This window comes from Methyloversatilis sp. XJ19-49 (assembly GCF_024580145.1).
Taxonomy (GTDB): Bacteria; Pseudomonadota; Gammaproteobacteria; order Burkholderiales; family Rhodocyclaceae; genus Methyloversatilis.
Window position 1 is genome coordinate 371,429 of record NZ_JANINI010000001.1, and the last position, 57,671, is coordinate 429,099.

The 57,671-nt window shown below is 63.0% G+C and carries 48 protein-coding genes; 22 read left to right on the forward strand and 26 right to left on the reverse strand.

Annotated features, from left to right (window positions below; all coding sequences use genetic code 11):
* Positions 1 to 181 precede the first annotated feature (181 nt).
* The 4 genes from NMQ16_RS01710 to NMQ16_RS01725 all read right to left on the reverse strand — a co-directional run bounded on the left by NMQ16_RS01710 (position 182) and on the right by NMQ16_RS01725 (position 5,661).
* Entirely contained in the window at positions 182 to 1,309 is a 1,128-nt protein-coding gene (locus NMQ16_RS01710; RefSeq protein ID WP_257078752.1) for an ABC transporter permease, read from the reverse strand.
* Positions 1,309 to 4,032 carry a ribosome-associated ATPase/putative transporter RbbA gene (gene rbbA, locus NMQ16_RS01715; protein ID WP_257078753.1) on the reverse strand — a complete coding sequence of 908 codons (2,724 nt, stop codon included), beginning with the start codon at positions 4,030 to 4,032 and terminating at the stop codon, positions 1,309 to 1,311. Before rbbA ends, NMQ16_RS01710 begins: the two co-directional genes overlap by 1 nt.
* Positions 4,029 to 5,114: an HlyD family secretion protein gene (locus NMQ16_RS01720; protein ID WP_257078754.1), complete on the reverse strand. Its 1,086-nt coding sequence runs from the start codon at positions 5,112 to 5,114 to the stop codon at positions 4,029 to 4,031. Before NMQ16_RS01720 ends, rbbA begins: the two co-directional genes overlap by 4 nt.
* A 124-nt stretch (positions 5,115 to 5,238) precedes the next feature.
* Positions 5,239 to 5,661 (reverse strand): hypothetical protein, encoded by a 423-nt coding sequence (locus tag NMQ16_RS01725; RefSeq protein WP_257078755.1) that lies wholly within the window; start codon positions 5,659 to 5,661, stop codon positions 5,239 to 5,241.
* 888 nt (positions 5,662 to 6,549) lie between these two features.
* Here NMQ16_RS01725 and NMQ16_RS01730 point away from each other — a divergent pair.
* The 3 genes from NMQ16_RS01730 to NMQ16_RS01740 all read left to right on the forward strand — a co-directional run bounded on the left by NMQ16_RS01730 (position 6,550) and on the right by NMQ16_RS01740 (position 9,536).
* Positions 6,550 to 7,896 (forward strand): FRG domain-containing protein, encoded by a 1,347-nt coding sequence (locus NMQ16_RS01730; protein ID WP_257078756.1) that lies wholly within the window; start codon positions 6,550 to 6,552, stop codon positions 7,894 to 7,896.
* A 107-nt stretch (positions 7,897 to 8,003) separates the two neighbouring features.
* Positions 8,004 to 8,885, forward strand: coding sequence for a hypothetical protein (locus NMQ16_RS01735; protein ID WP_257078757.1), 882 nt, complete (start codon positions 8,004 to 8,006; stop codon positions 8,883 to 8,885).
* A 135-nt stretch (positions 8,886 to 9,020) separates the two neighbouring features.
* A complete protein-coding gene (locus NMQ16_RS01740) occupies positions 9,021 to 9,536 on the forward strand; it encodes a hypothetical protein (RefSeq protein ID WP_257078758.1) in 516 nt (171 codons plus the stop codon).
* A 702-nt stretch (positions 9,537 to 10,238) separates the two neighbouring features.
* On the opposite strand, the gene NMQ16_RS01745 is transcribed toward NMQ16_RS01740, so the two are convergent.
* On the reverse strand, positions 10,239 to 11,189 hold the full coding sequence (locus NMQ16_RS01745) for an alpha/beta fold hydrolase (RefSeq protein WP_257078759.1): 951 nt from the start codon (positions 11,187 to 11,189) through the stop codon (positions 10,239 to 10,241).
* A 44-nt stretch (positions 11,190 to 11,233) separates the two neighbouring features.
* Positions 11,234 to 11,662 (reverse strand): organic hydroperoxide resistance protein, encoded by a 429-nt coding sequence (locus tag NMQ16_RS01750; RefSeq protein ID WP_257078760.1) that lies wholly within the window; start codon positions 11,660 to 11,662, stop codon positions 11,234 to 11,236.
* Between the two features lie 124 nt (positions 11,663 to 11,786).
* Between NMQ16_RS01750 and NMQ16_RS01755 the strand changes: the two genes are divergently transcribed.
* Positions 11,787 to 12,608 carry an AraC family transcriptional regulator gene (locus NMQ16_RS01755; RefSeq protein ID WP_257078761.1) on the forward strand — a complete coding sequence of 274 codons (822 nt, stop codon included), beginning with the start codon at positions 11,787 to 11,789 and terminating at the stop codon, positions 12,606 to 12,608.
* A 104-nt stretch (positions 12,609 to 12,712) separates the two neighbouring features.
* Here NMQ16_RS01755 and pqqA read toward each other — a convergent pair whose 3' ends face one another.
* Entirely contained in the window at positions 12,713 to 12,787 is a 75-nt protein-coding gene (gene pqqA / locus NMQ16_RS01760; RefSeq protein WP_083224124.1) for a pyrroloquinoline quinone precursor peptide PqqA, read from the reverse strand.
* Between the two features lie 117 nt (positions 12,788 to 12,904).
* Positions 12,905 to 14,050: a class I SAM-dependent methyltransferase gene (locus tag NMQ16_RS01765; protein ID WP_257078762.1), complete on the reverse strand. Its 1,146-nt coding sequence runs from the start codon at positions 14,048 to 14,050 to the stop codon at positions 12,905 to 12,907.
* An 86-nt stretch (positions 14,051 to 14,136) separates the two neighbouring features.
* Here NMQ16_RS01765 and pip point away from each other — a divergent pair, with 86 nt between their 5' ends.
* From pip to NMQ16_RS01785, 4 genes are all read left to right on the forward strand, one after another.
* Complete coding sequence (gene pip / locus NMQ16_RS01770) at positions 14,137 to 15,108, forward strand: prolyl aminopeptidase (RefSeq protein ID WP_257078763.1); 972 nt, start codon at positions 14,137 to 14,139, stop codon at positions 15,106 to 15,108.
* Positions 15,105 to 16,451, forward strand: coding sequence for an ATP-binding protein (locus NMQ16_RS01775; RefSeq protein ID WP_257078764.1), 1,347 nt, complete (start codon positions 15,105 to 15,107; stop codon positions 16,449 to 16,451). Before pip ends, NMQ16_RS01775 begins: the two co-directional genes overlap by 4 nt.
* 20 nt (positions 16,452 to 16,471) lie before the next feature.
* Complete coding sequence (locus NMQ16_RS01780; RefSeq protein ID WP_257078765.1) at positions 16,472 to 17,110, forward strand: response regulator transcription factor; 639 nt, start codon at positions 16,472 to 16,474, stop codon at positions 17,108 to 17,110.
* A 420-nt stretch (positions 17,111 to 17,530) separates the two neighbouring features.
* Positions 17,531 to 18,337, forward strand: coding sequence for a serine protease (locus NMQ16_RS01785; RefSeq protein WP_257078766.1), 807 nt, complete (start codon positions 17,531 to 17,533; stop codon positions 18,335 to 18,337).
* Positions 18,338 to 18,394: 57 nt separating this feature from the next.
* On the opposite strand, the gene NMQ16_RS01790 is transcribed toward NMQ16_RS01785, so the two are convergent.
* The 8 genes from NMQ16_RS01790 to NMQ16_RS01825 form a co-directional block, all read right to left on the reverse strand.
* Positions 18,395 to 20,578 carry a sodium-translocating pyrophosphatase gene (locus NMQ16_RS01790; RefSeq protein WP_257078767.1) on the reverse strand — a complete coding sequence of 728 codons (2,184 nt, stop codon included), beginning with the start codon at positions 20,576 to 20,578 and terminating at the stop codon, positions 18,395 to 18,397.
* Positions 20,579 to 20,749: 171 nt separating this feature from the next.
* Positions 20,750 to 22,006 carry a 6-phosphofructokinase gene (locus NMQ16_RS01795; RefSeq protein WP_257078768.1) on the reverse strand — a complete coding sequence of 419 codons (1,257 nt, stop codon included), beginning with the start codon at positions 22,004 to 22,006 and terminating at the stop codon, positions 20,750 to 20,752.
* Between the two features lie 5 nt (positions 22,007 to 22,011).
* Entirely contained in the window at positions 22,012 to 22,665 is a 654-nt protein-coding gene (gene adk / locus NMQ16_RS01800) for an adenylate kinase (RefSeq protein ID WP_069040122.1), read from the reverse strand.
* A 142-nt stretch (positions 22,666 to 22,807) separates the two neighbouring features.
* Positions 22,808 to 23,572 (reverse strand): 3-deoxy-manno-octulosonate cytidylyltransferase, encoded by a 765-nt coding sequence (gene kdsB / locus NMQ16_RS01805; protein ID WP_257078769.1) that lies wholly within the window; start codon positions 23,570 to 23,572, stop codon positions 22,808 to 22,810.
* A 10-nt stretch (positions 23,573 to 23,582) separates the two neighbouring features.
* On the reverse strand, positions 23,583 to 23,804 hold the full coding sequence (locus NMQ16_RS01810) for a Trm112 family protein (RefSeq protein ID WP_257078770.1): 222 nt from the start codon (positions 23,802 to 23,804) through the stop codon (positions 23,583 to 23,585).
* A complete protein-coding gene (lpxK, locus tag NMQ16_RS01815) occupies positions 23,785 to 24,801 on the reverse strand; it encodes a tetraacyldisaccharide 4'-kinase (RefSeq protein WP_257078771.1) in 1,017 nt (338 codons plus the stop codon). Before lpxK ends, NMQ16_RS01810 begins: the two co-directional genes overlap by 20 nt.
* A complete protein-coding gene (locus tag NMQ16_RS01820) occupies positions 24,798 to 25,226 on the reverse strand; it encodes a biopolymer transporter ExbD (RefSeq protein ID WP_069040118.1) in 429 nt (142 codons plus the stop codon). The genes lpxK and NMQ16_RS01820 overlap by 4 nt, the downstream gene beginning before the upstream one ends.
* A gap of 9 nt (positions 25,227 to 25,235) precedes the next feature.
* Positions 25,236 to 25,847, reverse strand: coding sequence for a MotA/TolQ/ExbB proton channel family protein (locus NMQ16_RS01825; RefSeq protein WP_257078772.1), 612 nt, complete (start codon positions 25,845 to 25,847; stop codon positions 25,236 to 25,238).
* A gap of 263 nt (positions 25,848 to 26,110) precedes the next feature.
* Here NMQ16_RS01825 and xseA point away from each other — a divergent pair, with 263 nt between their 5' ends.
* The 5 genes from xseA (at position 26,111) to NMQ16_RS01850 (ending at position 32,678) form a co-directional block, all read left to right on the forward strand.
* Positions 26,111 to 27,442 (forward strand): exodeoxyribonuclease VII large subunit, encoded by a 1,332-nt coding sequence (gene xseA, locus NMQ16_RS01830; RefSeq protein ID WP_257078773.1) that lies wholly within the window; start codon positions 26,111 to 26,113, stop codon positions 27,440 to 27,442.
* Between the two features lie 95 nt (positions 27,443 to 27,537).
* Positions 27,538 to 28,125 carry a superoxide dismutase gene (locus NMQ16_RS01835; RefSeq protein ID WP_257078774.1) on the forward strand — a complete coding sequence of 196 codons (588 nt, stop codon included), beginning with the start codon at positions 27,538 to 27,540 and terminating at the stop codon, positions 28,123 to 28,125.
* 158 nt (positions 28,126 to 28,283) lie between these two features.
* The gene (gene rfbF / locus NMQ16_RS01840; protein ID WP_257078775.1) at positions 28,284 to 29,054 is read left to right on the forward strand and encodes a glucose-1-phosphate cytidylyltransferase; all 771 of its coding nucleotides are present in this window, start codon (positions 28,284 to 28,286) and stop codon (positions 29,052 to 29,054) included.
* Positions 29,048 to 31,087: an FAD-dependent oxidoreductase gene (locus NMQ16_RS01845; protein ID WP_257078776.1), complete on the forward strand. Its 2,040-nt coding sequence runs from the start codon at positions 29,048 to 29,050 to the stop codon at positions 31,085 to 31,087. Before rfbF ends, NMQ16_RS01845 begins: the two co-directional genes overlap by 7 nt.
* Positions 31,088 to 31,112: 25 nt before the next feature.
* Positions 31,113 to 32,678, forward strand: coding sequence for a hypothetical protein (locus NMQ16_RS01850; protein WP_257078777.1), 1,566 nt, complete (start codon positions 31,113 to 31,115; stop codon positions 32,676 to 32,678).
* Between the two features lie 17 nt (positions 32,679 to 32,695).
* On the opposite strand, the gene NMQ16_RS01855 is transcribed toward NMQ16_RS01850, so the two are convergent.
* Positions 32,696 to 33,706, reverse strand: a complete 1,011-nt coding sequence (locus NMQ16_RS01855; protein ID WP_257078778.1) for a glycosyltransferase — start codon at positions 33,704 to 33,706, stop codon at positions 32,696 to 32,698.
* 287 nt (positions 33,707 to 33,993) lie between these two features.
* Between NMQ16_RS01855 and NMQ16_RS01860 the strand changes: the two genes are divergently transcribed.
* The 3 genes from NMQ16_RS01860 to NMQ16_RS01870 all read left to right on the forward strand — a co-directional run bounded on the left by NMQ16_RS01860 (position 33,994) and on the right by NMQ16_RS01870 (position 36,792).
* Complete coding sequence (locus NMQ16_RS01860; RefSeq protein WP_257078779.1) at positions 33,994 to 34,629, forward strand: PEP-CTERM sorting domain-containing protein; 636 nt, start codon at positions 33,994 to 33,996, stop codon at positions 34,627 to 34,629.
* A gap of 132 nt (positions 34,630 to 34,761) precedes the next feature.
* Positions 34,762 to 35,760, forward strand: a complete 999-nt coding sequence (locus NMQ16_RS01865) for an NAD-dependent epimerase/dehydratase family protein (RefSeq protein ID WP_257078780.1) — start codon at positions 34,762 to 34,764, stop codon at positions 35,758 to 35,760.
* Positions 35,761 to 35,769: 9 nt separating this feature from the next.
* On the forward strand, positions 35,770 to 36,792 hold the full coding sequence (locus NMQ16_RS01870) for a glycosyltransferase family 2 protein (RefSeq protein ID WP_257078781.1): 1,023 nt from the start codon (positions 35,770 to 35,772) through the stop codon (positions 36,790 to 36,792).
* 15 nt (positions 36,793 to 36,807) lie between these two features.
* Here NMQ16_RS01870 and NMQ16_RS01875 read toward each other — a convergent pair whose 3' ends face one another.
* Genes NMQ16_RS01875 through NMQ16_RS01895 form a run of 4 tightly spaced genes read right to left on the reverse strand, consistent with a single transcriptional unit; the run spans position 36,808 to position 44,548 of the window.
* The gene (locus tag NMQ16_RS01875) at positions 36,808 to 37,701 is read right to left on the reverse strand and encodes a GNAT family N-acetyltransferase (RefSeq protein ID WP_257078782.1); all 894 of its coding nucleotides are present in this window, start codon (positions 37,699 to 37,701) and stop codon (positions 36,808 to 36,810) included.
* Positions 37,698 to 38,852, reverse strand: a complete 1,155-nt coding sequence (locus tag NMQ16_RS01880; RefSeq protein WP_257078783.1) for a glycosyltransferase family 4 protein — start codon at positions 38,850 to 38,852, stop codon at positions 37,698 to 37,700. Before NMQ16_RS01880 ends, NMQ16_RS01875 begins: the two co-directional genes overlap by 4 nt.
* A gap of 42 nt (positions 38,853 to 38,894) precedes the next feature.
* Positions 38,895 to 42,551 carry a right-handed parallel beta-helix repeat-containing protein gene (locus NMQ16_RS01885; protein WP_306441606.1) on the reverse strand — a complete coding sequence of 1,219 codons (3,657 nt, stop codon included), beginning with the start codon at positions 42,549 to 42,551 and terminating at the stop codon, positions 38,895 to 38,897.
* A gap of 41 nt (positions 42,552 to 42,592) precedes the next feature.
* Complete coding sequence (locus tag NMQ16_RS01895) at positions 42,593 to 44,548, reverse strand: aminotransferase class I/II-fold pyridoxal phosphate-dependent enzyme (protein ID WP_257078784.1); 1,956 nt, start codon at positions 44,546 to 44,548, stop codon at positions 42,593 to 42,595.
* Between the two features lie 320 nt (positions 44,549 to 44,868).
* Between NMQ16_RS01895 and NMQ16_RS01900 the strand changes: the two genes are divergently transcribed.
* From NMQ16_RS01900 to NMQ16_RS01925, 6 genes are read left to right on the forward strand one after another with little or no spacing between them, the layout of a single operon-like run.
* A complete protein-coding gene (locus tag NMQ16_RS01900; RefSeq protein WP_257078785.1) occupies positions 44,869 to 45,858 on the forward strand; it encodes a polysaccharide biosynthesis/export family protein in 990 nt (329 codons plus the stop codon).
* Between the two features lies 1 nt (position 45,859).
* Complete coding sequence (locus tag NMQ16_RS19315) at positions 45,860 to 47,353, forward strand: GumC family protein (RefSeq protein ID WP_257078786.1); 1,494 nt, start codon at positions 45,860 to 45,862, stop codon at positions 47,351 to 47,353.
* Positions 47,350 to 47,997, forward strand: a complete 648-nt coding sequence (locus NMQ16_RS01910; RefSeq protein WP_257078787.1) for a hypothetical protein — start codon at positions 47,350 to 47,352, stop codon at positions 47,995 to 47,997. Before NMQ16_RS19315 ends, NMQ16_RS01910 begins: the two co-directional genes overlap by 4 nt.
* A 7-nt stretch (positions 47,998 to 48,004) precedes the next feature.
* Positions 48,005 to 49,501, forward strand: coding sequence for an O-antigen ligase (locus NMQ16_RS01915; RefSeq protein WP_257078788.1), 1,497 nt, complete (start codon positions 48,005 to 48,007; stop codon positions 49,499 to 49,501).
* Positions 49,498 to 50,433, forward strand: coding sequence for a glycosyltransferase family 2 protein (locus NMQ16_RS01920; RefSeq protein WP_257078789.1), 936 nt, complete (start codon positions 49,498 to 49,500; stop codon positions 50,431 to 50,433). Before NMQ16_RS01915 ends, NMQ16_RS01920 begins: the two co-directional genes overlap by 4 nt.
* Entirely contained in the window at positions 50,430 to 51,590 is a 1,161-nt protein-coding gene (locus NMQ16_RS01925; RefSeq protein WP_257078790.1) for a glycosyltransferase, read from the forward strand. The genes NMQ16_RS01920 and NMQ16_RS01925 overlap by 4 nt, the downstream gene beginning before the upstream one ends.
* Here NMQ16_RS01925 and NMQ16_RS01930 read toward each other — a convergent pair.
* The 5 genes from NMQ16_RS01930 to NMQ16_RS01950 form a co-directional block, all read right to left on the reverse strand.
* On the reverse strand, positions 51,565 to 53,013 hold the full coding sequence (locus NMQ16_RS01930; RefSeq protein ID WP_257078791.1) for a flippase: 1,449 nt from the start codon (positions 53,011 to 53,013) through the stop codon (positions 51,565 to 51,567). The two genes, NMQ16_RS01925 and NMQ16_RS01930, sit on opposite strands and share 26 nt — an antisense overlap.
* 62 nt (positions 53,014 to 53,075) lie before the next feature.
* The gene (locus NMQ16_RS01935; RefSeq protein ID WP_257078915.1) at positions 53,076 to 54,011 is read right to left on the reverse strand and encodes a UDP-glucuronic acid decarboxylase family protein; all 936 of its coding nucleotides are present in this window, start codon (positions 54,009 to 54,011) and stop codon (positions 53,076 to 53,078) included.
* An 89-nt stretch (positions 54,012 to 54,100) separates the two neighbouring features.
* Positions 54,101 to 55,471: an undecaprenyl-phosphate glucose phosphotransferase gene (locus NMQ16_RS01940; protein WP_257078792.1), complete on the reverse strand. Its 1,371-nt coding sequence runs from the start codon at positions 55,469 to 55,471 to the stop codon at positions 54,101 to 54,103.
* Between the two features lie 109 nt (positions 55,472 to 55,580).
* A complete protein-coding gene (locus NMQ16_RS01945; protein WP_257078793.1) occupies positions 55,581 to 56,384 on the reverse strand; it encodes a class I SAM-dependent methyltransferase in 804 nt (267 codons plus the stop codon).
* A 93-nt stretch (positions 56,385 to 56,477) separates the two neighbouring features.
* The gene (locus tag NMQ16_RS01950; RefSeq protein ID WP_257078794.1) at positions 56,478 to 57,656 is read right to left on the reverse strand and encodes a DegT/DnrJ/EryC1/StrS aminotransferase family protein; all 1,179 of its coding nucleotides are present in this window, start codon (positions 57,654 to 57,656) and stop codon (positions 56,478 to 56,480) included.
* Between the last annotated feature and the right edge of the window lie 15 nt (positions 57,657 to 57,671).

The following is a 57,671-nucleotide window of genomic DNA, read 5'->3' on the forward strand; positions in this document are numbered from 1 at the left end:
GGCGGCCTCGCCGCGATCGGCGCGTTGATCAACGATCATCGCGGCATCAATCGCGGCAAGGCCGCCGCTCCCTCAGCCGCTCCCTCAGCCGCTCCCTCAGTGGCTCCCTCAATGGCTCCCACAGCCACTCCCACAACCGCTCCCACAGCGACTCCCGCCGCGGCGGGCGCCTCCATTCACTTCAGCCCTGTGCCGCGATGCTGCGCCGGAACATCAGCAGCGACGCGACGAAGAAGGCGGCGGCGATGGCGGCCATCGCCAGCAGGCTGGGCCACACCACGTCCAGACCGGCGCCGCGGTAGAGCACCGCCTGGGCCAGGCTGACGAAATGCGTGGTGGGGGCGAACAGCATGATGTTCTGCACCGCCTCCGGCATGCTTTCGCGCGGTGTCATGCCGCCCGAGAGCAGTTCCAGCGGCAGCACCACGAGAATCATCATCAGGCCGAGCTGAGGCATGTTGCGCGACAGCGTGCCGATGAAGATGCCGAGCGAGGTGGTGGCCAGAAGCTGTACCAGCGTGCCGGCCATGAACAGCGGAATCGAACCGGCGATCGGCACGTCGAGCACCCGGCCGACCACGAAATACAGCGACAGTCCGACCGCGATCCACACCACCAGCGCCATCGACCACACCTTGGCCAGCATGATTTCGAAGGCGCCGAGCGGCATCACCAGCAGGTGTTCCAGCGTGCCGTGCTCGCGCTCGCGGATCAGCGCCGCGCCGGTCAGGATGACCGACAGCATGGTCACGTTGTTGATGATTTCCATCACGCTGCCGAACCATGAACTGGTCATGTTCGGATTGAACATGACCGTCGGCGCCAGCGTGATCGGCGCTGCCGCCTCGCTGCGCCGGTGCTGCACGAACTCGCCCACTTCGCCCAGCACGATGTTCTGGATGTAGCCGGCGCCGATGAAGGCCTGGCTGACGCGCATCGCATCGATGTTCACCTGGATCACCGGCTGCTGCCCGGCGAGCACGTCGCGCTCGAAATCGGGCGGGATGTTCAGCACGAAGGTGTAGATGCCGGCATCCAGCCCGGCGTCGACCTGTGATTCCGTGATCATGTCAGGCGGCTTGAAGTACGGCCCGTAGAACGACCCTGCGATGCGCGACGAAAGCACCGACTGGTCTTCGTCGACGATGGCGATCGGCGCGTTGTGCAACTCCTGCGAGGTCGCCGTCGACGCCGTGTAGATGCCGCCGCTGAACGCCCACACGATCATGATCAGCAGCACCTTGTCGTTCCACAGGCTCAGCAGTTCCTTCATGCCGAGTCGCCAGGCATTGAGCAGGCGCACCTTCATCACCGCTCCTGCTTCTTCAGCAGCAGCACGCTGAGCAGCGTCAGCACCGGCACGAAGGCGAGCATCGCGAGAAAGTCCATGTAGACCTCGCGCAGGCCGAGCGCCTTGGTGAACAGGCCGCGACTGATGTTCAGGAAGTAGGTCGCCGGAAAGAAGGTGCCTATCGTGCGCCCTGCCCCTTCCAGCGACGACACCGGATGGGTGAGGCCGGAGAAGGTGACGGTGGCGAGCATGGTGACCACGGCGGTGGCGGCCAGCGCGGCGATCTGCGTGCGCGCGAAGGACGACATCAGCAGGCCGATGCCGGTGGTCGTCGTCACGAATATGAGCGCCGCCAGGCTCAGCGTGACCAGGCTGCCCTTGAGCGGCACCCCGAACACGTACACGGCCAGCGCGACCAGCCCGTAGAAGCTGATCATGCTGACGCCGATGTAGGGCAGTTGCTTGCCGAGCAGGAATTCCAGCCGGGTCACCGGCGTGGCGTACAGATTGGTGATCGACCCCAGCTCTTTCTCGCGCACCACGCCGACCGCCATCAGGATGGCCGGAATGAAGGTGAGCAGCAGCGGAATCACCGCCGGCACCATGGCATAGACGCTCTTGAAGTCCTGGTTGTAGCGGTAGCGCATGTCGAGCCGCGCCGGCGCCTCCTGCACCGCGCCGACCTGCCGGCGGGCCGCCTGCTGCAGGAAGTCGGCATGCAGGCCCTGCACGTAGCCCAGCGTCGTTTCGGCACGGAACGGCATGGCGCCATCGACCCAGACACCGATTTCCACCGCCTGTCCGCGGCGCAGGTCGCGTCCGAAATCGGGCGGGATTTCGAGCGCCACGCTCAGTTCGCCGGCCTTCATGCGCTGGTCGAGTTCGGCGCTGCCGGCCAGCGGCGGCTGTTCGAGGAAGTAGCGCGAGCCGGCCATGTTTTCCACATAGGCACGGCTTTCCGGCGACTGGTCGCGGTCGAGCACGGCGAATTTCAGGTCCTCGACATCCATCGAAATGCCGTAGCCGAGTATCAGCACGAGAATGACCGAGCCGAGCAGCGCGAACGTGAGCCGCACCGGATCGCGCACCACTTCCAGCCACTCGCGGCGCGCGTAGGCGAACAGGCGCATCAGGCTGAAGGCGCGGCGTTCGGTGCCCGCCGCGCGGGCGGCGACGGCCTCGCCCGCCGCTGCGGCAGGCCGGTCCGCCTCGCCGGTGGCTTCTTCGAGACAGGCGATGAAGGCGTCTTCGAGCGACGCCGCATGGCGCTCGGCGATCAGTGCCGCCGGGCTGCCGCTGGCCAGCACGCGGCCGGCATGCATCAGCGATATCCGGTCGCAGCGTTCGCCTTCGTTCATGAAGTGGGTCGACACGAAGATGGTCACGCCGTCCTTGCGCGACAGATCGATCAGCAGGCGCCAGAAACCGTCGCGGGCGACCGGATCGACACCCGAGGTCGGTTCGTCGAGGATGAGCATTTCCGGCTTGTGGATGACCGCGACCGCCAGCGACAGGCGCTGGCGGATGCCCAGCGGCAGGCCGGCGGCCTGCGCGTCGACGTAGCCCGCCAGTCCGAAGCGATCGACCATTTCCTGCACGCGCGGCGCCACGTCCGCCGCCGGCAGGTGGAACAGCTGGGCGTGCAGCACCAGGTTCTGGCGCACGCTCAGTTCGCCGTACAGCGAAAAGCCCTGGGTCATGAAGCCGACGCGGCGGCGCGTGTCGAGATCGCCGGCATCGACTTCATGGCCGAACAGCAGCGCCCTGCCCGAGGTGGGCGGCAACAGCCCGGTGAGCATTTTCATGGTCGTCGTCTTGCCGCAGCCGTTCGACCCGAGGAAGCCGAAGATTTCCCCGCGACCGATTTCGAAATCGACATGATCGACCGCAGTGAAATCGCCGAACTGCATGGTGAGCCCTTCGGCGACGATGGCCGGGCCGTCGCCCTGCACGACGCGCGGCGGCACGACCAGCGCGGCGTGGCCGCGGCGTTTGTCCGGCGGCAGCAGTTCGATGAAGGCGGCGTCGAGATCCGTCGTGCCGGTGCGCGCCAGCAGGTCGGCCGGACTGCCGGTGGCCAGCACGCGGCCGTCGTCCATCGCCACCAGCCAGTCGAAGCGCTCCGCCTCGGCCATGTAGGCGCTGGACACCAGCACGCTCATGCCCGGACGACGCGCGCGCATGCGGTCGATCAGTTGCCAGAACTGGCGGCGCGACAGCGGATCGACGCCGGTGGTCGGCTCGTCGAGTATCAGCAGGTCGGGGTCGTGGATCAGCGCGCAGCACAGGCCGAGCTTCTGCTTCATGCCGCCGGACAGCTTGCCCGCCGGCCGGTCGCGGAAGGGCGTGAGCCCGGTGCTGTCGAGCAGTTCGGCGATGCGCGTCGCGCGTTCGTCCGATGACTGGCCGAACAGGCGGCCGAAGAAGTCGACGTTTTCGAACACCGACAGCGTCATGTAGAGGTTCTTGCCCAGCCCCTGCGGCATGTAGGCGATGCGCGGGCATACCGCTTCCCGATGAGCGCGGCTGCCCATGTCGCCGCCCAGCGTTTCGACCGTGCCCTGCTGGATCACGCGCACGCCGGCGACCAGCGCCATCAGGCTGGACTTGCCGACGCCGTCCGGTCCGATCAGGCCGACCATGCAGGCCGACGGAATGTCCAGATCGATCGCGTCGAGCGCCACCGTATCGCCATAGCGCAGGCCCACGCCGGCCAGCCGGGCGACGCCGGTTCCGGTCATGGCTGAACGGGCAAGGTCACCGGGGGCGGCACCGTCGCCGGCCACGGCGCATCGGCGTCCAGCCTCACCCAGGCCACGCCGGGCAGACCGGTCTTGACCTGCTTGGCGTACGCCCGAAGCAGTTCGGGCGGAATCTTCACGCGCACGCGGAACATCAGCTTTTCGCGCTCGGTGCGCGTCTCCACCGACTTCGGCGTGAATTGCGCCTGCGGCGACACGAAGCTCACGCTGGCCGGAATCGAAATGTCGGGCCGCACGTCGAGCACGATGCGCGCCTCGCTGCCGATCGCCACGCGCCCGGCCTGCGAAGTCGGCAGGAACAGCGTCAGGTAGACGTCGGTGATGTCGAGCAGCGTCAGCACCTTGCCACCGGCGGGCAGCACCTCGCCCGGCTCGGCGAGCCGGTACAGCACGCGGCCATCGGCCGGCGCGACCAGCACCGCGTCCTGCAGGTCCACGCGCATGCGCTCGACCCGCGCCTGCGCGGCCTCGACCGCCGCCGCCGCCTGCGCCACCGCCGCACGGGCCACCTCGATCGACGACTGCGCGCCCTGCAACTGCGACACAGCGGCTCGCGTCACTTCTTGCGCCGTCTGTTTCGCGGTGCGGTCGACGTCGAGCTTCTGCGCAGAAATGAACCCCTTGTCGACCAGCTGCTGCGTGCGTTCGATGTCCTTTTCGGCCAGCGCCATCTGGCCCTGCCGCTGCGCCACCACCGCGCCGGCGGTGGCGACGTCGCTGCGCCGCTGGGCGACCGCCGCGATCGCCGCCACATGCGCCGCCTTCGCCTGCGCGACCTGGGCTTCGGCCATGTGCAGTTCCGCCTCGAGTGCGCGCACATCCATGCCGGCAAGGGTCTGCCCGGCGCTCACATCATCGCCTTCGCGCACCGTCACGCTGGCCAGGCGCCCGCCCGTCTTGCTGGCGACATCGATTTCGGTCGCTTCGATGCGACCGTTGCCCGAGGCGAAGGCGTCGATCGGCGGTGGCGACTGGAAGTGCTTCCACGCGAAGAAGGCTGCGATGGCCAGCAGCACGATGGCGATCGGCACAAGCCAGGGGCGTGAACGGGGTTCTGACATTCGGGCGGTCCGGAAACAAGCGAGGGATCAATACAGGCGGCCGGCGTACGGCCTCGCCGCCCATAGTGCGCGTCTCCGACGCGCGTGTATTGACCTTCGGCAAGCCGGCGCGACGAATCGGGCGTCAGCCCGGCAGCGACAGCACGAACAACAGGATGATGAGCAGCGGGTAAGGGAAGGCCACCGTCGGCTTCAGCGCACTCTTCGCGTACTCCATCAACAGCCCCGCCGCGCCCGGGCGCGTCGCCTGCCACTCGGTGTGCAACTGGCAGGCCGCGTACTCCGACGCCCCGTCGGCGATGAGCGTTTCCACTTTCAGCAATCGCTGACCCAGGCGCCCCTGCACCGTGCGCAGCATCGCTTCGATCACCCAGACGATGACCATCAGCGGCGCCGCCAGTTCGAACGGAAAACCGAACAGCGCGGCACCCGCGGTCAGCGCCACCGCCACGACCTTGATCCCGACCGCGCAACGCTCATGGCGCTCGTGGTCCTGCTGCAGCGTGGACCATTCGGTCTGGAGGGGTGACAAGGTGGAAGCGTTCATATGTGCGGCGGCGAGACCGGAAAGAAGCAGGAAAGGCCGCAATCTATCCGCTGACAGCGCGGCATGCCGAGGCATGCGTCAAGCTTCTGCTTCGAAAAGCAGCGAAGCATGTGACTACCATGGCCACGGCCCCCTACCCTGGCCGCACAGGTGCGAAAGGGAGAAGTCGCCCGAAAGACCGTGCGCAGTGGTGCGCACCCAACCGCCTCACCACTCGGATGAATGACTGATGGAACAGACACTGTGGACATGCTCCACTTGCCTGACATATAAGGGGTGAGGTTTTTTGTGTTCGTTTTAAAGGTAGTTGTCCGGCACACTACGCCCCAACCAACTGAAAACAAACGAAGTCCCCCATGAGAATCCTTTGTGTTTATCCGGCACCGTCCATAGTTATGGCGCAAAACTGCGCCCGAAACACAGTTAGCCATGGCAATCCTGCGCTCTGCCGTCCCCTTCTTTGCTGAGACGGAACCACGCGCCCTGTCCGAGGCTGAGCGCTCGGTTGTCGAACGCCTAGCTACTTCTCTCGACGAAAGGTACAAATCCCAATTGCCGAGCCTTGTCGTAGTCGGGCGTTGCGGTTGTGGGCGGTGCCCGACAATCTTCTTTCGTCCGCACACCGAAGGCGTTCGAGAGCGCGATCTCGTCTCGTTTTCCGGGCGAGATTCGACTGGTGGCCTTGTGGCCGCGGTACTGCTTGAGAACCAAGGCACCTTGTCGCAACTGGAGTTTTACTCCATTGATGGGCACGACCCATGGTTCATTCCGGAGGCAAAGTCACTTGCGCCGTATTAGCAAAGCCATGGCTAACCCTGCAGTCGAGCGGACCTGCGCGAAAAGCCGCGCAGGCCGCTCACTTCCACGTTAGATTTTCACAAGATACGTATGTACAACTTACTCGTCACGTCCGCTCAAGATGCTTGGGATTCACCGTTCTATCAATTCGACAGAAGCCGGTTCTTAGAGTACACAACTGAAAAAATCGTATCTGCTTACAAAGGCCTTAGCGAAAAGCAAATTGAATCAATCAAAAGCCTTCCATGCCTATTTGCGTATGAAGGTTACATGGGCGGCGTAAAAATTGGAAAGATAACCTCAATCAAAGAGCGTGGCAGGGGCATCCTGATTGAGTATGAATTTTTTACACTACCGGATTCAATTGACCCAAGCAAACTAGAGGAAATATCGCCACTTCTTGATATCCGAGAGTGGGAAATGAATCGAACGCACTGGGCAATAAAAGAAGAGAATCTTTTCGATCGACTCAAGGCCGCTGGAGTTATTGATCGCGATTTTCAGGAGTGGCAGCCAAAGCCCTCCCCTGCGGGAAGGCATAGCGACTCTAAAGCACAATCCTCTCGCGTCACAACGGTTCAAGGATTCATTGGGAAAGTTCTATCCGAAAAGGCCAAGGATGGAATCGAAGTCTTCTACAGGGGGCACTCTGACAAGAAAAAATATATGCTCGAACCGTCTTTGTTTCGAAAGGACGAAAGTGGGAACTATATGTATCTACACAACGAGCACATACTTTACAGGGAGCTCATAATATCCAATTCTATGGATTTCTCGGCTGATGACTACACCCTTGATAGATTAGTGCGTATGCAGCATTACTCGCTGCCCACGCGACTTTTGGATATCACTTCAAATCCACTCATCGCACTCTACTTTGCATGCAAATCAAAATTTGGCAAAAGAGTGGATGGAAAATATATAGACGAGGAGGAAGGAGAGGTAATTTTATTCACACTGAAGCGAGATCAGGTGAAATATTTCGACTCGGATACCGCGAGTTGCATAGCAAATTTAGCAAGGTTGCCGAAGTCTGAAAAAAATAATATAGACACGTCGATCACAGACGAGAGCAAATTCAATGAGCAACCCGCCATCAAACGGCTCACTCACTTTATTCGTGAAGAAAAGCCATTTTTTGAACAAAAAATTATCCCTGCGCACCTGCAAAAGATAATTTGCGTTAAGAGCAAAAAGAGCAACGACCGAATTCACTCGCAATCCGGTGCATTTCTTCTTTTTGGCCTTGATGCAATTCTGGATGAGAAAGGTACGCCGGAAATTAATGTTTCTCGAATTTCTGTTACCAACAAGGTGGCCATCTTGGAGGAGCTTGACTTGCTGAACATAAATGAGAGCACAGTATTCCCATACATCGAGAACTCAGCAAAATATGTTGCGCAGAGATATGCTTTCCATCCGCCAGAAAAAATCTAACTGTTTGGTCAGGCTGACGCCAAGAGCTGCGCTTTGGGTTCCCTCCAGTCGCTTTGCTCCTTGCGGCGCAGCTTACCGCTGGCGTTAGCCCGCAACAGGAACACACAATGAGCGCTGAACAGCACCCAGAAAAAGTGCAACAGGAAATCCAATATCAATCCGTTTCGGATTTCCTCGAGTCCTGTCCACCAAACCAACTAACACATATCTCGGATCTGTCCGAGTACAAACATGTGTCGAACGTTGGATATACGGATGTAATGCGAACGCCGGAAATCCAATTGCATTGCGGAAGCGATTCATGCAACGGCGTCCGCTTTTTCCGTTGCGCTTCCGGGTACGGAAAACGTCTGAAAGAGGACTTCGAATTTATCTATGTCACGTATCGTTGCTCGAACTGCCAAGATAACGAGAAAACCTTCGCACTCGCGGTAAAGCTCGACGAAGATGCTAAGCCGACAGGAGAGTTGTGCAAATTCGGAGAACTACCACCGTTTGGCCCGCCCACCCCTCCCAAGCTCATCAAGCTTATCGGCCCCGATAGAGACGACTTCCTCAAGGGGCGCAGGTGTGAGAACCAAGGTTTAGGTATAGGCGCCTTCATTTACTACAGACGGGTGGTCGAAAATCAGAAGAATCGAATTTTGACTGAGATTGTAAAAGTGTCTGAGAAACTCTCAGCGCCTGCCGAAAAGATCGCAACACTCAAGAAGGCGATTGAGGAAACACAATTTAGCAATGCCCTCAATATGGCAAAAGACGTCATTCCTGAGAGCCTATTGATTAACGGCCACAGCCCGATTCAGTTACTCCATAGTGCATTGAGTGAGGGCGTCCACGCGCTTTCAGATGAGCAATGCCTCGAGTTGGCGGGCAGCATTCGTATAGTTCTGAGCGAGCTTTCTGAACGACTGTCTCAGGCGCTGAAAGACGAAGCCGAATTGGCCAAGGCATTATCGACACTTATGAACTTTAAGAAAGAAAAATGACAATAGGGGACAGACCACGAATAACATCTTAGTTTTCAAAATCGTGGTCTGTCCCCGATTGTCCGCGATTGTCCGTGGCATCCTGCTTGGAGAGCCGGAAAAGTCAATCATCAAGCGGCTTGAGAATGAAGGCTGGTGAGAGGTGGAAAACATAAACAAAAACAGAAAAATAGGGGACAGACCACGTTTTCAACGCGTTTTCAACGCGCAAACAATAGGGGACGTACCACGGATACATTTCAGTTTTCAAAATCGTGGTCTGTCCCCTATTGTCCTAAAGCATTATTTAATCCTTCAACCAGTGGTGCAAAGGCATTTAATGCCACAGTTCTCCTTCGGGAGATTGAAGGCTGGATTGATAGGAAAAAGCTAAGCATCTCCAAGAAAAGTGGCGCGAGGTGGGGCGTCCTTGTTCACGGCAACAGAGTGCTTGCAGCTGTTGTTTTCAAGCGAGTCGGCCCCCAGAAACTATCTCAGCCGATATCAGACTTCAATTCTTCTATTAGCTCTTTTGACCTGGATTCTGTTTGCGAAGATGTGTATAAAAAAATGGTTTCCTCTATAGAAACGCATTATCCTGGAAAATTTCTTGCTGTGTTATTCAAAAACCCAAGTATGAGCAAAAATGTATTTGACAGCGCTGCTACATAAGAAACCAATAGCCAACAACGAATAACTAACAGCTAATTAATGGGGCGGACGCCAATTTTTCCAAATATTGAAACCTCGGCTCGTTCTCTGTTTGCGTAGTTTGAATACAGAACCTCGCCAAAGCCCTTTACCTTGAACGGGGTGATAGGGGACAGACCACGGTTTGAATTTCTCAAGACACACGGAAATTCTCGTCTGTCCCCATTTTTCGCAACTGGGATATTTCATATGAATGATGCATCTGTTGCTGGTTCGCTGCCGCTTAGAGTTTGGTTCGCCCGACACTTCATTGCAGTGTGCGCTGTTGTCTTCACAGCCGAATACTTTCAAGCGGGTCGAGAATTCCCGTCCCCTTGGTTCTTCCTCGGTCAGATTGGAGGACTCTTGATAGCTAGCATCGCAGTTGCGTGCGTTTTCACTCTTTTTTTGAATACACGAGACTTGAGATCGCTTACGCGAAGAACTTCCTCAATTCTTTGGGTGCTGACCGTGCTGTTTGTTGTTGGTAGCGTCACATCCACCTGAGAACAATGGAGTAATAGGGGACAGACCATGGTTTATATTTAACAATAGGGGACAGACCACGATTTTCCGTCAACGGGGTCAGACTCCATTTATTCAGCGGGTCTGTCACTGCCACAGCTCACCCGCCACTGAACCACGAAACCCGGCCCGCTTCGCAGGACCGGGTTTCGCACAGCCTTACTTGCGGACGAAATCCAGCAGATCCTGATTCAGCCGATCCTTGTGCGTGTCGGTGATGCCGTGCGGCGCACCCGGATAGACGATCAGTTCGGCGTTGCGGATCAGCGCGGCCGACGCCTTGCCGGACAGGTCGATCGGCACGAGCTGGTCATCGTCGCCGTGGATCACCAGCGTGGGCACGTCGAACTTCTTCAGGTCGGCGCGGAAATCGGTGGCCGAGAACGCCGCGATCGAGTCGTAGGTGTTCTTGTGGCCTGCCTGCATGCCCTGCGCCCAGAAGGACTGGATCAGCCCCTGCGACGGCTGCGCACCCGGACGGTTGTAGCCGTAGAACGGACCCGATGCGATGTCCAGATAGAGCTGCGAGCGGTTCGCCTGCGAGCCCTTGCGGATGCCGTCGAACACTTCGATCGGCAAGCCGCCCGGGTTGTCGGCGGTCTTCAGCATCATCGGCGGCACCGAACTGACCAGCACCGCCTTCTTCACACGGGCCGTACCGTGACGGCCGATGTAGCGCGCCACTTCGCCGCCACCGGTCGAGAAGCCGACCAGGGTAACGTCCTTCAGATCAAGCGCCTTGATGACGGCGGCCAGATCGTCGGCGTAGTGGTCCATGTCGTTGCCGTCCCACGGCTGGCTGGAGCGGCCGTGGCCGCGCCGGTCGTGGGCGACCACCCGGTAGCCCTGCGACGCGAGGAACAGCATCTGCGATTCCCAGCTGTCGGAACTGAGCGGCCAGCCGTGGCTGAAGGTGACGACCGGGCCGTTCTTCGGTCCCCAGTCTTTGTAGTAAAGCTGCACGCCGTCGCGTGTGGTGACGTAGCTTTCGGTCTTCTTGACCACGGCAGCGGCGCGGGTCGCGGCCTTGACGGGCTCGGCGGCATGGGTCGGTGCTGCGAGGGCAGCGGCCAGCACGGTCAGTGCGAGGGCTTGGCGAATGGCTTTCATGATGGTTTCCTTTCTGTGTCGGGGACGATGTCGGTTCGGGAAGTTCAGTCGGCGATGACCAGGGTCACGTCGATGTTGCCGCGGGTGGCGTTCGAGTACGGGCACACGATGTGCGCCTTCTGGACCAGCGCTTCGACCTGTTCGCGCGGCAGGCCGGGCACGGCGATGGTCAGCTCGACCTCGATGCCGAAGCCGGTCGGGATGGCGCCGATGCCGACGCGGCCGGTGATCTGCGTGTCGGCCGGCAGCGCGACCTTGTTCTGGCCGGCGACGAACTTCAGCGCGCCGAGGAAGCAGGCCGAATAGCCGGCGGCGAACAGTTGCTCGGGATTGGTGCCGGCACCGCCGGCGCCGCCCAGTTCGCGCGGGGTCGACAACTGCAGGTCGAGCACGCCGTCTGACGATACGGCGCGGCCTTCGCGGCCTCCGGTGGCAGTGGCCTGGGCGGTGTAGAGGACTTTTTCGATGGACATGGCTGACTCCTGTGCATGGGGTGAATGAGGCAATGCCGGTTGGCAGAACGAACTTTGCGCTGGAGTTCGATACCAAACGCAACGTATAGTCCTGAAAACTTCACCTGGAGTATCGAAGCCCACCATGACCGACAGACTCGAAGCCTTGCTGGCGCACTTTTCGGTCAGCGCGCGCGTGTTCAACACCGGCGCGCTGTGCGGCCTCACCGAACTGGACGCCGGTGACAGCGGCCGCATGCACCTGATCCGCGCCGGAGAAGCCGACGTGCATCATGCGGGCGGCATCGAGCGCGTGACCCGGCCCAGCCTGCTGCTGTTTCCGCGACCGCTTGCCTACCGTTTCGTCACCGACCCGACACGCGGCGCCGACTTTGCGTGCGCGCGGATGCACTTCTCCGGCGGCGCCGCCAATCCGATCGCCGCGGCGCTGCCGGATTTCACCTGCCTGGCGCTGGACGACATCCTCGGTGCGGGACCGGTGCTGGATCTGCTGTTCGACGAGGCTTCAAATCAGTACTGCGGCCGTCAGGCGGTGCTGGATCGATTGTTCGAAGTGCTGCTGGTGCAGGTGCTCAGACACCTGATGGAAGCGGGTCAGACCGGCGCGGGCATGCTGGCCGGACTGTCGCATCCGCGCCTGCGCCTTGCGCTGGTGGCAATGCACGAGAAACCGGCGCAGGACTGGTCGCTGGAGGCGCTCGCCGCGCGTGCCGGCATGTCGCGCAGCGTTTTTGCGAATGCGTTTCGCGACACCGTGGGCTGCACGCCGGGTGCCTACCTGCAGCGCTGGCGCATCGGCCTGGCCGAGCAGGCACTGCGTCGGGGGCGAACGCTGGCGCTGATCGCCGATGAAGTCGGTTATGGAGGAGAAGCCGCGCTGTCGCGTGCCTTCAAGGCACAGACCGGGCTGTCACCGCGGCAATGGCGCGAGGCGCACAAGCGGTGAAGAAGGGGGTGGGAGATGCGTCGGCGCATGTCCTGATGCGGCATTCGCGACGCACCAAAGAAAAAAGCGGGCAATGCCCGCTTTTTCTTGTCGCAACGCCGTGTTCAGCGGTTGGCGATGTACATCGTGATTTCAAAGCCAAAACGCAGGTCGGTCGCCTTCGGGGTTTGCCAGTTCATGTGTGTCTCCTCGATGATTTCGCTTCGCTTCACAGCAACGCGCTGTGCATGGATTGAATACTGCGCCGACCGCCGGCGCGTCACCTCGGGCCGGTCACGAAAGAAGGCTCAGGATTTTCATGAGAGCAAGGCGCGGAAGTCGTCCGGCAGCACGCAGGTCTGCAGGCTGCGCTGCGTGAACAGGAAGCGCCCGTCGCACACGAAGCCCAGTTCTTCCCAGTCGACCGCATCGTTGAGCAGGCTCGCGGCCCGCGCGATGTCGAGCGCTGGCGAGCGCGCGAACAGCGCGAGCACGGCGCCGTCGTAATGCGGGCAGTCATGCAGGAAGAACGGACGCGGCTTGCGCGTCTTGCCATTGACGTAGATGCGCGCAGCGTCCGAGCGGTGATGCACCCTGCCCCAGCGCCACCAGTTGTGCTCGCCGAACGGCCGCACGCGGCGCGCGAGCAATCGGGCCTTGTGCTGTTCCAGCCAGTCGTTGCGCACATCGAAGAAGGCGCGCCGCGTGCGGCCGGTGTCGACGGTGCTTGAACAGACGAATTCCATATTGCCTTCGGGATGCACGAACACGTCGTCGGCACCAGACACGGCGCCCACGCGCACGTCGAACAGTGCCGACAGCGGCACGCCGTAGTCGCCGCGCAGGAACATGAGCTGCCCCTGTTCGCAATGAAAGCGCCGGCCGTCGTGCATGCGTCGGTCCGCGCGTCCCTTTTCGAAGCGGAACACCGCGCAGTTCGGCACATAGGCGCCGAACACCCGGGCGTCGCCGGTTTCGATGAAGTCGGTGATGCTGCCCTGCTCGAACAGCCAGGCATTCAGCCGACGGGCGGCGGTCAGCTTGGTGAATTCGCGCGGCACGATGAAGATGAGTTCGCCGCCCGGATTCAGGTGGCGCACGCACTTCTCGATGAAGAACAGGTACAGGTTGCTGCGCAGGTCGAACAGCTCACTGGCCAGCCGGGCGCGCGTCGCCGGCAGGATGTCCTGGTGCCGCACATAGGGCGGATTGCCGATGATGGTGTCGAAGCGCTCGGCGGTCGGATAGTCGAAGAAATCCATGACCTGCGCGCCGGCAGGCGCCACCGACGGATCGAGCTCGATGGCGGTGCAATTGGGCAGGCGTGACGAGAACGCGCCGTCGCCCGCCGAAGGTTCGAGCACCCGCCCGGCGTTGCGACGCAGCGCGAGCATCTGCGCCACGACATCGTCGCGGGTGAACACCTGCCCGTACTGTTCCACCCGATGGTTGCGGTCGTCCATGGCGCGATTGTCACATGGCCGGTGTCGTGCAGGCATGCATGGGCTAACATCGACGCCCGACCGAATCGCCCGACCACGCGCCGCCCATGCTGCATCCTCCGATTGAACCGTACGACACCGGCTGGCTTGACGTCGGGCATGGCCATCGCCTGTACTACGAACAATGCGGCAATCCGGACGGCCTGCCCGCACTGTATGTACACGGCGGCCCGGGTTCGGCCTGCTCGCCGCGCCAGCGCCGCTTCTTCCATCCGGAGCGCGACCGCGTCGTGCTGTTCGACCAGCGTGGCTGCGGCCGCAGCACACCGGGCGGCGACATCGCCCACAACCACACCGATGCACTGGTGGCCGACATCGAGGCGCTGCGCGCCCATCTGGGCATCGAACGCTGGCTGGTGTTCGGCGGCTCCTGGGGCTCGACGCTGGCTGCGGTGTGGGCGGCACGCCAGCGTGCGGCGTGCAGCGGGCTCATCCTGCGCGGTGTGTTTCTCGCCGGGCGCGCAGATCTCGACTGGTTTTTCCACGGCGCGGCGGCACTGGCCCCCGAGGCGCACGGCGCGCTGATGCAGGCGGTGCCGGCGCGCTGGCGCGACCGCATCGTCGTGTGGCTCGACCGCGCACTGTCGTCGGGCGATGCGGCGCGCGTCGATCACGCCGTGCTGGCCTGGCGCAACTGGGAATATGCCCTCGGCAGCTGGCCGCACACCGGACTGCCTGCCGCGCCCACCGACGACGAATGGCCGGCGCTGCGCAACCGCTACCGCGTGCAGGCGCATTACCTCGCCCACCGCTGCTTTCTCGGCGAAGCGAAGGTGCTCGATGCCATCGCGCATCTGCACGGGCTGCCGGTGGCCATCGTGCATGGCAGCCACGATCTGGTGTGCCGGCCGCAGAACGCATGGCGCGCGCACCACACCGCGCACGGCAGCAAACTGGCCTGGGCGCAGGGGGCCGGACACGACCCCTTCCATCCAGCCAGCGCGGCGCTGCTGGTGTCGGCGGTCGATGCCCATGCGCGCGATGGCGACTTCGCGAACTGGCCGGGAGCATCCGCATGAGCCTGCGCCTGAAGCTCAATCTGCTGATCGCGCTGGTCATCCTGACCTTCACCAGCACGATGCTGACGCTGGAACTGATGGGCACGCGACGCGCTGTCAGCGAAGAGATCGAGGCGGCGAACCGGGTAGCCACGCAACTGCTGTCGCGCGTCACGCTGGTCTATGCCAATACCGGGTCGCCCGCCCTGGTCGACTTCCTGCACCGGCTGGGACGCGTGCGCGCAACCGAAATCCGCCTGGTCGACGGCAGCGGCACCGAACTGTATGCGTCGCCGCCGTCGCCCTACAAGGCGGGGCGCGAAGCGCCGGACTGGTATTCGAACGCCATCCTGCCGCGCAAGCCGCGACAGGAGATCACGCTCGTGGACGATGCGAAACTGGTGGTCGAGGCCGACGCGTCGCGCGCCATTCTCGACGGCTGGGACGAAGCCGTGCATCTGCTGATCGCGGGCACGATCGCGCTGGTATTGGGCAATGCGCTGGTGTTCTGGCTGGTCGGGCGCGCGACGCGGCCGTTCAACCGCATCGTTCGCGGGCTGGAACAGATGCGCGCCGGCGACTACCACACGCGGCTCGAAGAGCTGCCCGGACGCGAGGCGGGCTCGATGGCGCAGGCGTTCAACCGCATGGCGCAGTCGATCGAAGACAACATGACGGCGCGGCAGGAAGCGCTCGAGGCGCGCAGCCATCTGGAAGAGAACCGCGAACTGACGCAATTCATCCAGAGCCGCATCGAGGAGGAGCGACGCGACATCGCGCGCGAGCTGCACGACGAAATGGGTCAGGCGGTCACGGCAATCAAGAGCATGGGCCTGTCGATCGCACGCCGCGATGCACAGAGCGACCCGCGCAGCGCCGAGGCGGCGCAGCTCATCGTCGACACGGCCGATCACCTGTACGACGTCATGCACAGCATCATTCCGCGCCTGCGCCCGCTGGCCCTCGACAATCTCGGGCTGGAAGACGCGCTGGACGATCTGGTCGCCGAGTGGCGGCGCCACCATCCGCACATGCTGTTCGAACTGCAGATGTCCGATCTGCCGGACGCGCCGGGCGATTCGTTCAAGCTGGCGGCCTACCGCATCGTGCAGGAAGCCGTGACCAATGCGCTGAAACACGCCAGTGCAGGGAAAATCATGATTTCGCTGCGGGGTACTGAACAGTTCCTGCATCTGACAGTCGAGGATGACGGGAGCGGGCTGACCGAAGGCTGGGCGCACAAGCGCGGACATCACGGCGTGCGCGGCATGCGCGAACGCGCGCAGGCGCTCGGCGGCGAACTGGACGTGACGGCGCGTGACGGCGGCGGCACGCAGGTCGTGGCCCGGCTGCCACTCGAATAAGACAGGGGAGACAAAAAACGATGGGCCCGATCAAGGTAATGCTGGTCGATGACCATGCAGTGGTGCGCATGGGCTTCAAGCTGCTGCTGGCCGCGTGCGAGGACATCGAGGTGGTCGGCGAGGCGGACAGCGGCGAAACCGCCTATGTGCGCTACGCCGAACTGAAGCCGGATGTGGTGGTGATGGACCTGTCGATGCCCGGCATGGGCGGCATCGAGGCGGTGCGCCGCCTGACGGCGCGCGACAAGGGCGTCCGCATCCTGGCGCTGTCGGCGCATGAAGATACGGCGCATCCCAAGCGCGTGCTCAAGGCGGGCGCCACGGGCTATCTGTCGAAGCGCGGTGCGCCCGAAGCGCTGATCGACGCGGTGCGCACGGTGGCGTCCGGACGCATGTATCTGGACGCCGAAATCGCACAGAAGCTGGCGATGCAGGACGTGACCGGCGCACAGAACCCGGTCGAGGCGCTGTCGGAACGCGAATTCGAAGTGTTCATCCACCTCGCGCGCGGCCAGTCGGTGAACCAGATCGCGGAAACCCTGCATCTGTCGACCTCGACCATCGGCACCCATCTGTACAACGTGAAGCAGAAGCTCGGCGCTTCCAACCAGGCCGAGCTGACACTGATCGCGCTGCGCAACGGGCTGATCGAAGCCTGAATCCGGCCCGCCGCGGCAACCGCACCACAACGGGGCACTCTGCCTCACGGTGCAGCGTCCGCTGCACCGTTTTCCCGCCCGTACCGAGTGGCAATCTGCAACGTCCGAGGGTTGAGCGTCGCAGACTTCAACGCTCCAGCGGGGCGATCGTCATCCTTTGTCCGACACGTCAATCATGCGGCAGCGCACAAAACCGGCTGCACTGCGCCCTGTGACGTCGTCTCTGCCACAAAGACCGTGTTTACAGGACCCGGACGTGAGTGCCCTCGCGCACAGACACGAGGACTTGGCACGATTTACGCTTAGTGTTGTGCACCGCACCACGGTTAAAAAACCCACAAGGTTCCACCACATGTTCCGTTAGTCCATTCATCGCCGCCGGCCTTCATCCAGTGCCGGACGGCTGCAAGGAGAATCATCATGCGCATCCCCGGATTGCTGTTGATGCTGTTGTTTGCCACCGGCGCCCAGGCGAGCGCCGAGCGCTACATACAGCTTTCGATGCACATGGTGAAAATCCTTGCCGCGGCCCCGGACGGCCGCATCAACAGCGGCACCGGCGTGCAGCTCGACGCGAAACATGTGATCACCAACTGCCACGTCGTCGGCCGCGCGCAGAACGTCATCGTCGCGCGCGGCAGCACCGGCGTGCCGGCGCAGGCGCGCTCGGTCGATACGCGGCACGACCTGTGTCTGCTGAGCATTGCCCAGCCGATGGCGCGTCCGGTCGAGGTGTCGTCGTCGCGCACACTGAAGATCGGCGACGAAGTCCATGCCATGGGATTTTCCGGCGGCAAGGCGCTGTCGATGAGCGTCGGGCAGGTGACCGCACTGCACGAGATGGACAACGCCGTGGTGATCGAAACCGACGCCCAGTTCCAGCAAGGCGCATCCGGTGGCGCACTGTTCGACGCCGAAGGCCGTCTGGTCGGCGTGCTGACCTTCTTCATCCCGGGCATGAAGCGCCATTTCGCGGTGCCGACCGAATGGATGCAGGCCGGGCTGGACAATGCACAGGACGTCGAATTGCCGGTCGCCGCCACGACGCCGCCCTTCTGGGCCGCAGCCGAAGCGGACAAGCCGTTCTTCCTGCGCGCCATCCAGCACGAAAACGATCAGGAATGGGACCGCCTGCAGGCCGTCACCCAGGAATGGGTCGAAGCCGAGCCGCGCAATGGTGCGGCGATCGAAGCCGCGGTGCGCGCCAGCCGTCTGCCGCCGCGCTGACTGCAGAAAAAAGGCCGGCCCGGAAATCCGGGCCGGCCTTTTACTCACTGCAGATGTTCAGCGTACAGCGGGAACGACCGGCACCTGCGCAACCTGCACGACGGCCTGCTGCACCACCGGCGTCACCGACGGCTGTGCGCCGACGACCGCACCAGTGGCCGACGGCAGCAGCGGCACGATCAGCAGCGCGACGATGTTGATGATCTTGATCAGCGGATTGACCGCCGGACCGGCCGTGTCCTTGTACGGATCGCCGACCGTGTCGCCGGTCACCGCGGCCTTGTGCGCTTCGGAACCCTTGCCGCCGAAGTGACCGTCCTCGATGTACTTCTTCGCGTTGTCCCACGCACCGCCGCCGGTGGTCATGGAAATCGCGACGAACAGGCCGGTCACGATGGTGCCCATCAGGAGGCCGCCGAGCGCCTGCACGCCGGCTTCCGGCCCCATCAGGAACGCCATGCCGAAGGCCACGATGACCGGCACCAGCACCGGCAGCAGCGACGGGATCATCATTTCCTTGATCGCCGCCACGGTCAGCATGTCGACCGCCTTCGAGTAATCCGGCTTGGCCGTGCCTTCCATGATGCCGGGGATTTCCTTGAACTGGCGGCGCACTTCGACCACCACCGCGCCGGCCGAACGGCCCACCGCCTCCATCGCCATGGCACCGAACAGGTAGGGGATCAGGCCACCGATGAACAGGCCGATGATGACCGCCGGGTTGGCCAGGTCGAAGGTGACGCTGTGACCGACCGCTTCGAGCGCGTGCGTGTAGTCGGCAAACAGCACCAGTGCGGCCAGACCGGCGGAGCCGATGGCATAGCCCTTGGTGACGGCCTTGGTCGTGTTGCCCACGGCATCCAGCGGATCGGTCACTGCACGCACCGAAGCGGGCAGATCCGACATTTCCGCAATGCCGCCGGCGTTGTCGGTGATCGGACCGTAGGCATCGAGTGCCACGATGATGCCGGACATGCTGAGCATGGACGTCGCCGCGATGGCAATGCCGTACAGACCGCCCAGCGTGTAGGCCGCCCAGATCGCGGCGCACACCGACAGCACCGGCCAGGCGCACGACTTCATCGACACGCCGAGGCCGGCGATGATGTTGGTGCCGTGACCGGTGGTCGACGCTTCGGCGATGTGGCGCACCGGCTTGAACTCGGTACTGGTGTAGTACTCGGTGATCACCACCATCAGGCCGGTCAGCGCCAGACCCACCAGTGCCGCAAGGTAGAGCCGCATCTGCGCGCCACCGTCGATGCCCATGACGGCATTCAGCGCGTCGTCGGGAATCAGCGCGGTGGTCAGCGGATAGAAGGCGATGGTCGCCAGCACGCCCGCCACGATCAGGCCGCGGTACAGCGCGCCCATGATCTTCTGGCCCGGTTTCGCCTTGACGAAGATGCAGCCGATGATGGACGCAATGATCGAAAAGCCGCCCAGCGCCAGCGGGTAGATGACCGCCGCTTCGGCATTGGACTTGAGCAGCAGCGAGCCGAGCAGCATGGTGGCAACGATGGTCACCGCATAGGTTTCGAACAGGTCGGCCGCCATGCCTGCGCAGTCGCCGACGTTGTCGCCCACGTTGTCGGCGATCACCGCCGGGTTGCGCGGGTCGTCTTCCGGGATGCCGGCTTCGACCTTGCCCACCAGGTCGGCGCCGACGTCTGCACCCTTGGTGAAGATGCCGCCGCCGAGGCGCGCGAAGATCGAAATGAGCGACGAACCGAAGCCCAGGCCGATCAGCGGATGGATGATCTGATCGATCGTCGCGTCATGCGCGGCGGAGCCTTTCAGGATCGCGTAATAGCCTGCCACCCCCAGCAGACCCATGCCGACCACCAGCATGCCGGTGATGGCGCCGCCGCGGAAGGCGACGTCGAACGCTTCTGAAATGCCCTTGCGCGCGGCTTCCGCCGTACGCACGTTGGCGCGCACGGACACGTTCATGCCGATGTAGCCGGCCGCCCCCGACAGCACCGCGCCGATGACGAAACCGGCGGCGGTCGACGTGCCGAGCGTGAGCCACAGGACCACGGTGAGGATGACGCCGACGATGGCAATCGTTCGGTACTGCCGGTTCAGATAGGCCTGGGCGCCCACCTGCACTGCATCGGCAATTTCGCGCATGCGCTCATTGCCGCTGGGTTGAGCAAGAATCCACTTGCTGGATACGGCGCCATACGCGATGGCAACCACCGAACACACGAGTGCGAATATCAGACCGGACGACAACATCACCCCTCCCCCCTTGTTTTACTGCGCCAGATGGACACCCCGCGTGAGCAGGACATCCGAAAGCTGCAGCGATCTTGTGGATCGCCGGGCGCCGCCTCCCCGGCTGCTGCCCTGGTAAATCGGCAGCCCGCCGGAAAGCGGACTGCAACAAGCGGTTGCACGTGGTCTGTGTCAGCCTCCGAACGCGGGCAGCACGGCCGCCACACTTTCGTTCTTCAGACTCACGTAGGCCGGCAGGCCGTCGACATAGGGCGGATAGTCCTCGCCCGCAATCAGCGGCTGCAGGTATCTCCGGCAGGCATCGGTAATGCCGAAGCCGTCGTCGGAAATGAAATCTCGCGGCATCATCTTTTCGTGGTTGGCGACATCCGCCAGCTGCGCGACGCCGATTTCCCATTGGTAGGGACTGTCGGCGGTACGCACGATGGCAGGCATCACGGCATTGCGTCCTTCGAGCGCCAGCTCGACTGCACGGCGACCCAGCGCGTGCGCCTGGGCGGCATCGGTCGCCGATGCGATGTGGCGGCCGCTGCGCTGCAGGTAGTCGGGCAGCGCCCAGTGATACTTGTGACCGAGTTGCGCCTTGATCAATTCGGCCACCTGCTGGCCGACGCCACCCAGCTGGGCATGACCGAACGCATCGCGCGTGCCCGATTCGGCCAGCAGCTTGCCGTCGGGCCCACGCAGGCCTTCCGACACCGCGATGGCGCAGAACTGGTGTTCGCGCACGCAGGCATCGACGCGCGCCATGAAGGCGGCCTGATCAAAGGGGATTTCGGGGAACAGCAGCAGGTGCGGCGCATCGCCCGCATTGCGCGCAGCCAGTCCGGCTGCCGCGGTGATCCAGCCGGCGTGCCGGCCCATCACTTCCATGACGAATATCTTCGTCGAGGTACGCGCCATCGACGCCACATCGAGACCGGCTTCCATCATCGACACGGCGACGTATTTCGCCACCGAACCGAAGCCGGGGCAATTGTCGGTACCGACCAGATCGTTATCGACCGTCTTCGGCACACCGACGCACACCAGCGGGTAGTTCAGACGCTCGGCGATCTGCGACACCTTCCATGCGGTGTCCATCGAGTCGTTGCCGCCGTTGTACAGGAAGTAGCGGATGTCATGCGCGCGGAACACATCGATCAGCCGCTCGTAATGGGCGCGGCTTTCGTCCAGCCCCTTCAGCTTGTAGCGGCACGAACCGAAGGCGCCGCCCGGCGTATGGCGCAGGGCGGCGATGGCTGCATCGCTTTCGAACGACGTGTCGATCAGGTCTTCATGCAGTGCGCCGAGGATGCCGTTGCGTCCGGCAAACACCTTGCCGATGCGACCGCCCTGCTCGCGTGCCGCCTGGATGACACCGCAGGCGGTGGCGTTGATGACCGCGGTGACGCCGCCGGACTGCGCGTAGAACAGGTTTGCGGCCATCAGTGTCAGCGCAGTGCCTCGAGTGCGCGCTTCATCACCTCGTCGACCGGACCGACGCCCGAGATGGCGCGGTACTGCGGTGCGCCCGGTTCGCCGCGCTGTGCCCAGCCGGAGTAGTAATCGACCAGCGGACGGGTCTGCGAGTGATACACCTCGAGACGCTTCTTCACCACTTCTTCGCGGTCGTCGTCGCGCTGAACCAGCGGCTCGCCGGTCACGTCATCGATGCCCTCCACCTTGGGCGGATTGAACACGACGTGATAGGTGCGGCCCGATGCCAGATGCGCACGGCGGCCGCTCATGCGGGTGATGATGTCCGAATCGGGTACCTGGATCTCCAGCACGAAGTCGATCGCCACCTTGGCCTGCTTCATCGCGTCGGCCTGCGGAATCGTGCGCGGGAAGCCGTCGAACATGTAGCCGGCCTTGCAGTCGTCGGCCAGCAGACGGTCCTTGACCAGTCCGATGATGAGGTCGTCCGACACCAGGCCGCCGGCATCCATCACCTTCTTGGCTTCGATGCCGAGCGGGGTGCCGGCCTTCACCGCGGCACGCAGCATGTCACCGGTCGAAATCTGCGGAATGCTGAAGCGTTCCTTGATGAAGGTGGCCTGAGTACCTTTGCCGGCGCCCGGCGGGCCCAGAAGAATGAGGCGCATGTCCGCTCCTGATGTGGTGTTGTTGTCGGGGTTGATGTGATGTCCGGATTATTCTTCTGCAGGCCGCACCGGCTACGTTACCGTCCGATGTCAGCGGGCGCGAACTTACCGCCAATGCGCGGCGCGGTCAAACCGCAGTGCGTCACGCAATGCCGTTCGCGAACAGCACACGCATGCGCGCCAGATCGTCTTCGGTATCTACACCGGCGTGCGGCATGGCGACATTGCCGACAACGCGGATGCGGTGCCCGTGCCACAGCGCGCGCAGCTGTTCCAGCGCCTCGCACTGCTCGGCTGCCGCCGGCGAGAGACGGGCGTTCTTCTGCAGGAAGCGTACCCGGTAGGCGTAGATGCCGATGTGGCGCTGCGCATGCAGACCGGGCGGCAGCGCGTCGCGCGTGACGGCAAAGTCGTCGCGCGCCCACGGGATCGGTGCGCGCGAAAAGTACATCGCGCGGCCCTGCGCATCGCACACCACCTTCACCACGCCGGGACTGAAGAAATCAGCCGCCTCCGTGATGGCGCTGCTGGCGGTCGCGATCGACGATTCCGGATCCTGATCGAGCGCCAGCGCGACGGCACGGATCAGCTCCGGATCGATCAGCGGCTCGTCGCCCTGCACATTGACCACCACGCTCGCAGGCGACCAGCCCAGTTGCTCCGCGACTTCAGCGATGCGGTCGGTACCGGTCGGGTGGTCAGCGCGTGTCATCACCGCCTGGAAACCGTGGGCGCTGACCGCGGCGGCGATGCCTTCATGATCGGTCGCCACCACCAGCGCGTCGGCGCCGCTGCGCGCTGCCTGCTGCGCGACACGCACGACCATCGGCAGGCCACCGATGTCGAGCAGGGGCTTGCCGGGCAGGCGGGTCGAGGCGAACCGGGCGGGAATCACCACCTTGAACATGATGAGCGCCTCAGATGGACGTTGCACCGCGACCCGGCGTCGCGTCGCGCAATGCAGCCACTTCGTCCTCGGTCATTTCGCGCGCTTCGTCTTCCAGCATGACCGGAATGCCGTCGCGGATCGGGTAGGCCAGGCGGCTCGCCTTGCACTGCAGCTCGTTGCGTGCACGGTCAAGCACCAGTGGTCCCTTGGTGACCGGGCAGACGAGAATCTCAAGTAGTCGGGGGTCCATGCTTCAGCTCCGCAAGGCGGTCGGATACCCGGCCCGCCAGATCAGGATCGAGGTGTGCCTCGACCGGCAATACCCACACAGGGGTGTCCGACAATCCGTGACATTTTACCGCGTCCTTCTCGGTCAGCAGCAAGGCATCGCAGTCCTGAAAAATCAGGTCCCGAGCCGAATACGCGTGATGATCCGGAAACGGATGCGCAACGAACACCAGCCCGAGCGTGCGCAGGTGGTCGAAGAAGCGCGCCGGCTCGCCGATGCCGGCCACGGCATGCAGGCGCAGACCCTGAAGGTCGGCGACACCTGCACTGTCGCCGGGATGGCCGAGCCGGTGAAAGCGTTCTCCGCGCAGACGCATCGAAAAGCGCGGCGGGCCGGCCAGCGGGGTATCCGGCGTGCCGTTGAGCACCTGCGCAAACACCGATGCCAGACGCGACGGCGACTCGCGCAGCGGGCCGGCCGGCAGGTGAAATCCGTTCATGACGCCGCGCCGGTCGAATACCGCGATCTCGATGTCGCGCGCCAGCGCGTAATGCTGCAGGCCATCGTCGCACAGCACGACGTCGCACTGCGGATGGCGCGCGAGTGCCGCGCGGGCGACCTCCGCACGGCGACGTCCGACCCATACCGGCACGCCGCTGCGACGCGCCAGCAACAGGGCTTCGTCGCCGCACAGCGCAGGGTCATCCTCCGCCGCGACCTCGCGCACCCCTTGCACGGTCCCGCCGTAGCCGCGCGACACGATGACCGGACGGTGGCCGCGCGCGGTCAGCGCGCGCGCCAGATAGAGGGTAAGAGGGGTTTTGCCGGCACCGCCGGCGATGATGTTGCCGATGACCACCACAGGGACCGGCAGCCGGTCGGCACGCAACACGCCCGAGCGATAACCGGCACGGCGCAGTGTGGTGACCAGCCGGTACAGCAGCGACAGCGGCCACAGGAGCCAGGCCAGCCAACCGCGCCGTTGCCAGGCTTCGGGCAGCGCCCGCGCTGCACTCATCGACCGGCCGGCGCGTCGGACTGGGTGGCGAAGGAAATGCCGGCGATGCCTGCCTTCTGTGCGGCCTGCATGACATCGATCGACGACTGCAGCCGTGCGTCGCGGTCGGACGAAATGATCACCACCGGATCTTCCTTGCCCGACGCAGCGCCCGCCAGCGCACTGCGCAGCCGCTCGATGTCACCTGCCGGCACCGGCTGACGATCGACAAGGATATCGCCGCGTGCGGTGATCATCACATTGATCTCGCGGGCAACCGGCTCGGCTTCCGGCGCCTGCGCGCTGGGCAGCGTGATCTCGAGGCCGGCCGTCTTCGAGTACGTCGTGGTCACCATCAGGAAGATGAGGATGACCAGCAGCACGTCGATCAGCGGAATCAGGTTGATTTCCAGCTCTTCGCGCCCGCGTCCGCGTCGGAAATTCATCTGGGCGCCCTACTTTGCCGAACGCTCGCCGTGTACGACCTCGACCAGCTTGATCGCAAGCTGCTCCATCTCGACCACGAAGTCATCGACCAGACCGCGAAAGTAGCGGTGGAAGATCAGTGCAGGTATCGCCACCAGCAGACCGAAGCCGGTGTTGTAGAGCGCGATCGAAATACCGCTCGCGAGCTGTTGCGGATTGCTGCCGGTCGCCGTCTGCGATCCGAAGATTTCGATCATGCCGACGACCGTCCCGAACAGTCCCATCAGCGGCGCGGCTGCGGCGATCGTGCCCAGCGTCGTCAGATAGCGCTCGAGGTGATGCACCACCGAACGCCCTTCTTCCTCGATTGCTTCCTTCATGATTTCGCGCGGGTTGCGCACGTTGCGCAGACCGGCCGCCAGCACGCGGCCGAGCGGCGAGTGGGCGGCAACGCGGCGTATCATGTCGGCGTTCGGCAGACCGCCCTTGAGATCGGCCAGCACGGAATCGAGTAGCGCCGGTGGCACCACCTTGCTGCGTCGCAGGCTCGCCAGACGTTCGAAAATCAGCGCCAGGGCAATGATGGACGCCGCGATCAGCGGCCAGATGGGCCAGCCGGCCGCCCGGATGATGTCAAACACGTGCGCTCCCCTCGTCAGCAAGCGGCGAACTGTAGCCTGCGACACCAGTCGGGGCAACCCTGACCCGATGTCGTTGCGCACCGCAGCATGCCGCCGGACGGGGTTATCCACAGAACTTGTGGATAACCGTGTGGGTAGCGGCCGGACGACAGCGGGAAATCGCGGCTGGTACAGGCGTTTTTCTTGCAACGATCAAAAATTAAGCTTCGATGACAACGTGGTGAACGATGGTCACTGAATCACCGATGCCGGCCGGACCCGGCATGCCGGTATCCGAACTGGTACGACGCGCCCGGCTGACGCTGGAGCGCAGCTTTCCGGTGCTTTGGGTCAGCGGCGAGCTGTCGGGCGTGACGCGCGCTGCGTCGGGGCACCTCTACTTTTCGCTGAAGGACGAACTGGCTCAGGTGCGCTGCGTCATGTTCCGCAACCGCAGCCAGCTGCTGCCGTTCGAAGTGCGCGCCGGCCTGCGCGTCGAGGTGCGCGCCCAGGTATCGCTGTACGAGGCGCGCGGCGACTTCCAGCTGACCGTCGATGCAATGCGGCCGGCCGGCCAGGGTGCGCTGCACGACGCCTTTCTGCGGCTGAAGGCAAAGCTGGAACAGGAAGGCCTGTTCGACGCTGCGCGCAAGCGGCCGCTGCCGGCGCTGCCCGCCCGGCTGGCTGTGGTCACCTCAGCGTCGGGTGCAGCACTGCGCGACGTGCTGATCACGCTGGCGCGGCGCGCCCGCCATATCGAGGTGACCGTACTGCCCTGTCTCGTGCAGGGTGCCGATGCGCCGCCGCAGATCGCCGCCGCCGTCACGCGGGCCGGGCGCCTCGGCTGCGACGCCCTGCTGCTGGTGCGCGGCGGTGGATCGGCGGAAGACCTTGCCGCCTTCAACGACGAGGCTGTGGCACGCGCCATCGCAGCCAGCCCGGTTCCGGTCGTCACGGGCATCGGGCACGAAACGGATTTTTCGATTGCCGACTTCGTGGCGGACATCCGGGCCGCCACGCCGACCGCCGCCGCCGAACTGGTCAGCGCCGGCCATGTCGAGGCGGCTGCGCGGCTGGTCGGACTCGCACTTCGGCTCGCCCGGGCCATGCGCGCCCGCGTGGAGCGGCGCTCCCAGCGGCTGGATGACCTGTCGTCGCGGCTGCACGCGCCGGCACGACAGCTGGCGCGGGCGGGCGAACGGCTGCATGCGCTGCACGCGCGCATGCGCCGCGCCCGCGATGTCGGCCTGGCTCAGCAGCGCCGTCAAGCCGATGCCCTGGCCCAACGCCTGCACGACAGACGCCCCGATCTCGCGCGTCGTCAGGTCGCACTGCTGCGGCTGACCGAACGTCTGCGAACCTCGGCGCGATGGCTGCTTGAAACCGCGCGCCACCGCAGCGGTCTCAATGCAGCCCAACTGGCACAACTCGATCCGGCGGCGGTGCTGGCGCGCGGTTTTTCCATCGTGCGTGACGGCGAAGGCCGCATCGTGCGCGACGCGACGACGCTTTCGGCCGGACAGGCGATTGAACTGCAGTTCGCACGCGGCAGGGCCGGCGTGACGGTCGATCGCGTCAGCGCACCGGCCGCCACGGACGAAACACCCAGCACTTGAGGGGCCTTTGTGCCTGCACGCTTTGCCTTGTGCTCGGACTTGGGCAACCCTAAACTCGCATACCTGACTTTGAACCGACACGACTGGGAGACACCATGGAACACACGCTGCCCCCGCTGCCTTATGCGCTCGACGCTCTGGCCCCGCACATTTCCCGCGAAACCCTTGAATTCCACTACGGCAAGCACCACCAGACCTATGCCACCAACCTGAACAACCTGATCAAGGGCACCGAGTTCGAAAACCTCGATCTGGAAGCCATCGTCAAGAAGGCTCCGGCCGGCGGCGTGTTCAACAATTCGGCGCAGGTGTGGAATCACAGCTTCTTCTGGAGCAGCATGAAGCCTGCAGGCGGCGGCGCACCGACCGGCGCGCTGGCGGCAGCGATCGATGCCAAGTGGGGCAGCTTCGACGAATTCAAGAAGGCATTCAAGGCGTCGGCGGTCGGCAATTTCGGCTCCGGCTGGACCTGGCTGGTCAGAAAGCCGGATGGCTCGCTGGACATCGTCAACACCAGTGGTGCCGGCACGCCGCTCAATTCCGACGCGAAGCCGCTGCTGACGCTCGACGTGTGGGAACACGCCTACTACATCGACTACCGCAATCGCCGTCCGGACTTCGTCGATACCTTCCTCGCCAGTCTCGCCAACTGGGACTTCGCGGCGAAGAACTTCGCGGCCTGATCGCCCGCCGGGGTGCTCGCTCCGGCTGACTGCTCAGGCCTGCAAAAAAAGCGCCGACCTGAGCGGAGACAATGTGTCGCTACCTGTGGCATATCTACTGGAGCGACTTGTTCCTGTGCAGCACACTTGCGCCCGGGAATTAAGGGAGCGCGTTTTTCATGAAGGTCGTCATTCTTGCCGGTGGCCTCGGCACACGTTTGTCCGAAGAAACCCAGACCAAGCCAAAGCCCATGGTCGAGGTGGGCGGAAAGCCCATGCTGTGGCACATCATGAACATCTACGCCAGTCAGGGTTTCGACGAGTTCATTGTCGCCCTTGGCTATCGCGGCGAGAGCATAAAGGAATACTTTCTCAACTTCTACGCCATCAACAGCGATCTTTCGATTGATCTGAGTTCGGGTACGACCACCATCCACGATGGCGACCGCCCGAAATGGAAGATCCATCTGGTGGACACCGGATTGAACACGCAGACGGGTGGTCGTCTCAGGCGCCTGCGCTCGTGGCTGAAGGACGAAGATGAATTCATGTTCACCTATGGCGACGGTGTGGCGGACATCGACCTGAACAAGTTGCTGGCCTTCCACCGCGAACACGGCAAGCTGGCCACCGTGACAACCGTCAAGCCACCGGCACGCTTCGGCCGCATCGGCTTCGAAGGCGACCGTATTGACGAATTCTATGAAAAGCCGGAAGAAGCGGAAGGCTGGATCAATGGCGGCTTCTTCGTGCTGTCGCCCGAAGCGATTGACCGGATCGACGGTGACGATACCCCGTGGGAGCGCGATCCGCTTCTGCGACTTGCCGCAGAGAAGCAGATGATGGGCTTCCGTCACTTCGGCTTCTGGTCCTGCATGGATACGCTGCGTGAAAAGACGCTGCTCGAGGACCTCTGGGCGGATGGCAACGCGCCCTGGCGCACATGGTGAGCACTTCAGCGCAGCCGCCTTCATTACTGCTGATCGGCGCGGGCCGTTTCGGGCGAGAACACCTCCGGGAATGGAAGGCGCTCGAAGCCGACGGACGCGTGCGCATCCTCGGCATTGTCGTTTCATCGGCGGATAGCAGGGATCGCCTGTCCGCTGAAGCCGGGTGCGCCGTCTTTGCTTCACTGGCGGAAGGACTTGCGCTTGCCCCGGATCTGGTCGATGTCTGCACACCGTCTGCGCTTCATGCATCAATGGTGCGAGAAGCGCTTGAATGCGCTGACGTATTCGTCGAAAAGCCGCTCGCCGCATCTTCCGCCGAGGCAGCTGAACTGTGCGCAACGGCGCGTGCGAATGGCCGCACACTGGCGGTCGGGCACATCTATCGTCACCATCCGCTGGCGCGGGCGCTGGCCGACGAAGTGGCAACACGCGGTGTGCCGCGCGACATGCAACTCACTTTTACCAACCCGCTGGCGACGCACCGCGACGGCGAAGAGCCGTTCTTCGAGTGGATACACGCCTTCGATCTTTTCGATCTGCTCGCTGACTCTCCCGCATCGACCATAACTGCGTGGCAGCAGGGCTTTCATGCCGAAGCAAGCCTGCGATCTTCGAGCGGTCTGTCGGCCCGCCTGAGCATTGGATGGCGCGGCATCGAACCGGTGCGAACGTTGACTCTCGCCTGGCCAGAGTGCCGCCTGCACTGCGACTTCCGCGACAACATCCTCACAACGACCACCCGCGGACGCACGGACAAACTATTCTTCGGACCTGCAGGCGGCGTGTTGCGCCGGCAGTTCGAGGCGTGGCTCGACGCCCGGGCAGGCAAGGCGGGTCTGCAGCCTTCCCTGTCGCACGTAGTCGCCGTGGTCGAACTCGCCGAGCGCGCCCGCTCGCAAGCGCTGTCGCGTGGCAAGCAAATCGGCTCGGCAGGACACGCACGCCCTCGCGTAGCCGTCATCGGCGGTGGCGTTTTCGGCGCCACCTGCGCGGTCGAACTTGCTGCCGAATGCGAGGTGACGCTGTTTGAAAGACACCCCGCGCTACTGACTGAAGCGTCCTACCTCAATCAATGGCGCCACCATTCGGGTTTCCACTATCCGCGCAGCATCGAAACGATGCTGGAAGTGCAGGACGCCAAGGCGGATTTCGAATCAGCCTACGACGATTCCGTGCTGCGCGATATCGCCGCTTACTACGCCGTATCGTCACTGGGTCACGAAATCAGTGCCGAACGCTACATCGCAACCTGTCGTGCCTGCGGACTGTCATTTACCGAAGTGTCGCCTCCGCAGGACATCGTCGACCCATCGCGTGTCAGCGTCTGCCTGCTCACCGACGAGGCGGTGGTCGATATCGGACGCCTGTCGCAGCGACTGCTCGACGCACTCCATGCCTCGCCCCGCATAGACCTGCGACTGGGCACCGAAATTGTCGCCGGTCGCATGCTTGCCGACGGCCGCAAGGCCTTCGATTACCGTGAAGGCGCACTGACTGGCAGCGCCGAATTCGACTATGTGGTCAACGCGACCTACGCAAACACCAATCTCATCGCGCAATGGTTCGGCTTCCCGGTACGGCCCATGCGTTTCGATCTGCTGGAGATGGCGGTGTACCAGATTCCCGGTGCTCGCCGTTTCATGATGACCCTGCTCGACGCGCCCTTCACCAGCCTCACCAGCATCGGGCGCGACGGTTACTTCATGCTCTCGCACATCCAGCAGTCCATCCTGGCGAGTCAGGTCACCGCCAACGGCCTGCCACCGGAATGGAACGACTACCCCAGCAACCGCGACAACCTGCTGCGACACGGACTGCGCTATCTTCCGCTGCTTGCAGACGCTCGCTACGTGGAATCAAGGGTCGGCGTCCGGACTGTCGAAGCCTACAGCGAAGACTTCGACGGGCGCCCGACCGTCGTCACACCGCACGGGTTCGGCTGCTGGTCGGTACTCGGCGGGAAGATCATCACCGCAGTAAGCAATGCGCGGGAGATTGCGGCACACATCGCTCGCGAATCGGCGAGCCGTTGACGTTTCAAACAAGGGAGCAGCACTCATGCAGCAAAAGAGGCGCCAGTTGTTGTCCGGCATCGGGGCCGTCATCGGCCAGTCCGTCATCGGCTCGGCCTGCTCGACCGGCAGCGGGCGGGCGCTGGCAGGCGCTCCGCCGGATTCGTCCGGCGCCTCACTGACCGTAAATGTCGATGACGCCCTGCGCCCGCTCAATCCGCTGGTGCTGGGCAACAATATGGACTGGCCGCATTCGGCCCAGGGCTTCCTGAAGGAAAACGGCACCACCCCGGTACCGGCCTACCTCGAACTTGGCGACAGGCTGGCTCCGACGGCCCTGCGCTACCCCGGCGGCACCAATTCCGATTTCTACCATTGGCGCAACGGCATCGGTCCTTACGATCAGCGCAAACTCACCAAGACGCTCGAAGGCAAGGAGGAGCGCATCGGGCTGGGCACGGACGAGTATCTGGCGCTGTGCAAGCGCTGGGGGTCGGAGCCGCTGATCACCATCAATCTGGCAACCGGTACGGCTGAGGAAGCCGCCGACTGGGTACGTCATACCAATCGCCGGGACAGCGACCTGCCCAGAGTGCGCTACTGGGAAATCGGCAACGAACCCTACCTCGCCTCGCACTTCAAGGAAGCCGGCATGACGCCGGCCGAATACGCGACCCGTGCCAACGCGGCAATCCGCGCAATGAAGGTCGTCGACCCTTCGATTCAGACTGGCATCGTGCTGCGGAACGACACACTGGGCGGCGTCGAATCAACACCGTTCAAGGGATACATCGATACCGTCCTCAAGGGCATGCAGGCACCGTTCGAGTTCGCCTGTCTGCACAGCAGCTATTTCCCGGTGACCTTCGAAAAGAAGGAAAGCGAGCTTGAGTTGTTCACCGCCACCATGGCCGGCGTGCACATCATGCAGGAGGACATGCAGGCGACCCGCGCGAAGCTGCGCCAGTACCACCCGAACCGCAAGGTGCAACTCGCCTTCACCGAGCACAATGCGCTTTATTCCATGGACATTCTCCGCTGGGGGCTGGCCAGCATTTTCCTGTCGAAAACCGACCGCTACATCGAAAGTCTGGCCGGTGCGCTGTTCACCGCCGACTGCCTTCGCGTGTACAGCCAGACCGACGATCTGCTGATGGCAAATTTCTGGTCGCTGTGTGGCAACTGGTGGTACGGGGCGATCAGTCACGAGGGCAAGCCGCGGCCGCAATTCCACGTGCTCGAAGCCTATCGGGATCTGGTGCGCGGCTCACTGCTGCGCACTGAAGCGACCGGCATTGCGACCATGGCCACCGCACGCTCTGGTTTTGTTCCTGCCCAGGCGGCGATTCCGTCGATCGAATCGCATGCCGTGCGTGACGGCAAGACGGTACGCGTGGCCATCATCAACAAGCATCCGGACAAAGTGCAGACACTGGACATCCGGTTGCCCGGCGTCAGCAAGGCGAAAGTGACGGCACGCGAATTGAGCGCCCGCAGCTACTTCAAGGAGGCGGTCGCGTGGACCGACCGCAACGTCGAACTGCGCGATGGGCGCATTGACCTCGCGCTCGGCCGACACAGCTTCACCGTACTGACCGTTCAGTTGAGCTGACGGCAGTCCGCCCTGCTCTACCAGCGCTCGCCCGCCCTCGCCTGTTCATACAGGCGTACATAATTCGCGGCCATCACGGCATCGGAGAACCGTGCTTCGGCGTCGGCTCGGCACGCCACCGGGTCGATTTCACCAAGGCGTTCGAACGCCTCGGCCAGATCGCCGACACCGTTGCACAGAAATCCGGTCTCTCCGTGCCTGACCTGCTCCGGCACGCCGCCCGCGGACAGCGCGATCACAGGCGTGGCGCTGGCCAGCGCCTCCAGCACGACAAACGGAAAGCAGTCGAACCAGCGTGGGGTCTGCACCAGCGCTGACGCTTCGAGCAAATGCGCCTCGGTGCCTCTGATTTCGCCGATGTAGCGCGCACGCCGGTTCAGCGCGAGCAAGGGACGAATGATCCAGTTGAAATAGCGTGGGTTCTCGACGTTGCCGGCCAGAACCAGTTCGCTGCCCGACTTCATGGAGGCAAGCAGTGCCAGATGCTGTGCCTTGAAACGCGCGATCTTGGCAATGTGGATAGGCGGCGCGGTCTTGACCGTACGGCAAGGCCAGTCGTGCAGCGGCAGACCGTAGTGCACATGACGTGTGGCCCCGCCGATCAAGCGCGCATGTGCATCGCTGCAGGCAACGAGATTGTCACGCTGATAGCCTGGGGCCGGCGGAATGCAGGTCGATACGACGAAGGGAAACTGCTCCGGATGTCGCTTCACGTAGAGGTTCTGGAAGCTCCAGTCATGGATGACATCCACTTTCTCGCTTTCGAGAAAGGTCTTCATCGCCTCGTACAGCGGCTCTTCCGACAACAGGTCGCCCTCGCCCTTAACCGCGGTCCAGGCGCGCTCGGGATCGTAGGCGTCGACGTGCACAGTGCGCCCTGAGCACCAACTGCGTGGCGGCGCCATCAGGATCACATCGTGGCCGGCACGTGCCAGCGCCTCGGTCAGGTAATGGACGACACGCTGGATGCCGCCATACCCGACCGGAGGCGTCGAGTTATAGACGGTCGATACGACGAGGATTTTCATGAATATTGCATCGACCCAGCGCAACGTGGCGCAAGGTGAAGGAAAAGAATGGCGGCATTGATGTTAGCAGCGGACCAGGGCAGGGGAACTCATCGACGAGCGCCGTGCGCGCACGGCTTCACGAAGTCGCCGTACGCCCTGAGAAATGTCGAATTTTTTTACAAATTCTTGCCACATTTTTTCGTGCGCGTCGCAAGCCGATGATTTTCAAACTATTGCAATCTCGGCGTGAAAATTGCTAGGGATTCGCGAAATCAAACCATCAGGCACCTGTGGAGGCTCCCGCCATGTTTTCCCGTCTTCTGCACTACATCGCCGCACTTCTGATTTGCACCAGTCTGGTCGGGCTGGCCAATGCAGCACCGATCGGAAGTTCCTTCTTCGTCGCTGGCGGAAACTTCCCGTACGATTTCGCGCCCACCGGCAACATGACGTTCAACGCCAGCGGTGATCCGGGTGTCGAGATTGCGCCCGGCAGTTCCGGCAGCCTGCTGGTCGCCGAGCAGTTCCTTGCCGGGGCCGGCGCGAATGGCGGCGACGTACTTGCCTTCCAGTTCACCTTCACCGACTTTCCCGCCCCGGGCCTTTTCGGGTTCCTGATTGGCGGCCTTGACATCGGCGGCACCCAGTTCCAGTTGCTCGGTGCACAGATGAGCATTGACTTCGGCGTGTCCAGCCTCGGCGACACCGACGTCAGTTCGCTGGTAGATGCCTTCTACCTCGACGGCGCGAACTTCCTGTTCGAGGCGCCGATCGGCTGGGCCGATGTGTTTGCATCAACCTCCCCCACCGCTCAGCTTCCGACGCAGATCGTGACGACCTTCCTGGCGGAAATCCGCGTCGTACCGGAACCTTCGACCCTGGCGCTGTTCGCCATCGCCGGACTGGCTTTCGGTTGTGCCCGCATCCGCGGCAAGCGCTGAAAGTCCCGCCCGTCATATCCTGTCAGCCGCTGGCTGGGACCGGAGCAACGCAGCTCCGGTTTCACTTCGGCTGTCCGTCAAGTCCACCCTGGCAACTGCACAGCATGTGCCATGCCTTTCCGGAATTTTCACGTGAGCTCCAACGCCCAGAACTTTTGGAAGGACCGTTCGGTACTCGTCACCGGTTGCACCGGTTTCCTCGGCTCCGCACTGACCACCGAGCTGGTAGCCCGAGGCGCAAGCGTCGTCGGCCTGATCCGCGACCACGTGCCGTTCAGCGACCTCGCTCGCAATGGCACGCTGAACCGTATCAACGTCGTGCGCGGCGATTTGTCGGACCTGTCGGTGCTGGCACGCGCCTATGGTGAGTACGAGGTCGACACTGTGTTCCATCTGGCGGCCCAGGCCATCGTCGGCGTCGCCAACCGTAATCCGGTCGCCACCTTCGAAGCGAATATCGAAGGTACCTGGAATATTCTTGAAGCCGCCCGCCAGGTTGGTACGGTCAAGCGCATGGTGGTCGCTTCCAGCGACAAGGCCTACGGCGATCACGACGTGCTGCCCTACGACGAAAGCTGCGCACTGCAAGGCCGTCATCCCTACGACGTGTCGAAGAGCTGTGCCGACCTGATCACGCTGAGCTATCACCATACCTACGGGCTGCCGGTCAGCATCACCCGGTGCGGCAATCTGTTTGGTGGCGGCGACCTCAATTTCAACCGCATCGTGCCGGGTACCATACGTACGGTGCTCGAAGGCAAGCGCCCGGTCATCCGCAGCGACGGCTCTCCGCTGCGCGACTACATCTATGTCCATGACGCGGTTGCGGCCTACCTGTGTCTGTCGGAGGCCATGGACCGGCCGGAAGTGTGCGGACAGGCCTTCAATTTCGGCACCTCCCGACCGCTTTCGGTACTCGATATCACGCAAGCCATCCTTCGTCTGATGCAGCGCGAAGACCTTGCGCCCGACGTACGCAATGAAGCGTCAGGCGAAATCCTTCATCAATACCTGTCGTCGGACAAGGCGCGCAAGCTGCTGAACTGGGAACCTGTGGCTTCGATCGACGGCGGCCTGAACAACACGATCGCCTGGTATCGCGACTTCCTGTCGAGCACCAACATCCGCTGAGCCAGACACATGGCTCGCATCATGATCGGGATACCGACGCGCAACCGGCCGGACATGGTGCGCGACGCCGTGTTGAGCGTGCAGCGGCAGACGATGGACGATTTCGTGCTCGTCGTCAGCGAAAACCCGACCCGACCCGAAATATCGGCCGACATTTCGGCCTGGATAGCCAGCCTTGGCGATCCGCGGATCCGCTATGTGCTGCAGCCGATCGACGGCGGCGAATACGGTCAGGCGCGCGCGCTGTTTGCGCAGTGCGATGCGCCCTTCTTCTGCATGCTGCACGACGACGACATGATGGATGCGGACTACATTGAAGCGGCGCTCAATGTACTCGAAGCACACGACGACATCGCCATGTTCGGCGGCAGTCAGTACCTGATTGATCGCGAAGGAACGAAGCAGGACGCGCTCACGGAAGACTACACGCGCTACCAGGGGCGCGATCGTTTTGCAGAGGGGCGGATGGACAGCTTTCTCGAACCGCTGCTGCAACATGGGCTGTTTTCGATTTCGGGCGCCGTTTTCAGATCATCAGTGGTTGCCGAGACCGGCGTCGGCGACCCCGACATGGGGGGCATCTATCCCTTCGAGTTCAATATGTTCCTGCGCGTTGCCGAGCGCGGTTTTGCTGCGTGGTACAGCCCGGTCAAACGCATTGCCTACCGTTGGCACGACACCTCGATGCGCCACTCCGATGGCTCGATCCTGACCCGCTACATGGTCGAAGCGCTGGTCGAGCTGCTGGAACGCCGCCGCTTCGAAGGCCGGGCAGAACAACTGCGCCGGCGTCTCCTTGCCTACAACAGACGCAACCTCGGCTACATCCTGCTCGTGGCTGGCGAGCGTGACGCCGCACTGCGAAGCCTGCGTCGCGCAATTGGCTTGCATCCGAGCGGGCTGGGCTTGTGGGCATGGTGGTTGCGTGCGCAGTTCCGGCCACGGCAGGTCGCCAGCACCTGGGCACCGAAAGTCAACCTGACGCCACCGCAGCCGAGCTGGCAGGAAGCAATTCCCCACAGCGCCGGTTGATGGTGGCGCTTCGTGTCAGCGCGGCATCGCGTGGCCAGCCGCCCGCAACACCTGGCGCTGCAGCCTCGCTCGCGCGCTGCGCGGCTCGATGAGATAACGGTAAGCCGGTATCTGAATCGGCGAATAGGCGCGTTTGGCCAACGCCAGACCAGGATGGTCCTGCACACTCTGAGCGCCGAGATCAAAGTGTGTTGCCCCGAGCGCGCCTTCTGCCACGAGTAGATCGTAATACAACAATGTACCGGGCAGACCCTTGCAGGCGGCTGCATCGAAGCCCGACACGAAACCGTGCGATATCGTGGTTCCGAGACAGACGCCCCCCCCGACGACCTGCCCTCCCCATCTCGCCACATAGGTTCGCGACAGCCCGGCTGCCTGCAACGCCTGCAACAGGGGCAATGGCGGCACTTCGTACTTGCGCCCGCCATCCGTCACCCGCAGCAGCAATGCATGCAACGCCGTCAGGTCATCCGCCGACGCCGAACAGGCGCTGGTGAGTCCTTCCCGCAAGGCATGCCGTATCCCCTTGCGAGCGCGCGACTCCATGCGCTCAAATATGGCATCTGCTCCGCCGCTCAGATCCACCAGCATCGACATCAGGTCCGGTGATGAAATGCAGCGTACTCCCGGCACTTGCACGGCGAAATTGCTCATGACATCAAAATACCCAACAGGTGCTTCGAGCAAGGCCTTGCACCAGTCATCGCCACACACCTCGGGATTCCAGACCTTGGCGCGAAGGGCTCCCAGCCCTGGCAATGGACGCCCCAGTGCATTCACACCCGACCATACCTCACGCCGCCAGTCGTAATGAGCGGCGAGCAGATCGAGAAAGCGCGGGTCCTGGTAGACCATCCACGGTGCAAGTCGCGCCTGCGGCGCCGGACATGCCAAGACGGGTTCGTTCATCGCGCTTCCAGTACCGAGCGATAGGCCGCAAGCATCGCATCGCCGTGATGCACATCGGTGCACATCGATTCAACCTGAGCACGGGCCCCCTGCCCGAGTTGACGGCACAGTACGTCGTCATCCCACAGCCGACGCATCTTCGCCGCCAGGTCCTGCACATTGCCCGGTTCAAAATGCAGCCCACTTACGCCATCGCGGGTAGTCTCGGCCAACGCACCGATGCGCGAGGCCAGCACCGGTACACCATGGCTCATCGATTCGGCCACGACGATGCCGAAGGTTTCGAACCAGATGCTGGGCATGACGAAGCAGCGTGCTCCGCGATAAAACGCCGCCAGGTCATGCTTGTCTTTCGTGACTACAAAATGCGTGCGCGCATCTTCACGGTAGTTCTTGTAGTGCAGCGCGTCTCCGGCCACGCCTATCGGCACGTCTGCAAGGCGTGCCGCCTCGAGCGCAATCTCGATGCCCTTTTCCTCGACGAAGCGGCCGGCAAAGGCAACATATCTTCCCTGAACCGGATCAACGGTATCGGGTGGAATGTCGATCACGCAAGGCACCACCGCAGTACGGTTGGCAGGCACGGCGCAGTGCGCGACAAGCCATTCCGCAGCAAAGCGGGTCGGCGTGATGTACAGCCCGACATGCTTCGAGAACAATCCGAAGTGACGCGCCACCATATTGCGTACGCCAAAAGCGACGCTCTCCGCCAGACTGCCGCGACAGTTCTGCACGATGCAGCGATAGTCCCGTCCGCCAACACAGCCCGTGCAAACCTCCCCTTGGTAAAAGTGATTGTGCGTCGGGCAACTGAGCCGATAGTCGTAGACGCTCATCACGACAGGGATGCCGCGGCAACTGCAGGCCGGCAGTACCCAGGGAGAAATCAGCGGATACAACTCGTGCACGTGCACGATGTCGGGTCTGAATGCGTCGAGCCGTGCGGCAAATTCGCGCACCGCCGAATGCGCATAGATGCCACTGGCGAAGGCGCCCACCTTGCCGGCAAGATTCTGCGGAATGTCCCGGCTGTCGCGTTCGAAGGCCTCGATGTCGACGCCAGCGTCGCGCAGCACGCGCATCGTCGCACGCGTGGCGTTGTCGGCCCCGCCCCCGCCGCGATGCAGGTTGTAGGCGTGAAGTACTTTCATATCCTGTTTTTCGTGGCCGGTTCTCACCGGCTGCAGTCATCTTCAGATGAACTGATAATCGACCTCGTGCAGCAGCGTCACACCGACCATCGTGAAGTGCTCGGTCATCGCAACACCGTCGTCGGTATGGTGAATCTGCCACAGACCGTCGTAACCGGCATACTCGATGGAGGCGTCCGGGCCATATCCCTCGAACATCAGCAGGTCGCCGTACAGCGCATACCAGCCTTCGAAATCGAGTACGGCACCGTGCTCCTCACCCTGACGGAACAGAAACACGTCGTCGCCCGCACCCCCGAACATCAGATCGTAGCCCTGACCGCCTTCAAGGATGTCATTGCCGGCGCCACCATCCATGTAGTCGTCGCCGTCACCACCGAGCAGGTAGTCATTGCCGCCCAATCCGAACAGCACATCCTCGCCACCGTTGCCCTGCAGCGAGTTGGTTGCTCCATTGCCTTGAAGGTAGTTGTCGCTGTCATTGCCTGCCACCCCGGCCACAGCATCCCCGATCAGGATGACGTTCTCAACGAAGTCCGGCAGGGCGTAATCGGCGCTCGTGAACACGGTGTCGGTACCGCTGTCGGGAAACTCCAGCACGCGATCGTCGATGTCGTCGATGAGGTAAATATCGTCGCCACGCCCACCAATCATCACATCCGCACCTTCTCCACCATCCAGCGTGTCGTTTCCGTCCTTGCCGATCAGAACATCCGTCTCTCCCATGCCGAAGAGGAAATCGTCGTCATCCGTTCCGGTCATCAGATCGATTCGCTCATCGCCCGTCAACTGCGTGCCTTCGAGAAGGTTCACATCGCCGATCACGTCGGCATCGCCGTTCTGCTTCAGCGCGTTCCATTCATTGATGTCGCTGCCCGTTTCGCCGGGTCCCCAAAGTTCATCGGGATTGAAGCCCCAGCGATAGAAATCCCCGCCATCTGCGTTGTAGTAGTGATTGGCGCCGATGTTGCGCGGAAGAAAAATGGTGGGCGCATCGATCATGATGCTGGTGATGTTGCTGGCACCCGATCCCGTATGCGTCCCTGAGGACGCAATCACGTTACCGTAGATCGTGTAGTTCCGGATCTGGTCGACCTCGTCGACAGAAAATGAACCGACGAAAAGTTCGGTCGGCCGTGCAAAATTGTTGTGCGCCTCGGACTGCATGTTGTCGAACACGTAGTTGTCGTAAAAGCTGAAGTCCGAAGAACGGAAGGCAACGAAACCCTGACCGCCGTTTCCGTACAGCACGTTGCCATAAACGTCGTTGAATTTTGCCCAGTGGTCGAGTTCGATGCCATTGCCGTCCGGTCCGAACACCTCGTAGGTACCGAACACCACGTTGTTGCGGACCGTGTTGTAGCGCGCCGCGTCCTCCTCGGCCGTCGCCGAATAGACGTGGATGCCCGAGGTGCCGATGTTGTTCGCGCCGTTGTAGGCCACCTCGTTGGACTCGACGATCACATAGTTGGCGTGAAGTTCGACGCCATGATCACCGTTGCTGAGGATGCTGTTGCGGGCGATCACGGTTTCCTCGCCCGGCGCACCGCCGGCGAGCGTGATCGCCACGCCATGACTGACGTGATTGTGAATCACGTTGCCTTCCACCCGGTTCGCCGTACCGGCGCCATTGGTAATCCAGACGCCCAGTTCGGAATGGCTGATCTCGTTGTCGACCACTGAAATGTGAGTCGATCCATTGACGATGTTCACCGCGCCATGTTCGGCACCGGTCACATGCAGGCCCTGCAGCGTCGCCCAAGAGGCATTGTCAAACGTGACACTGCCGGTGACGATCGGCCGGCCGAGATTGGCGACGTCGCCGTAACTGCCAATGGTCACGGGTGCGCCGCTGTCGGCCTGCACCGTCACGGAAAAGGATTCATTGATCGTGGTGCCGGCCTTTTGCAGGTAGTCGGTACCCGGATTCCACTCCACGCTGTACCAGGAATTGAACGGACTCTGCAGCGAGCCGTTACCGCCGTCGGTCGCATTCGGATCGATGTACACCTTGGTGCGGTCCGCAATGCGGATCACGCCGTTTACCTCGATCTGTTCAACATTGCGCACGTCGAGGTCGAGATTGACAAAGGAAAACAGTACGCCGGTATCGCTCGCCGCATCGAAGTGACGGCTCGAAAACGCGGCCAGCGCATCGATCTCGGCCTGAAGGGCGCGATCGGCCATCTGTTCGTCGGTAAGTGTCAGGCGCAGCGTGTCGAGACCGGTACCGCCGTCGTAGAGGTCACGCCCGGCGGCGAGCGCCTGGCCGTCGTGCAGCAGCACATCGTCTCCCGCACCGGCATAGGCCTGATCCGCGCCGGCTTCGCCATCCATCGTGTCGTTTCCGGCCCCGCCCGACATCTGGTCGTTGCCGTCGCCACCGTACATGAGGTCGTCGCCATCGCCGCCCTGCACGCGGTCGTCGCCACCACCACCGTGGAGCAAGTCATTGTCGCCCTCACCAAACAGATCGTCGCCGTCATCACCTCCGCGCAGCGTGTCGGCGCCACCGCCGCCGAACAACAGATCGGCACCAGCATCGCCATCCAGCACATCATCGCCTTCGCGACCGAACAACTGGTCGTTGCCGCCGCCACCCACCAGCGTATCGATGCCCATACCACCGTCCAGCGTATCCCCGCCATCGCCGCCGTCAAGGTGGTCATCGTCGGCCTGACCGTACATCTCGTCTGCGCCCTCGCCACCGCGCAGGATGTCTCGGCCCTCGCCTCCGAAAAGAGCGTCGCCCTCGCCGCCGCCGTCGAGTTCGTCATCGCCGTCGTCGCCAAACAGCACGTCGATACCGGTGCCGCCAAGCAGGATGTCATGCCCGCTTCCGCCCACGATCATGTCATTGCCAGCACCGCCATTCAGACTGTCATTGCCGACTCCGCCATCCAGCGTATCGTCGTCGTCGTCGCCGGCCAGAACGTCGTCGCCAGCCTCACCATAAAGTGTGTCCGCACCACCTTCACCCTGCATCGTGTCGTTGTCGGCCCCGCCGAACAGCAAGTCGGCTCCGGCTCCACCGTACAGGGTATCGATTCCGATACCGCCGCTCAGCAGGTCCGGAGCATCGCCCCCGTGCAAAATGTCGTTGCCAGACTGCCCGTAGAGGTAGTCGGTGCCGCCGCCGCCGCGTATCGTGTCGTCGTCGTCACCGCCATCCAGCACGTCATCGCCGTCGCCGCCATCCAGATCGTCGGCGCCGGCTTCGCCGAACAGTTCGTCCGCACCGTCGTCACCTGACAGCGTGTCGACGCCAGTGCCTCCCGACAGGCGGTCGTTGCCGAACCCGCCGAACATCAGGTCATCGCCGGCCTCGCCATACATCAGGTCGCCGTCCGCGCCGCCATCCATCGTGTCAGCGCCGGCCCCACCGGCAAGCACATCACTGCCGTCGCCACCGTTCAGCGTGTCATTGCCCTCGCCGCCATCCAGCGTGTCCGCGCCCAAGCCACCGTCCAGCAGGTCGGCGCCGAGCTGTCCGTAGAGCACGTCGTTGCCTTCGCCGCCGTTCACGACATCGTCGCCATCACCGGCCAGTACGGTATCGTCGCCTTCGAGCGCATCGATCTGCTCACCAGCGGCCGTCCCGAACAGGAGGTCCGCCGCGGAGGTGCCGGCGATGGTGGCCGTCAGTGCGGCGAGAAGGATCTTGTCATCGGTCACTTCTGACGTAGGGACGTCGCTCATGATTCGGTACTCCGCGCAGCGAGAATTGGGATCTGCAGGCGTCAGAAACGCCCAAGTTCATCGAGAACGATCGAATTGTGTTCCGGTTGGCCGACGGCCAGAAGGGCATAGTTGTGAAACACGAACTGATCGACGTTTGGCAGCACCAGTCCGCGCGAACGCAGGCGGGCACGCAGGGTGGCCGGATCGGTCGGACAGTTGAACAGGATGAAGTTGGTCTGGCTGGGCTGCACGGCGATATCAAGGGCGGTCAACCCCGCCGAGAGCTGCTCGCGGCCTTCGACGTTGGCGCGATAGACGCGGTCGCGAAAAGCCTGATCGGCCAGTACCTCCGGAGCGATGCGTGCGGCAGGCGCGCTGATCGAAAACGGCACCTCGGCTCGCGCCAGCAGCCGGACAAGCTCCGGCCGTGCGACGGCGTATCCGAGCCGCATTCCCGACAAGCCGAAGAATTTCGAAAAAGTGCGCAGCAGGACGACCGACGCGGCGCAGCTGTCGAGCGCTTGCGCTAGAGACGGACGCATCGCCGGCTCGGCGTACTGAAGATAAGCCTCGTCGACCACCAGCACCACATGTGCCGGCACCTTCCGGATGAATGCTTCCAGCGCCGAGGGTTCCAGCATCGCACCCGTCGGGTTGCACGGATTGCACAGGTAAACAAGGCGCGTGCGCGGCGTGACGGCGGCCAACAGCCCCGCGAGATCGTGCATCAATCCCCCGCTGCGCAGGTCGCCCCGCATGGAGACCTCGCTCGGAATTAGCTGCCAGCGCTGCGCGAAGGCATGAAAGAAGGACCACGTCGGCTTGGTGATGACGATACTGTCGCCCGGCGCGCAGAACAACCGCAGCATGCGGTCGATCAACTCACTGCTGCCTGGCGCTATCGCTATGCAGGCCGACTCGACGCCGACCTCAGCCGCGATCGCCGCCTTGAGTTCGGCATAGGTCGGATCCGGGTAGGCATACAGATCACGCCTGTCGAGCGACGATTCGAGAGCACCGCGGGCCGATGGATAGAAACCCTGTGCATTCTCCAATAGGTGCATGTAGGCGCCCTCCGCCTGCCCCGCCGCCGCGTCACGGAAAGTCTCCGGCAGTATGTCGATCGCGCCGCCACCGGCGAGCACACCAGGAATACGCACTGCGGCCAGCTTCGATGCGGAAACCACCTGCTCGTGAAAGGCCCGACCATTGACCTCGGCGGCAGGTGCCGTAGCTGCCCAGAGAAAAGCGGGTAACAGAACCTCGGCATCTTCCATGAGTGCGAAGGTGGCCGCATCGTAGTAACCCTTCGTCATATCCGTCCGCACGGAGCGCGGGCGCAGCGAGGTGATGCTCAGCAAGCCGCTGTCGTCGTCGATCGCAAAAGCGCGGCCGAGCGCCTCGAGTCCATCCTTGCTCACGCCATAGCCGGCGAGGCCCGGTGCGGCGTGCCCGACGATGCCCGAGGATACGTTCACTACACGCAGCGCCCGCCCGTCCATGCGTGCCTGCGCGTGCGCTGCAGCCACGCAGAAGGCTGCCGACAGCACGTTGCCACGCAACACCCGCGTCCAGTCGGTATCGGTATAACGCCCGGCAGCTGTTGCATGCGGACCGGTCACCGCGGCGTTGTTGATCAGCACGTCGATGCAACCGAAACGCGCGCGCGCTTCCCGGACCAGCGCCTGTGCACCTGCTTCGGTGGAAACATCGGCTTCGATCGCATGAACGCGTGCCGCATCGGCGGACAGCGCCTGCAGCGCAGCGTCAAGCCGCCCGCGATGGCGGCCATTGAGCACGACACGCGCGCCCGCATCGAGAAAGCCGCGCGCCAGCGCAAGCCCGATACCGCTCGACGAACCGGTAATGATGACAACGCGGCCGGCGATGTCCTCCGCAACCTGCTGCATGGGAGGGGCTGCCACGGGGAGCGGTCCGGCCGGCGGGAAAAGCTTGTTCAGTACCTTCCGGCCAATGATCTGCAGACGTGCTGCGGACCGTCTGAGTTTGCGCATGACGCCTATCTTCCCTGCTGTTCAAATCGTGATGGATGATACAAGGGGGTTCCGGCAAACCTTTATATAATCAGCCTCGCAGTGTTGCGCGGTGCACGAAGCAGTGTCCGCTTGCATTGTTCCGTAGCCGTTTCGGCCGATGCAACACAATGAACCGTCACGGCCGCGTGTTCACAAACTGCCGATCACATTCCCCAATGGATAACATTACGAGCCTGCTGAGGGCACTGCCAGGGTCGTGTCTCGACGCGGTCCTGCGTTGTATCGCCCGCGTCGTCGCTCTACTGCCTGGTTTGGCCTGTGCGGTACTCGCTGGCTGCGTGTCGAACGGCCCCACCGTCGAGGACGGCCCGGACGGCCGCGTCAACATCACCGAAGAAGGACGGGCGAATCCGGAAGCGATCCGCGACCGCATCTTCCACGACATGACGCGCGGTCTGTCAGCCTACCGCCTGATAGCCGGCGACGTACTCGAAGTGCTTTACCTGAGCAGCAACAGGCCGCAGCCGATGGAATACGTGCTGGGCGTTGGCGACCGCTTGCGCATTGAGTTCCACTACACTGGCGAGGCGCCGCGTGAATTGCTGATCCGTCCCGATGGCCGCATCACGGTACCCCTCAAGGGCGATGTACTGGCCGCCGGGCGTACCTCGATGCAGCTTGCGCAAGAACTCGAGGCGGTCTACGCCGACACGTTCCGCGATCCGCGCATCTCGGTCATCGTCGAACAGTACACGTCGAAGATAGAGGATTTGCGCGTGTCGCTCACAAATCTGCAACGCGGCCGCTCGCAAAAGGCCACTATCGCACCCGATGGTTCGGTCTATCTGCCCTACCTGCCATCGATACGTGTCGCGGGCATGACGCAGGACGAAGCACGCAACGCGATCAACGCGGAGTACGCCAAGGCGTTCAGCAACCTTGAGGTGTCGGTGCTGCTCGAAACCGCGACCGGCAACCGGGTGTTCGTGTTCGGCGAGGTGGCGCGGCCGGGAGTCGTGCAACTGACCGGTACGATGACCGCGATGCAGGCTGTCGCCAGTGCGGGCGGTCACCTGCCGACCGGGTCGCTGTCTGACATCCGCGTGCTGTACTGGAAGCCGGGCGAGACGGAACCGCGCCTGCGCACCATCAACATCGCACGCGCCTTCAACGACCGGCGCGCAGACGAGGACCTAGTGCTGCCGCCGAACAGCAGCATCTACGTGCCACCGACCAGCATCACGCTCGCCAATCGCGCGGTGGACCAGTTCCTGCGCCAGCTCTTCCTGTTCAACGGGGTGGGTATCGGCTTCCAGAGGGAGTTCTGACGTGAGACAGATCGGTCGAGTCTCGCTGAGGGACCTGCTCTACATATTGTTCCGTGACAAGTGGCGCATCCTTGTCGCGGTATTCACTGCCTTTGTCGCCACATCCATCTATCTGGCCTTCGAGCATTCGATCTACGTCGCCGAATCCCGGGTACTCATCCGCGTCGGCAAGGAGAAGTTGTCCGGCCTTGAGCCCTACGCCAAGGACAGCTACAACATCCTTTTTCAGGAACGTGGTCAGGACATCCACAACGGAATCGAGTTGCTGAACGACGAGACGCTTTCTTATCGCGTGTTCGAGAAGCTGCGCCCTTATCTGCAGCCGGAGCCTCGCCCGGAAGGATGGCTCAAGCGCCTGAAATACGAAGCAAAGGAACTGGTGACATCGATCAAGAAGGTGCTCTACGAGCCTCTGTTCTGGTTCGGTCTGAAGACGCGCCTCAGCGACGAGGAAATGATGGTACGCGCGCTTCGCGCTTCCTTGGCAGTTGAAGCGATCGAGGACACGGACATCCTGAAAGTGAGCTTCGGCTGGCCCGATCCGCAGTTTGCGGCGCTGGCATTGAATACCTACACCAGCGAGTTCGTCGCTCAGCACATTCGTGTCCACCAGAACTCGACCTCCGAGGATTTCTACATTCAGCAGATCGCGCAGAAGCGCCGTGCCCTCGACGAGGCGGAAAGTACGCTGACCGCCTTCCGCACCGAACACGGCATCGGCAATCTCGACCTGCAGAAGGAACTGCTGCTCAAGGACATCACCGAACTGGAATCGCGCCTGCGTGAGTCCACGTTGCAGCACGAGGAGTACGTGGCCCTGCTGGATGGCGTGCAGCGGGCGCGCAGGACGGGTGAAGAATGGATACAGACACCGGACTTCGTGCAGCGGACCACGCTCGACCTTTCGTCACTGGACAAGCAGTACTACGAACTGGTCGCCCAGCGCTCGCTGCTTGCAACGACGCACTCGAAGGAATCGCGCGAGCTTGCACAACTGCGCGAGCGCGTCGCATCGCTGCGCCTGCAGAAGGCGGAGAGTCTGATCACCTTCTTCCGTCTGAACAGTGAGGCAATCGGCCAGCAGATGGCCTCGCTGCAGAAGAAGCTCGACACGCTCCACCAGCGCCTGACCGAATACAACGCATACGGCCTGCAGCTCGCAGAGCTCACGCGCGCGCAGATGTTGAACGAGCAAAGCTATCTCGCCTATCGCAAGAAGGCAGAGGAACTTCGTATTTCCGACGAACTTAACGCGGAGAAGATCTCCGGCGTACGCGTCATCAGCGATGCGCGACCGCCGGTCGAACCCGCTGCCCCGCGCCGTCTTCTCATCCTCGGCATCGCCCTGCTGGTCGGTCTGTTCCTCGGTGTGGGCTACTCCGCGATCAGCGAGTACTTCGACGACACCTTCCGCAGTGCCGACGACGTGCGGCGCATACTCGGTGCCGACCTGATGCTGACGGTGCCCCACCACGATGCCGGGAGCCGTAGATGAACCTCACCGACAGCGTCACCGATTTCCGCCTGCCCGGAGCGGTGCGCGAGCAGCTGCTGCAGTCACGCATCTTCCCCGACCTGCTGGTCGATGATGCACCGCGTACTCTTGCTGTCTGCGCATGCAACGCTGGTGCCGGCACCACCACGGTCGCGCTCAACCTCGCACTGATGCTTGCGGCTCGCAACGGCGAACAGGTGTCTCTCATCGACGCCAACTTCCGCTCGCCCGGACTGTCAGTCGGTCAGTCCGAGGAGGCGGGTTTCAGCGCCTTTGCCGCTGGCAGGGTCTCGTTCAACGATGCATTCGTCAGAGGCCCGGACGGCGTACGCCTGATGCCGCGCGGCCGCTGCGAAGACCCGCTGGCCGTGATGCGCGAGGGTGCGCAACGGCTGGCCGACGCCCCGCATCCGGCCGCCATGCGCACACTGATCGACCTGCCTCCGCTGCTCGCACACCCCGACGCGCTGATGCTTGCGCGCGCCGCCGACGGCGTGCTGCTGGTGCTGGAGGCTGAGGAAACTCGCTGGCCCGTTGCCCGCGAAGCACGTCAGCGAATCGAGGCTGCAGGCCTGCGCATCGCTGGCGCGGTCCTCAACAAGAAGCGACACTACGTGCCGGGCTGGCTCTACCGACTGCTCTGAGCGGCGAATGCGCCCGAGCGTCGATACCTCCTGGCTGACCGACAGCGCACCGCTTCCTCGGCGGCGCCTGATCGAACTGGCGATCGCTGCCCTGCTCGGCCTGCTTGCTGCAGCCCTTGCCGCCAAGCTCGGCGGATCGAGCAACAAGGTGATCGCCGTCGTGCTGTTCGGCATCCTCGCGGCCCCGATCCTGCTGTGGTTCCGCGATCCGCAGTTGCTGGCAACGCTCGCCGTCGCTGGACTGGCGTTCACGATTCCGCTCAACCTCGACTTCAACCTGTTCTACCGACCGCATGTGGGCGGCGCGCCCAGCATCACCGTCAATCTGACGTTGCTCATGCTGATGGCGTTCTACGTACTATGGATCTACCGCATGACAGTCGGCCTGCAACCTGTGGTGCTCACGCTGCACAAGCCGATTGCATGGACGGGCGCCTCGCTGCTTGTCGTGCCGCTGTTCTCGCTCGTCAATGCAAGCGACGCCAGCCTGGTGTGGCTGGAGTGGTTTCGCCTGCTGTGCATGGTGGCAGCGATGTTCGCGCTGATGAGCCTGCAGAGCGAGCGCCTGCTGCGCCTGTGGATCACCATCCTGTCGGTACAGGTATTCATACAGGCTTGTCTGGCTGCTGCACAGTATGGACTCAGGCGCTCGCTTGGTCTCGGCATCTTCGGCGAGGAGGCTCTGGTCCAGCAGGACATCGGCCATGTGGTGAACCGTGCAACCGGCACGGTGGGTCACCCGAACGTGCTCAGCTATTTCTTCGAAATCCTGCTGCCTGTCATGCTGGCACTGGCGCTGGCACGACAGCCGGTGCATCGCCGGCTGTGGTTCGGCCTGGTGTTCGTCGCCGGCATCGGCGGCATCCTGACCACGCTCTCGCGCGGCAGCTGGTTGACGCTCCCGATATCGCTCGGCATCGTTTTCCTGATGACCTATGGTCACCGCATCGTCCGCGTCAAGGCGGCCGCGACCGCCTTCCTGCTGGGCTGCGGCCTGCTGGTCGCGCTCTACTTTGCCTATCCGACGATCGAGAAGCGCTTCACGCACACCGACTACAAGAGCGCCGGCTCGCGCATGCCGTTGAACCGCGCCGCCTGGTCCATCATCGAACAGTTCCCGGTGGTCGGCGTCGGCCTCAACAACTTCGCCGAGAACTTCAAGCGTTACGACAAGACAGGCTACTCGCGCATCTTCCGCGGCTACCGACACGTGGTGCACAACCTGCATCTGTGGATCTGGACCGAAACCGGCACGCTCGGCCTGCTCGCCTATCTGGCGCCCTTCTTCGTCACGATCTGGGTAGGCTGGCGACATGCACCGCACGCGCCGCCGGTGCCGCGCGCCATCATGGTGGGCATCGCGGCCGGCCTGCTGGCGCATCTGATGCACGGCATGGTCGACCCCGGCTTCCGCGTGTCGCTGACCGTGTCGTTCCTCATTTTCACTTCGATGGGCGTGGTCGGGGCTCTCGCCATGCGTTATCCGGTCAGGCCACGGCGGTGAGTGAACATCTTCCCGCCGTCAGCGTGGTCATCGTGACCTGGAACTGCGCCGCGCTGGTCGATGCCTGCATGCGTTCGCTGCAGCAGCATGCCGGCGTTGTCGAGTACGAGGTGATCGTCGTCGATAACGCCTCTGCCGACGGCACCGCTGCACACGTGGCAAAGACCTGGCCGGCTGCACGACTGATCGCCAACGGCGAGAACACCGGCTTCGCGCGCGCCAGCAACCAGGGCATCGCGGCGGCCCGTCACGAACTGGTCTGCCTGCTCAACCCGGACACCGAACTGATCGAAGCCGACACGCTGCAGCGCATGGTGCAACGCATGACGGACCATCCGGACATCGCGATGAGCGGCGTACGCCTCGTCTTCGCCGACCGCAGCCATCAGGTCGGTGACGGCGGGCACCTGCCCAGCGTCGCGGCTGTGCTCGCTCACGCGACCTTGCTCACGCGCCTGTCGCCACGACGCTTCCGTGGCCTGTTCCTGCAGGACGGCTGCGCCCGCCCGCCATTCGAAGCGGTAGGTTGGGTATGCGGTGCCTGCACCCTGGTCCGCAAGTCCGCCGTGGCGAGAGCCGGCGGACTGGACGAGTCCTATTTCATGTACGGCGAAGACATCGAATGGGGCTGCCGCTTCAACCGCCTCGGCGAGCGTGTGGCCTACCTGCCCGACATCACCATCGTCCATCACCAGGGCGGTACCCAGAAGAACACGGGCCTGCCGCCGACGCGCTGGATAGACGGCATGGCCCGCATGTTCCATGACCATCACGACGGCCGGCACTGGACGCTGTTCCGCTACGCGCTCGCCGCCGGCTTCGGCCTGCGCGCCCTGCTCTATGCCTTGCGCGGCGATTCCGGCTCGCGCGGGGCCGAAATGCGCGCCTATGCCCGTCACATGTTTGCCCTGAAACGCCCGGACAGCCCATGAACTGCATGACCGACAAGCCCGTGGCCCACCAGCCGCTGCGTATCGCCCTGATGGGCAGCCGCGGCATTCCGGCCACCTACAGCGGCTTCGAAACCTTCTACGAACAGCTGGCGGTGCGGCTTGCCGCGCGCGGACACGTGGTCACCGTCTACAACCGCCGCCACCACTTCAAGACTCACCTGCCCGACTACAAGGGCGTACGCATCGTCACTTTGCCGTCCATCCCGTCCAAACATCTGGACACGCTCACCCACAGCTTCCTGTCGATGCTGCATGCGCTGTGGTCCGGCAACGACGTGTTCTATCTGGTCATCGTCGGCAACAGCCCTTTGGTGTGGCTGGCCCACCTGTTCGGCAAGAAGGTCATCCTGAACGTCGATGGCGCAGATTTCGCGCGCGACAAATGGACCGGATTCGCGAAGCGCTACCTGCAGTGGACCGAGCGCATCGCTGCAAAATCGGCTGACGTCGTGATTGCCGACTCGACGGTGATCGAGCGGCGCTATCGGGAGCTGTTCGGCCGCGACACGCTGTACATCCCGTACGGCGCGAATCCGCAGCCGCGCAGCGAGCGGCACTACGCCAGCGACGTGCTCGCGCGATTCGGCCTGACCGCCGGCGACTACCTCCTGTTCGTGAGCCGCATGACGCCGGAGAACCGGGCCCACATCCTGGTCGAGGCGCACCGCCGTTCGGGCAGTCGCCGCAAGCTGGTGCTGGTCGGGGACGCGCCTTATGTCGACGACTACAAGCGCGAAGTGCAGGCCGCCTGCGCGGCGTCAGGCAACTGCATCATGACCGGCTACCTGTTCGGCGACGACTACCGCCAGATCAGCAGTCACTGCAGCTACTACGTGCTGCCGGCCGGCATCGACGGCACGCGGCCGGTACTGCTCGACCAGATGGCCTTCGGCAACTGCGTGGTGGTGCGCGACACGCCGGCGAACATGGAGGTGATCGGTGATGCCGGGCTAAGTTTTTCCGACGCCGACGACGTCGAAAGTCTGGCAGCCGTCATCCGTCGGCTGGACGCCGATCAGTCGGAAGTCGAGGCGATGCGCGGGCGAGCCCTGGAACGGGTCGCCGGGCGCTATTCGTGGGACCGCATCACCGACCAGTACGAAGCGCTGTTCAGGTCGATGCAGCCTGGCGCCTGAGTCGCCGGGCTTCCAGCAGGCCGCGCAGGCCAGCCACCGGAAGCAGCTCGAAAAACAGCACCAGCGCAGCGTAGGCGACGAGCGCGATCACCACGGCGGGCAGCCATCCGATCAACGGCACTGCTGCAAAGAGCACCAGCGCCAGCGCCAGCGAGGCAGCCGCGATGCTGACCATGGGTCGCAAGGGATAGAGGTTGCCGAAGCGTGTCAGCATGTAGTACTGCGACACCGCCATCATCGACAATTGTCCGCATACTGCGGCAATTGCTGCGCCGGTCGTGCCGTAGCGCGGAATCAGCCACAGATTGAGTGCGATGTTCACCGCCGCCGCCAGCGCGGCGTTCCAGTAGCCGTGCGCCACCTCGCCGATCGCGAGATTGATGCTGGATCCGATCAGCGTGACGACGATGAGCACGAAGCTCCAGACCAGGATCAACAGCGGCGCGACCGCGGGCAGATATTCCGCGCCCAGTATCAGCGCGATCACCGGTTCGGCTGCGTACGGCGCCACCACGGCAACAGGCAGCGCGCACACCAGTGCAGCCTGGATGATCACCTTGCAGCGTTCGATCGACGCAGCGCGGTCGCGCGCGATCTCGACCGTCAGAATGGGAATGAGTGGCGTCACCACGGTGATGGCAGCAAAGATCGCCACATCAAGGATGCGGTAGGCCGCGCTGTACTGTCCGACCGCACCCGGCCCGAGGAAGTGTTCGAGCATGAACACGTCGGCGCGCGAAATGACCGACGTGAACAGCGCGCTCACGCCAAGCGGGGCGGCCACCACCAGAAGCGATCGCAGCACACCGATGTCCGGTCTCAGATCAGGCTTGACCAGCCGGAGCATCAGTACGAATGCCACCACTGCATAGACCAGATTGCTCAGCACGAAACCGGCCGTCAGCATCGCGACGCTGATGTCGGGCCGTAGCATTACCACTCCAGCCAACGCCAGCTGTGCGATACCGAACACCGCGTTCGACCAGAGCGAAAGCCATGGCCGCTCGTACACTTGGTAAATGGGCTCGAAAAAGCGTGACGCCAGCACCGGCAGGCCTGCAGTGGCGACCAGCAAGGCAACCTGAACGCCATTCGGTCGCACGATCGCCACGATGACCCCGACCAGCATCACCACCATCAGCAACGCGCCACGCATCAGCATGAAGTTGCCCAGTTGCCTGGCGCGCTCAGCACCCGAGTGCAGCGAAAGCAACCGTGCAAGGAATGCCGTCGTCCCCATGTCGGCGAGGGCCACCCCTATGGTGACGAAGGCGAGCACATAGCTGAACTCGCCAAAGAAGCTCGCCCCCATCTGCCGTGCGACCACCAGCAACAACACCAGATTGGCGAATATCGACAGAACCCTGGCGATACCCTGGGCAAGCACATTTACGGCCAGTTGCGCTGCGATTGGATTTCTCATGGCTGATCTGCTGCCTGCGACATCGGCCCGACCGCTACCGGCACCGCACGGACAGGTTTCGTTCAGGCGCTGGTGGTACGCAGCGTGCGCTCGAAATAGGCGATCGTGTCGCTTAATCCCTGACTTATGGTCACCTTGGGCGTCCAGTCAAGAGTGCGCTGCGCGATCGTGATGTCGGGGCGCCGCCTGACCGGATCATTGACAGGCAAGGGAAGAAATTCGATCGTGGAAGAGGAACCTGTCATGTCGATGACCTGTTGCGCCAGTTCAAGCACGGTCTGCTCTGTCGGGTTACCCAGGTTGATCGGTCCGGACACTTCGTCACCGGTGGCCATCATGCGCACGAATGCTTCGACCATGTCGCTCACGTGGCAGAACGAGCGCGTCTGAGAGCCGTCGCCGTAGACGGTGATGGTTTCATTGCGCAGCGCCTGAACGATGAAATTCGACACCACGCGGCCATCGTCCTGCTGCATGCGGGAGCCATAAGTATTGAAAATGCGCCCGACCTTGATGCGCAGACCGTGCTGGCGGTGATAGTCGAAGAACAGCGTTTCGGCGCAGCGCTTGCCCTCGTCGTAACAGGCACGCGGTCCGATCGGGTTCACGCGCCCCCAGTAAGCCTCTTGTTGCGGATGGACTTCCGGGTCGCCATACACCTCGCTGGTCGATGCCTGAAAGATCTTAGCCTTCGTACGGCGCGCCAGCCCGAGCATGTTGATCGCACCGTGCACATTGGTCTTCACAGTCTGCACCGGATCGAACTGATAGCTCACCGGCGAAGCCGGACAGGCCAGGTTGTATATTTCATCGACCTCGATGTAGAGCGGAAAGGTAATGTCGTGACGCAACAGTTCGAAGCGCGGGTTGGGCAGCAGATGCTCGACGTTTTCCTTCGCGCCGGTGAAGAAATTGTCGACGCACACCACGTTGTTGCCGTCCGCCAGCAGCCGCTCGCACAGATGGGAACCGAGAAACCCCGACCCGCCGGTCACCATGACAACCTTGCGCTTGCTCACTGTTGTGTCCTCTTTGTTTGATGAACGCGCCCCACTCTGGCAGCGCCTCCCGGAATGCGGAAATCCGCCTAATAGGCGTTCGGATCGTTGAACGCCTTGGTGAAAGTGGCCAGAAGAATTCGTGTGTCCAGCTTCAACGACCAGTTGTTGATGTAGTCGAGGTCATAGCGGATCCGCCCCTCCATCTTTTCCGGCGTGTCGGTCTCGCCGCGATAGCCGTTGATCTGCGCCCAGCCGGTGATGCCCGGCTTGACCTTGTGCCGCAACATGTAGCCATCGATGAGCTTTCGCTGGCACTCGTTCAGCGCGACCGGATGCGGTCGCGGACCGACGATTGACATCGTGCCCTGCAGCACATTGATGAACTGCGGCAGTTCGTCCAGTGACGTACGACGCAGAAAGGCCCCAAGCAGGGTGACTCGTGCATCGCCTTTGCGCGCCTGGGTAAAGCGGTTTGCACCGTCCTCGCAGACGGTCATGGAACGGAATTTCCAGATTTCGAACTCCCGTCCGCCAAGGCCATATCGCTTCTGCCGGAAAATGACCGGCCCGGACGACGTGAGCTTGATCGCGATGGCAATGACGAGCATGGGCAACGCGATGCCGGTCAGGATGATGCTGCCGACGACGAGGTCGAACACCCGCTTGGAAGCCGCGTCGATACCGTGATGCGGCGTGTCGATCAGACCGATCATGGGCAGTCCGCTGAGGTTTTCCATACGCGGGCGCAGCAGGCCTAGGGCGGAGAAATCCGGGACGTAGTAAACGGTGACCGTACTGTCATGCAACTGATCAAGCAGATCGCGGATGCGCAGTTCGGAGCGCAGCGGCAGCGTGATGTAGATGATGTCCAGTTCGCCGGCGCGCGCCCGCGTCACCAGTTCTTCGAAGTTGCCATGCAGCCGCAGCGAAGCGGAGCGGCGATCGCCTTCGGCCGCAATCCGGTCATCGTAAAATCCGCCGAGCCTCAGCCCCATCCATGACGTGTGTTCGATGACGTGGGCGATGCGGGTGGCCGTGTCGTTGGCACCGGCGATCGCCGCGACGCGAAAATTTCCACCGCGCAGACGCACCATGCGCAGGCCGACGCGAACCGTGCCCCGCGTCGCCAGCATACCGAAGGCAGTGAAGCCGGCCCATTGCGGAATGACCAGTACCCCGCCGTCCAGCGGGCCGGAAGCAAGCACATAACTGGCGAGGCTGACGATGCCGATCGACGCTGCCCAGCACACGCCGGCACGCCCGAGTTCGCCACGCAGCGGCGATACGCGCCATGAACGATACAACGGCCAGATGCCGGCAAAAATGGTGAACAGCGCGACGGCAAGAAGCGAAGCAACGGTATGCAGCCCGTTCCACTGGACGCCGGCGTGGTAGAGCACCATCCAGAGCCCGCCGACAATCCATGACGCATCGATTACGCGGAACAGGTCCACCATGGTGGCACTGTGCGTATGCACCCATCCCTGATGGCGGGATGTCACCGGCCTCGGCAGGCTGGTCACGGTCGCGCCCCGGCCAATCGTGGAATCTTGCTGTGTTCAGCCATCAGACACTCACTCCGGACTTCTTGGTGACCAGTGCCATCACCCACGGATTCAGGCCGGTTCCGAGTGCTCGCGCCGGAATGTGTCCGATATAGCCCTGCACCAGCGGACGCAGGACTGCCGGCACCCGTCCGCAGGACAGAAAGCCCGAAATCGACTGCGGCTCGACCGAATACGGCAGGCCATCGAGGTAGCAATCGATATCCTCATAGGCCCAAAGGAAGTTTTCGCCCCAAGTCTTGTGCACCGAGACGTGCAAACGTGCCGACAGCCATTTTTCAAGTGCCGAAGCACGGCTGTCCAGATCATGTGCGACATCGACCGGGAAACGCCTGTTCGGCCCACCGATCAACGCGGCACCTCCCGGGCGTACGACGCGGAAAACCTCTCGCAACCATGCTCGACGCAAGGCGCGATAGTCGGGCAGGCGGTCGGAATGGCCGTTGGACGTACCGACGTGCTCGATCACTCCCAGCGTGTAGGCAAAATCAATCGAGTTGTCGGCAAAGGGCAGCCGGAACGTGGCCGGATCCACTACACACATGCGCTCGTAAGGCAGGTCCAGACGCGCCCAATGGCGATGCAGATCGGGCAGATCGACGCCGTAGGCGTCGTAGCCAAGATCGAGAAAGGTCTTCACCATTGCACCGACACCACAACCGACATCGAGCAGTGTCCGCGCACCGCGCGACTGCACGATGGGCTGCAGGTAGTCGACGGTCTTCCGGACGTTGACCGCCTCCTGGTCCGCGGCGTATTCGTCAGTCGTGACCTCGGGCGCCAGCGATGCATCTCCGGCGATCATGCTCCCGTAACCGCCGATCACACCACAGATTCGAGACAGGTCGAAACCGGCTCCGGCAGATATGGGCTGGGCATCACTCACTGGCGTCTCCTGTCAGGCCTTGAGGGTTTGTCGAACTGCGCGGATCACGTCGGCAATATCGCAGTCCGTCAACTTGGCTGATATGGGCAGGCTCACGATCTGGCGACCGACACGCGCCGCATTCGGATATTGATCCGGCGTCCAGCCGAAGCGCTCCTGGTAGTAGGGGTGTTCGGGAATGCTCAGGTAGTGCACGCCGACCCCGATGTTGTGTCGGGTCATGGCATCAAGGAAGGCATCGCGGCTCAGACCGCCCGTGCGTTCGTCATCGACCATCACCGTGTAGAGGTGCATCGCGTGCCGCGTGTCGGGTTCCGGCGCTGCCGGCAGGCCAAGCGGCAAGTCTGCGAACGCAGCGTCGTACTGCGCCCAGATCTCGGCTCGTCGCGCCAGATAGCGCTCGATGCGATCGAGCTGGTGCAGGCCGATGGCCGCCTGCATGTCGGTCATGTTGTACTTGAAGCCGGCCTCGACCACCTGATAGTGCTTGTAGCCCTCGTCGCCGAAGCGTTTCCACGCATCCTTGCTCATGCCATGCAGGCCGAGCACCTTGATGCGCGCAGCGTCCGCCTCGTTGCGTGCCAGCACCATGCCGCCCTCGCCCGTCACGATGTTTTTCGTGACGTAGAAGCTCAAACAACCGAAATCGCCGAAGGTACCCGCCGGCCGGCCCTGGAAAGTCGTTTCGATTGCGTGTGCGCAGTCCTCGATCATCTTCAGGCCGTGCTTTTCCGCCAGCCCAGACAATTGATCCATACGACACGGACGACCAGCGAAATGGACCGGCACGAGCGCACTGGTGCGAGGCGTGATCGCTGCCTCGACCGCTTGCGGGTCTATGTTGAGCGACACAGGATCAATATCTGCAAGTACCGGCGTGGCGCCCGCATGAATGATCGCGTTCACGGTCGCGCAGAAGGTCATCGGAGTCGTGATGACTTCGTCGCCAGGCTGAACTCCGGAGGCAAGCAGCGACAGGTGGAGTGCGGCCGTGCACGAATTGAGTGCAACTGCGTGCGGACTGCCCTTATAAAGTGCAATAGCCTGTTCGAAACGTGCCGTCTGCGGACCGGTACCCAGCCAGCCGCTCTGCATCGTCGCGACCACAGCCGCGATCTCCGCATCCTCGATGGCAGGCGCGCCAAACACGAGAAAGCGGTCCTTGCTGCGTATGGGTTCGAAGTCTGTCATTCTCGTATGCTGCCA

Excerpts from the sequence above, each read along its gene's own strand:
- NMQ16_RS01710 (WP_257078752.1), bottom strand. The coding sequence starts at position 1,309 with ATGAAGGTGCGCCTGCTCAATGCCTGGCGACTCGGCATGAAGGAACTG.
- rbbA (WP_257078753.1), bottom strand. The coding sequence starts at position 4,032 with ATGACCGGAACCGGCGTCGCCCGGCTGGCCGGCGTGGGCCTGCGCTAT.
- NMQ16_RS01720 (WP_257078754.1), bottom strand. The coding sequence starts at position 5,114 with ATGTCAGAACCCCGTTCACGCCCCTGGCTTGTGCCGATCGCCATCGTG.
- NMQ16_RS01725 (WP_257078755.1), bottom strand. The coding sequence starts at position 5,661 with ATGAACGCTTCCACCTTGTCACCCCTCCAGACCGAATGGTCCACGCTG.
- NMQ16_RS01730 (WP_257078756.1), top strand. The coding sequence starts at position 6,550 with ATGTACAACTTACTCGTCACGTCCGCTCAAGATGCTTGGGATTCACCG.
- NMQ16_RS01735 (WP_257078757.1), top strand. The coding sequence starts at position 8,004 with ATGAGCGCTGAACAGCACCCAGAAAAAGTGCAACAGGAAATCCAATAT.
- NMQ16_RS01745 (WP_257078759.1), bottom strand. The coding sequence starts at position 11,189 with ATGAAAGCCATTCGCCAAGCCCTCGCACTGACCGTGCTGGCCGCTGCC.
- NMQ16_RS01750 (WP_257078760.1), bottom strand. The coding sequence starts at position 11,662 with ATGTCCATCGAAAAAGTCCTCTACACCGCCCAGGCCACTGCCACCGGA.
- NMQ16_RS01755 (WP_257078761.1), top strand. The coding sequence starts at position 11,787 with ATGACCGACAGACTCGAAGCCTTGCTGGCGCACTTTTCGGTCAGCGCG.
- NMQ16_RS01765 (WP_257078762.1), bottom strand. The coding sequence starts at position 14,050 with ATGGACGACCGCAACCATCGGGTGGAACAGTACGGGCAGGTGTTCACC.
- pip (WP_257078763.1), top strand. The coding sequence starts at position 14,137 with ATGCTGCATCCTCCGATTGAACCGTACGACACCGGCTGGCTTGACGTC.
- NMQ16_RS01775 (WP_257078764.1), top strand. The coding sequence starts at position 15,105 with ATGAGCCTGCGCCTGAAGCTCAATCTGCTGATCGCGCTGGTCATCCTG.
- NMQ16_RS01780 (WP_257078765.1), top strand. The coding sequence starts at position 16,472 with ATGGGCCCGATCAAGGTAATGCTGGTCGATGACCATGCAGTGGTGCGC.
- NMQ16_RS01785 (WP_257078766.1), top strand. The coding sequence starts at position 17,531 with ATGCGCATCCCCGGATTGCTGTTGATGCTGTTGTTTGCCACCGGCGCC.
- NMQ16_RS01790 (WP_257078767.1), bottom strand. The coding sequence starts at position 20,578 with ATGTTGTCGTCCGGTCTGATATTCGCACTCGTGTGTTCGGTGGTTGCC.
- NMQ16_RS01795 (WP_257078768.1), bottom strand. The coding sequence starts at position 22,006 with ATGGCCGCAAACCTGTTCTACGCGCAGTCCGGCGGCGTCACCGCGGTC.
- adk (WP_069040122.1), bottom strand. The coding sequence starts at position 22,665 with ATGCGCCTCATTCTTCTGGGCCCGCCGGGCGCCGGCAAAGGTACTCAG.
- kdsB (WP_257078769.1), bottom strand. The coding sequence starts at position 23,572 with ATGTTCAAGGTGGTGATTCCCGCCCGGTTCGCCTCGACCCGCCTGCCC.
- NMQ16_RS01810 (WP_257078770.1), bottom strand. The coding sequence starts at position 23,804 with ATGGACCCCCGACTACTTGAGATTCTCGTCTGCCCGGTCACCAAGGGA.
- lpxK (WP_257078771.1), bottom strand. The coding sequence starts at position 24,801 with ATGAGTGCAGCGCGGGCGCTGCCCGAAGCCTGGCAACGGCGCGGTTGG.
- NMQ16_RS01820 (WP_069040118.1), bottom strand. The coding sequence starts at position 25,226 with ATGAATTTCCGACGCGGACGCGGGCGCGAAGAGCTGGAAATCAACCTG.
- xseA (WP_257078773.1), top strand. The coding sequence starts at position 26,111 with ATGCCGGTATCCGAACTGGTACGACGCGCCCGGCTGACGCTGGAGCGC.
- NMQ16_RS01835 (WP_257078774.1), top strand. The coding sequence starts at position 27,538 with ATGGAACACACGCTGCCCCCGCTGCCTTATGCGCTCGACGCTCTGGCC.
- rfbF (WP_257078775.1), top strand. The coding sequence starts at position 28,284 with ATGAAGGTCGTCATTCTTGCCGGTGGCCTCGGCACACGTTTGTCCGAA.
- NMQ16_RS01845 (WP_257078776.1), top strand. The coding sequence starts at position 29,048 with ATGGTGAGCACTTCAGCGCAGCCGCCTTCATTACTGCTGATCGGCGCG.
- NMQ16_RS01850 (WP_257078777.1), top strand. The coding sequence starts at position 31,113 with ATGCAGCAAAAGAGGCGCCAGTTGTTGTCCGGCATCGGGGCCGTCATC.
- NMQ16_RS01855 (WP_257078778.1), bottom strand. The coding sequence starts at position 33,706 with ATGAAAATCCTCGTCGTATCGACCGTCTATAACTCGACGCCTCCGGTC.
- NMQ16_RS01860 (WP_257078779.1), top strand. The coding sequence starts at position 33,994 with ATGTTTTCCCGTCTTCTGCACTACATCGCCGCACTTCTGATTTGCACC.
- NMQ16_RS01870 (WP_257078781.1), top strand. The coding sequence starts at position 35,770 with ATGGCTCGCATCATGATCGGGATACCGACGCGCAACCGGCCGGACATG.
- NMQ16_RS01875 (WP_257078782.1), bottom strand. The coding sequence starts at position 37,701 with ATGAACGAACCCGTCTTGGCATGTCCGGCGCCGCAGGCGCGACTTGCA.
- NMQ16_RS01880 (WP_257078783.1), bottom strand. The coding sequence starts at position 38,852 with ATGAAAGTACTTCACGCCTACAACCTGCATCGCGGCGGGGGCGGGGCC.
- NMQ16_RS01885 (WP_306441606.1), bottom strand. The coding sequence starts at position 42,551 with ATGAGCGACGTCCCTACGTCAGAAGTGACCGATGACAAGATCCTTCTC.
- NMQ16_RS01895 (WP_257078784.1), bottom strand. The coding sequence starts at position 44,548 with ATGCGCAAACTCAGACGGTCCGCAGCACGTCTGCAGATCATTGGCCGG.
- NMQ16_RS01910 (WP_257078787.1), top strand. The coding sequence starts at position 47,350 with ATGAACCTCACCGACAGCGTCACCGATTTCCGCCTGCCCGGAGCGGTG.
- NMQ16_RS01915 (WP_257078788.1), top strand. The coding sequence starts at position 48,005 with ATGCGCCCGAGCGTCGATACCTCCTGGCTGACCGACAGCGCACCGCTT.
- NMQ16_RS01925 (WP_257078790.1), top strand. The coding sequence starts at position 50,430 with ATGAACTGCATGACCGACAAGCCCGTGGCCCACCAGCCGCTGCGTATC.
- NMQ16_RS01930 (WP_257078791.1), bottom strand. The coding sequence starts at position 53,013 with ATGAGAAATCCAATCGCAGCGCAACTGGCCGTAAATGTGCTTGCCCAG.
- NMQ16_RS01935 (WP_257078915.1), bottom strand. The coding sequence starts at position 54,011 with ATGGTGACCGGCGGGTCGGGGTTTCTCGGTTCCCATCTGTGCGAGCGG.
- NMQ16_RS01940 (WP_257078792.1), bottom strand. The coding sequence starts at position 55,471 with ATGGTGGACCTGTTCCGCGTAATCGATGCGTCATGGATTGTCGGCGGG.
- NMQ16_RS01945 (WP_257078793.1), bottom strand. The coding sequence starts at position 56,384 with ATGATCGCCGGAGATGCATCGCTGGCGCCCGAGGTCACGACTGACGAA.
- NMQ16_RS01950 (WP_257078794.1), bottom strand. The coding sequence starts at position 57,656 with ATGACAGACTTCGAACCCATACGCAGCAAGGACCGCTTTCTCGTGTTT.